The following is a 53,891-nucleotide window of genomic DNA, read 5'->3' as shown; positions in this document are numbered from 1 at the left end:
CACCAGCAGCGGCCAGAAGGTGGCGAAGGCAACGATGGCCAGCTCCATGCGCACGCCGAAGCCGAAGGTCAGCATCGCAAGCGGAATCAACGCCACCGAGGGCACGGGCCGCAGCACTTCGATGGAGAGCGAGCCGAGCTGCGCCGCGCGGCGCGAGAGCCCGAGCACCAGGCCCAGCGCAATGCCAAACACCGCGCCCAGCAGCAGGCCGAGGGCGGCAGTGCCCAGCGTGAAGCCGGTGGCCTGCCAGAGCGAACCGTCCATGGCGGCTCTGACGAAGGCCTTGGCGGCTGCGCTCGGCGGTGCGAGCGCATCGCTGCCCAGTGCCGCCGCACGCCGCGCGTACCACTCGAAGGCACCGATCAGCACCGCGGGCAGCACCCAGGGACGCAGCCGATGGAAGAGGCGGCTTTCAGTCATGGCCTTGCTCGATGAAGGCAAAGAGCTCGCGCCGCAACTGCAGGTATTCCGGATGCTCCTTGGTCGTGAGCTGGTCGCGCGGTCGCGGAATCTTCACGTCGATCATCCGTGCGAGGCTGGGCCGGCCCGGGCCGGGATTGGCCTGCAATGCGATCACGCGGTCGCCGAGGTAGATGGCCTCTTCGAGATCGTGCGTGACGAACAGCACCGTGAGCCCGTCGTCGCGCACCAGCCGCGCCAGCTCGTCCTGCAGGCTCTGGCGCGTGAGCGCATCGAGCGCGCCGAAGGGCTCGTCCATCATCATCAGTTCGGGCTTCTGCGCGAGGCAGCGTGCGATCTGCGCGCGCTGCTGCATGCCGCCCGAGAGCTGTACCGGGAACTTCTGCGCATGCTTCGCCAGGCCGACCTTGCCGAGCACATCGGCGATGCGTGGTGCGCGCTCGGCCGCGGGCACGCCGGCCGCTTCGAGCGCGAGGCTCACATTGCCCTCCACCGTGCGCCACGGCAGCAGTGCGCGGCCGTAGTCCTGGAACACGAAAGCCACTTCGCGCGAAGGCTCGGTCATCTTCACGCCGTTGCGCCGCACCTCGCCGGCACTGGCCGTGACCAGCCCGCTGGCCGCGCGCAGCAGCGTGGTCTTGCCGCAGCCGCTCGGGCCCACGATGCAGACGAACTCGCCGCGCGCCACGTCGAAGGACGTGGGCGAAAGAATCTCGCGGCCGCCGAGCCGGATGGCGACGCCGTCGAAGCGCAGGAAGGGTGTGGCTTGCATCGTGGAGCTCGCAGGCGTTCGCGCAACGCTCGCGGAAAGCGCGGCGCGCGCGGTGATCGGGGCGGGGGCGGCAATCACTTGGCGATCAGCTTCGCAACGTCGACATTGGTCTTCAGCATGTCCTGCTCCTTCATCAGCCCGGTCCAGTAGCCAAGCTGCTTCTCGCTCACCGTGGGGCCGGGCGGCGAGATCTGCACCTTGGCCAGCACCTCGGGCGGCAGCTTGATGTACTTGCCGATGGCCGTGCGCACCTTCGCGTCGTTCTTCGGCTGCTGCATGAAGCCGCCGGATTCGACCAGCGCCTCGCGGAAGGCGCGTGCCGTTGCCGGGTTCTTCGCCACCCACTCGCGCTTGGCCGCATGCACGATGGTCTGGTTGTTCTCGGGCAGGAAGGTCGAGTAGTAGGAGGCCACATAGCCCGCGCCGCTCTCGGTGATGCGGCTCATGAACGGATCGGCCGACACCACCGCATCCACCGAGCCGCCGCGCAGCAGGTCGGCATGCTGCGGGAACGAAGCCTCGACGAAGTTGACCTTGCGGTAGTCCACGCCGCTGTCCTTGAGCCAGGCGCGGAAGGTCACGTGCAGGAAGGCCCCGAGCCCCGGCACGCCGATCTTCTTGCCCACGCAGTCCTGCGGGCTCTTGATGCCCGAGCCCGCGCGCGCCACCAGGCCGAAGCCGGTGATCGTCTTCGAGGTGAGGCCGCCGCCGGCCACCAGCACGAGGTCGAGCCCGCCGTCCACCGCCTGCAGGAACACCGAGGGCGTGGGCCCGCCGATCTGCAGCGAATCGGACTGCAGCGCCGCCGGAATGGTGGAGTTGAGCGGAATGAACTTGAGCTCGACGTCGAGGCTGCGCTTCTTGAAGTAGCCCTCTTCGGCCGCCACGAAGACCGAGGCGAAGTCGGTCACGGCCGTGTAGCCGAACACGATCTTCGGATGGGACTGCTGCGCGCGCGAAGGCAGCGCGGCGGCGGCCGCTGCGGCCGCGAGCGCCGACAGCAGGGTGCGTCTTTTCATCATGGCTTGTGTCTCCTGGGGGTGGTTTTGGGTGTGCGCGGGGTCCTGGGTCGCGGCAGCGCGGCGCGCAGGCCGCCGGCGATGAAGTTCACCAGCATCGGCGCCACCGCGGGGTCGGCGCGCGTGTTCTCGCCGCGCGAGAGCCGCTCGATGCGGCTGTCGTTCAGGTGATGCAGCAGCGAACCCAGGGCGAACTGGTAGCCCCACGCGACCTGTCCGCGCGTGGCGTGCGGCAGCGCGACGTGCAGCGCGTCGATGTAGGCCGTGGCCAGCGGATCGAAGTAGCCGCGCAGCACGCGGTCGGCTTCCTCGGTGGCGTGGTAGAGCTCGCGTGCCACCAGCAGCGCGTAGTACTCGCCCTCGGCGCTTGCGCGCAGGGCCAGCACCGGGCCCGTGAAGGCTTCGATGATGCGCGGCAGCGTCTGCGGGTCTTCGGGGTCGTTCTCCACCGCCGCCAGGCGTGCAAGCCGCTCTTCGATGGTGTGGCTCCAGTGCTCGAAGATGGCGTGGAAGAGCTCCTGCTTGGGGCCGAAGTAGTAGCCCACCAGCGCCAGCGGCACGCCGGCTTCCTCGGCGATCTGCCGGATCGTCACCGCGTGGTAGCCGTGCTGCGCGAAGAGCTTTTCCGCCGCCAGCAGGATGGCCTGCCGGCGGTCGGGCCGGCCGGCCTCGGCGTTGATGGCGGCAGCCCGGTGGCTGCTGCGCTTGACGGGCGGGGTGCGGGCGTTCATGGGGCGTATTGAACGTCTGTACAAATATGTTGTACACACGTACAAACCCTGAGGTCAACCCCGATTGAGCACGGTCGTTCGCAGCGCTACGCTCGGTTCATGCCTGTTCCCAATATTCCCAACATTCCCCAGATCCGCCTGTATCAGAACTGGCTGCGCGAGACGCGCGGCCTGTCTTTCGACACCTACGACGCGCTGTGGCGCTGGTCCGTCACCGACCTCGACGCCTTCTGGCAGAGCATCTGGGACTACGCCGGCCTGCGGTCGCCCACGCCGCACACCGCGGTGCTGGCGGAAGGGCGCATGCCCGGTGCCCGCTGGTTCCCCGGCGCCCAGGTCAACTACACGCGCGAGGTGCTGCGCCACGCCGATGCGGCCCACGCCGCCGGCATGCCCGCCATCGTGAGCGACAACGAACTCGGCGAGGTGCGCGAGATGTCGTGGCCCGAGCTGCGCCGGCAGGTCGCTTCAGCGGCCTTCGCGCTGAAGTCGCTCGGCGTGCAGCGCGGCGACCGCGTGGCCGCCTACATGCCCAACGTGCCGGAAACCATGGTCGCGTTTCTCGCGTGCTCGAGCATCGGCGCGATCTGGAGCGTCTGCGCACCCGACATGGGCACGGCCGCCGTGGCCGACCGCTTCCGCCAGATCGAACCCAAGGTGCTGATCGCGGTCGACGGCGTGCACTACGGCGGCAAGCCGCTCGACCGCAGCGCGGTGCTGCAGGAACTGCGCGGCCAGCTGCCGAGCGTGCAGAAGCTGCTGTTGGTGAAGACGCCCTTCGCCGCGAGCCCCGTCGAACACGACGCCGACTGGACGCAGGCCACCGCCCGCAACGACGCCGAGGTCGCGGCCTTCGAGCCCGAGTGGCTGCCCTTCGACCATCCGATCTGGATCGTCTACTCGAGCGGCACCACCGGCCTGCCCAAGCCCATCGTGCACGGGCAGGGCGGCATCCTGCTCACCATGCACGCCTGCGGCCTGCACAACGACGTGGGCGCGAGCTACGGCGCCAACAACTTCGGCGAGCGCTACCACTGGTACAGCTCCACCGGCTGGGTGATGTGGAATTCGCAGCTCTCGGGCCTGGCCTTCGGCGCCACCATCTGCATCTACGACGGCAACCCGGCGGGCGGCAAGGAGAAGCCCGACTGGGGCGTGCTGTGGCGCTTCGTGGCGCGGCACAAGGTCAGCTTCTTCGGTGCGGGCGCGGCCTACTTCACCAACTGCATGAAGGCCGGCATCGTCGCGAAGGAGTGCGGCGACCTCTCGCGCGTGAGGGCGCTGGGCAGCACCGGCTCGCCGCTGCCCGACGAGGTGCAGCGCTGGGGCTCGCGGCAGATCCTCGATGCGGGCTCGAAGGCGGTGTGGTGGTGCAACATCTCCGGCGGCACCGACTTCTGCGGCGCCTTCGTCGGCGGCAACCGCGAGCTGCCCGAGGTGCCGGGCCAGATGCAGTGCCGCGAGCTCGGCCATGCGGTCGAGGCCTGGAACGAGCAGGGCCAGCCGGTCATCGGCGAAGTGGGCGAGCTGGTCTGCACGAAGGCCATCCCGTCGATGCCGCTCTACTTCTGGAGCGACGAAGGCAATGCGCGCTACCTGTCGAGCTACTTCGACACCTACCCCGGCGTCTGGCGCCACGGCGACTGGATAAAAATCGGCGAAGACGGCGGCTGCATCATCTACGGCCGCAGCGACGCCACCATCAACCGCCAGGGCCTGCGCATGGGCACCAGCGAGATCTACAGCGCGGTCGAAGGCCTGCCCGAAGTGCTCGACTCGATGGTGGTCGATCTGGAGTACCTGGGGCGCGACAGCTACATGCCGCTCTTCGTGGTGCTGCGTCCGGGCATCGCGCTCGACGATGCGATGCGCACCCGGATCAACAACGCGATCAAGACCTCGCTTTCGCCGCGCTTCGTGCCCAACGACATCTTCCAGGTGGCCGAGATTCCACGCACCCTTTCGGGCAAGAAGCAGGAGCTGCCGATCAAGAAGCTGCTGCTGGGCCAGCCGATCGAAAAGGTGGTCAACCGTGAAGCCATGGCAAACCCCGGCAGCCTCGACTGGTACGTGGCTTTTGCCGCGCAGCGTGCCGCTGCATGAGGGGCCGGATGAACTCGGTGACCCTCGCCGGGCAGCTGCTGTTCATCAGCGACATGCAGTACCTGGTGCTGGCGCGCGTCACCCCGCCGCCGCGCTGAAGTCCAGGGCCTGTCAACGCGATGCAAGGCGCCCCTAGCGTGCGTCGTGAAAGATGATGCCCACCGTGTGCCGCCGTCCCGAGCGCAGGCGGCTCACGCCGTGGCGCATCGTCACGCGGTAGGTGCCGCGCGTGCCCGCCACCGGCCGCTGATTGACCGCGAAGATCACCGCCTCGCCCTGCGCGAGCGGCACCACCTCGGCGCGCGACTGCATGCGCGGCCGCTGCTCGGTCAGCACGAACTCGCCGCCGGTGAAGTCCTCGCCCGGCCGGCTCAGCAGCACCGTGAGCTGCAGCGGGAATTGCAGGTCGCCGTACAGGTCCTGGTGCAGGCAGTTGTAGTCGCCTTCGTCGTAGCGCAGCAGCAGCGGGGTGGGGCGCAACTGGCCCGCGGCGTGGCAGCGTGCGAGATACGCGGCGTGCCCGGGCGGATAGTCGGCCGGCTGGCCCATGGCGCTGGCCCAGGCGTTGGCCAGCGGTGCGAGGCGTTCGTACAGCGCGCTGCGCCACGAGGCGATCAGCGGCGGCAGCGGGTTCGCGAAGTACTGGTACTCGCCCTGGCCGAAGCCGTGGCGCTGCATCACCACGCGGCTGCGGAAATGGCCGGCCTCGTCGTACATCGTCGCGAGCTGGGTGCATTCTTTCGGGGTGAACAAGGGGCCGGTGGCGGCGCAGCCGCGGGTGGCGAGTTCGGTCTCGATGCGGGGCCAGTCGAGGGCATCGATGCGGGGAGCGTGGGTTGTCATGCCTGCAGTGTCTCGCTGCCACGCCGACGAGGCTCGCCGTTTTCGGACACCGGTATGCCGTCGCGGCCTTTGGCGCCGGGATTGGCCGCCATCGACTGTTTGAGCGATCATCCGGCCATGGCAAGAGAAAAAACCATTGCGCGCGAAAGCGCCACCGGGCTGCTGGTCCAGGGCCGGCCGGTGGCGACCCTGGGGCGTGGCATGACCTTGATCAAGACAGGCAGGACGCCCCGTCCCGCTGTCCGCCCCGAGGACAACACGACCGTGCTGCTGAAAAAAGCGGCACGTGCGCTCAACAAGCCCGGGATCGACAGGTCGGTCGTCTTTCGCGGGCCCAACGCGGCCAGGATATTCGCCTACTACGCCGACCCACAGGACCCGACCAGGGTCGTTCGCGAAGCGGTCGACGGCACCAAGGTCGTCGGCAGCCTGGTCGACGGAAGGTTTCGCGCGAGCAAGGCGTGAGCCGCCGCCCTCCGACGCTGGAAAAGCTCCTCGATCAGACGCGGGGCCCGCGTCCGGTGGCGTTCGTTCTGGCCGGCCACAACGGCGCCGGCAAATCCACCCTCTGGTATTCGCGCCTGGCGGGGTCGCTGCGCATGCCGCTGATCAATGCCGACCGGATGATGATGTCCATCCTGCCGGACGCGGACCCCCGGACCGGCCACATCCCCGCCTGGGCCCAGCAGCTGCGCGATGACGACGAGAAATGGCAGGTCCTGTCCCAGGAGGGCGTGCGCGCCTTCAAGAGCCTGGTGATGGACCAGCGCATGCCGTTCGCCTTCGAGACGGTCTTCTCCCACTGGAAGCCCTTGCCCGGCGGCGGCCACGCGTCCAAGGCCGACGACATCCGCGCGATGCAGGACGCGGGGTACTTCGTCGTGCTGGTTTTCGTCGGGCTGGTCTCGGTGGACATGTCCGTCTTTCGCGTGAGCACCCGCAAGCAGCAGGGCGGTCACGACGTGGATCGCAAGAAGCTGATCGAGCGGTTCCCCCGCACGCAGGCCGCGGTCGGGCACGCGACGCAGATCGCGAACATGACCCTCATGTTCGACAACAGCCGTTCCGAGAAAAACGCATTCGCGCTGGTACGGGCACAGGCCAGGAAAAGGATTCTGTTCGACGCGCGGGATCCCCAGTTCAGTGTCGACCCGGAACTCCGGGCCGTCTGCGATCCGTGGCTCGGAAAAGTCACCGGGCCTTTCAAGGCGCGCCGAATTCCACCGGCGAAGAAGGCGGCACCGCCGGCCCAGCCAAGCACCAGGAAGTAATCCCATGAGCACTCCCACACCCCCCGCCGATCAAGCCGCCAGCGACTGGCAACTCCCCTGGGAAGGCGGCTGCCGCTGCGGCCAGGTCCGCCTGCGCATCACGGCGCCGCCGCTGCTGTCGATGGCCTGCCATTGCACCGGCTGCCAGCGCATGAGCGCGAGCGCCTTCTCGCTCTCGCTCGCGATTCCGACACCGGGCTTCGAGGTGGTGTCGGGCGAGCCGGTCATCGGCGGGCTGCATGGCAGCGCCCACCACTTCTGCTGCCCGAATTGCAAGAGCTGGATGTTCACGCGCACCGAAGGCATGGACGAGTTCGTCAACCTGCGGCCCACGATGCTCGACAAGCACGAATGGTTCGTGCCCTTCGTCGAGACCTGGACCGACGAGAAGCTGCCGTGGGCGACGACGCCCGCGGTGCACAGCTTCGGCACGCTGCCCGCGTTCGACGCCTTCCCTGCGCTGATCCAGGCTTTCGCGCAGCAGGGCGCTCGGCCTGGACGCCCTGCCTGATTCACCCCCGACGGGCCTGTTCCAGCAGCCAGTCGCTGAAGAACTTCAGCAGCGGTCGCTGGTCGGCCCGCTCCGGCGTCACGAGGTAGTAATTGCGCTCGCCCGACAGCGGCCGGTCGCACGCCACCACCAGCTCGCCGCGCGCCAGTTCGTCGGCCACCAGCATCGTCGGCATCAGCGCCACGCCCAGGCCATGCGACGCGGCCGCGGCCAGGATCGAGAACAGTTCGTAGCGCGGGCCGCCGCGCGCGTTGGGTGCGTCGATCTGTTGCGCGTCGAACCACTGGCGCCAGCCGTCGGGCCGCGTGCTTTGCTGCAGCAGCGGCATCTGCGCGATGACCGCCGGCGTCACGGCCTTGCCCTTGCGCCCGGGTGACTGCAGCAGCGACGGGCTGCACACCGGCACCACGTCTTCGTGCATCAGCATGAGCGCACGCGTGCCAGCCCAGTTCTCGACCTGTGCGGGCGTTCCGGCATAGAGCGCGGCGTCGAACTCCGCATCGGCAAAGAGAAAAGGGCGGGTGCGCGTCTCGATGTGCACCACCACGTCGGGCTGCAGCGCCGCGAAGCCTTTCAGGCGCGGCATCAGCCAGCGCGTCGCGAAGGTGGGCACGGCCGCCAGCGACAGCGAGCCGCCTTCGCCCTGGTGGGCCATGGCGTCGAGCGTGTCGCGCTCCATCGCCTCGAGCCGCTTGGTGATCTGGCGCGCATAGGCCGCGCCGCTCGCGGTGAGTGCCACGCCGTGGCGCGTGCGGCGGAACAGCGCGACGCCCAGGAAAGCCTCGAGCGTGCCGATCTGGCGCGACACCGCACTCTGGGTGAGCGCGAGTTCCTGCGCGGCGCGGGTGTAGCTCTCGTGGCGCGCGGCGGCGTCGAAGCACACGAGGGTCTGCAGGGGCGGGATCTTGCGGCGCATGTATGCCGGTAGTGTATGACTGGGAACCCTCCGTCACCAATGGAAACGTCTGGCGGTGCATGCGCAAGATATGCGTGCATGACATATCTGGGTGAGGATTCATCGTTTGCACCCGACCCCGCGCATGGCTAGGATCGACCCCATTCCCCCTCTTTTCCCTTTTCCCCTATTCCGGAGACAACCACATGGCCGCCAAAGCGCAATTCCACTGGGACGACCCCCTCCTGCTCGACCAGCAACTGACCGACGAAGAGCGGATGATTCGCGACGCGGCCAATGCCTACTGCCAGGAGCGCCTCGCGCCCCGCGTCATCGAAGGTTTCCGCAGCGGTGAAACCGACCCCGCCATCTTTCGCGAAATGGGCGCGCTCGGCCTGCTCGGCCCGACGATCCCGGAGCAATACGGCGGTCCCGGCCTCAACTACGTGGCCTACGGCCTGATCGCCCGCGAAGTCGAGCGCGTCGATTCGGGCTACCGCTCGATGGCCAGCGTGCAGAGCTCGCTGGTGATGGTCCCGATCTTCGAATTCGGCACCGAAGCGCAAAAGCAGAAGTTCCTCCCCAAGCTCGCCACCGGCGAATGGATCGGCTGCTTCGGCCTGACCGAACCCGACCACGGCTCCGACCCCGGCAGCATGGTCACGCGCGCCAAGAAGGTGCCGGGCGGCTACTCGCTCAGCGGCGCCAAGATGTGGATCAGCAACTCACCCATCGCCGACGTGTTCGTCGTGTGGGCCAAGGAAGTCAGCGAAAGCGGCACGGTCGGCCCGATCCGCGGCTTCGTGCTCGAGAAGGGCATGAAGGGCCTGTCGGCTCCCGCGATCCACGGCAAGGTCGGCCTGCGCGCCAGCATCACCGGCGAAATCGTGATGGACGGCGTGTTCTGCCCCGAAGAAAACGCTTTCCCCGAAGTGCAAGGCCTGAAGGGCCCCTTCACCTGCCTCAACAGCGCCCGCTACGGCATCTCGTGGGGCGCAATGGGCGCCGCCGAAGACTGCTGGCACCGCGCCCGCCAGTACACGCTGGACCGCAAGCAGTTCGGCCGCCCGCTCGCCGCCAACCAGCTCATCCAGAAGAAGCTGGCCGACATGCAGACCGAGATCACGCTGGGCCTGCAAGGCAGCCTGCGCCTGGGCCGCATGAAGGACGAAGGCACGGCCTCGGTCGAGATCACCTCGATCATGAAGCGCAACAACTGCGGCAAGGCCCTCGACATCGCCCGCCTGGCGCGCGACATGATGGGCGGCAACGGCATCAGCGACGAGTTCGGCGTGGCCCGCCACCTGGTGAACCTCGAGGTGGTCAACACCTACGAAGGCACGCACGACATCCACGCCCTCATCCTGGGCCGCGCCATCACCGGCATCGCCGCCTTCGCCAACTGAAACGCATGACCAAGCCCGCAGCACTCGACGGCATCAAGGTCCTCGATCTGTCCCGCGTGCTCGCGGGCCCCTGGTGCACGCAGATCCTCGCGGACCTGGGCGCCGACGTCATCAAGATCGAGCGCCCCGGTGTCGGCGACGACACGCGCACCTGGGGCCCGCCCTTCATCAAGGACGCGAACGGCAACGACACCGACCAGGCCAGCTATTTCACCGCCTGCAACCGCAACAAGCGCTCGGTCACGGTCGACATGGCCACGGCCGAAGGGCAGGCGCTGCTCAAGCAGATGGCGGCGCAGGCCGACATCGTGGTGGAGAACTTCAAGACCGGCGGCCTGAAGCAGTACGGCCTCGACCACGAGAGCCTGCGCGCGGCCAATCCGCGCCTCATCTACTGCAGCGTGACCGGCTTCGGCCACGACGGCCCGTACGCCGAGCGCGCGGGCTACGACCTGATGATCCAGGCCATGACCGGCATGATGAGCATCACCGGCCGTCCCGACGACGTGCCCGGCGGCGGCCCGCTGCGCGTGGGCGTGGCGCTCACCGACCTGTTCACCGGCGTCTATGCGAGCACCGCGATTCTTGCGGCGCTGCAGGTGCGCGACCGCACGGGCGAGGGCCAGCACATCGACATGGCGCTGCTCGACGTGGGCATGGCCATCCTCGCCAACCAGGCGAGCGCCTTCCTCAACACCGGCAAGGCGCCCGGGCGCCAGGGCAACACGCACCCGAGCCTCGCGCCGTACCAGGACTTTCCGACGCAGGATGGTTCGATGCTGCTGGCCATCGGCAACAACGGCCAGTTCGCGCGTTTTTGCGAAGCGGCCGGCCATCCCGAGTGGGCGACCGACGCGCGCTTCGCCACCAACACGCTGCGCGTGAAGCACCGCGGCGTGCTGATCCCGATGATGGAAGAACTCACGCGCACCCGCGCCACAGCCGACTGGGTCACGCTGCTCGAAGACAAGGCCGTGCCCTGCGGCCCGATCAACGACATCGCGCAGGCCTTCGACGATGCGCAGGTCAAGTCGCGCGGCCTCGCGGTGACGCTGCCGCGCGATGCGGGCGACGGCATCGCCAGCATCACCGGCGTGGCAAGCCCGCTGCGCCTGACGGCCACGCCGCCCGTGCTGCGCCACGCGCCGCCGGCGCTCGGGCAGCACACGCGCGAAGTGCTGGCCGAGTTCGGCATCGACGGCGCGCGCTTCGAAGCCTTGCGCTCGGCCGGCGTGGTCTGAGGCCGACATGACAAGCCCGATGCGCCCACCCTTCTCGGTGCTGCGCATCGACCATGTCGTGCTGCGCGTGAAGGACATCGAGCGATCGATCGCCTTCTATCGCGACGTGCTGGGCTGCGGGATCGAAAAGCGTCGCGATGATTTGGGACTGGTGCACCTGCGTGTCGGGTCGAGCATGATCGACCTCGTCACGCCCGACGGTCCGCTCGGCCGGCAGGGCGGTGCATTGGCCGGGAAGGAAGGTCGCAACGTCGATCACCTGTGCCTGCGCATCGAGCCCTTCGATGAAGCGGCGATTCGCGCGCTGATGGCGCAGCACGGCGTCACGGTGCATGGCGAGGTGCAGAACAACTTCGGCGCCGAGGGCAACGGCCCGTCGATCTACATCACCGATCCCGACGGCAACAGCGTCGAGCTCAAGGGGGCGGCGCCGCACGGCTGATCGTGCAGAATCGGCGCGCGCCACCACGAGCGCGTACAGATTCATCCAGGGAGATTCTCATGACCGAACACCCGTTCGCTGCGCGCAGAGCCGCGCGGCTTTCCCTTGCCGTGGCCGCTGCGGCGCTGCTCGCCGCTTGCGGCACGCGCCAGCCGGCCGCACCCGAACCCCCGCCGCCGGAAGCCACGGCACGCAACAGCGTGGTCATGCCGACCGTCGCCTACGGCACCACCGCCAAGGGCATCAAGTTGTTGAAGGCAGACGATTCCTGCGATGTGCCGGCCTCGCTGAAGCAGGCCGTGCAGGACCAGCTGCTTGCACCCTACGAATACCTGCTCTCGCCGCCGGCGCCCAACGCCGAGGGCGCACCTGTGCTGCAGATCGAGATCACCGACCTGCTGGCGAACGCGGGCGGCCTCTATGGCGGCCCGAAGATCGTGCAACTGAAAGGCACGCTGGAGCGCAAGGGCGAAGCGCCCGCCCGCTTCACCGCGCAGCGCCAGATGTTCATCTACTTCGGCATGCCGCGCAGCACCTGCAGCATGGTGGGCGTGGTGACCTATGCGCTGGGTGAAGACATCGCCAAGTGGTTGCAGAAGCCGACCGACGGTGCCGTGCTCGGCGAGCGCTGAAGGGCCGCAGCCCCTAGACTGAGCCTCCTCGAAACTCCGGGCCGGCCCCGCGCCGGAACCAGACATGAGCAGCAGCAAAGTCTTCTTCGACGTGGGCCTCTCGCTGGACGGCTACATGGCCGGGCCGAACGCCAAACCGGGCAATCCACTCGGCGATGGCGGGCCCGCCATGCACGGCTGGGTGTTCGAGACCGCGAGCTTTCGCGAACTCTTCGGCATACCGGGCGGCGACAGCAGCTCGGCCGACGACGCGCTGATCAAGCGTTTGTTCTCACGCACGGGTGCCTATGTGATGGGCCGCCGCATGTTCGACGAAGGCGAAGTGGGCTGGCCCGAGAACCCGCCGTTTCGCGCGCCCGTGTACGTGCTGACGCACTCGCCGCGCGAGCCGTGGGTGCGGCAGGGCGGCACCACCTTCCACTTCGTGACCGATGGCATTGAGAGTGCGCTCGCGCAAGCGAAGGCGGCTGCGGGCGGCAAGGACGTGCGCATCTCGGGCGGCGCCGACGCGATCCGCCAATACATCCAGGCGGGGCTGGTCGATGAATGCACGTTGCACGTGGCCCCCTCATTGCTGGGCGCGGGCCTGCGGCTGTTCGACCGGCTCGCACCGGGCGAACTGAAGCTCGAAACAGTGAACGCCGCCAGCTCGAAGCTGGTCACGCACCTGGACTACAGGTTCGCCGCCTAGAGGCTGTCTACGATCTGTCTGGGGTCGCGTTGAGGCTTGTTGTTCAGGGCGCGCTCACGCCGACGGTGTACTCTGCTCCGCGAATGTCCCCCGGCGCGGCCTATGGCCGCATGCCTCCTCCTTTATTTCGCTGCGCAGAGCACACCATCGGCGTGATCGCTCAGCGCAGCGGTTGATCGGCCGGCACAACGACCGCGCTCATCGTGCACAGGGCACCGGGTGCTCCCCGCAACGAAACAAAGGAGGAGGGGCGAAAGCCGAAGCGGGGGACATTCGCGGAGGGGAGTACCCGGTGGCCTGTGCACGCACCCCGAACAGACCGCAATGGTCCTGGATAGATCGTGAACAGGCTCTTAGCCGGCGCGTCCGACGATCGCAACGCCGAACACCACCACGCCGAGCGCGAGGTTCAGGCTCACCAGCTTGCGAACCGTGTCGAGCCGCGCCGCCGCCACCGGCCACGCGCTCTCTTCCACCGCACGCCGCAGCGCCTTGAACACCGAAGCGCGGATGTACACATAGATGCCCGCCATCACGATGGCGATGCCCATCATCGCCTCGACGTGCCAGTGCACCGTGCGAAAGCCACCCGCCAGCAGGATCATCGCCACGCCGCTCACGAACAGCAGCGTGATGGCCGCATCCACGCCGACGAAGAAGCGCCGCAGCGCCGCAGCCATCGTGCGCAGGCGCAGCGGGGGCTCCAGCGTGGCGACGGCGGCGGGGCGCACCGCGAAATGCATGGTCGCCATGCCACCGATCCAGAAGGCGGCGCAGAGCAGATGAACGAAAAGCAGGATGACGTAGGGCATGGGGCCGATCAGAACACCGAAGGGCCGGGTTGCGCAACGTGACCGCCAACGTGGACGCCTCGTGCGTCCTCTCAAGCAGTCACGCTGCACCGCGCCATCGCGCCCTTGCTGCTGCTCAGGGAACGAACATGTCCCACGGGCCCTTGCCAGCCGGCAGGCCCGGCCGGGCGGTGAGCGAAGCCAGCGGCTCGCCGGCCTCGAAGCGCGCGGCCAGCGCCTCGGGCTCGAACACCACGCCCATGAAGTTCTCCGCATAGGCGCCGCCAGCGAAGAAGGCATCGACCTGCGCGGCCGTCTCGAACACGTCGTGCTGCAGCTCGAGCCGGTGGCCGTCGGGGTCGCGGTAATACATCGAGACGGTCGGCCCGTGGTTGATGCACCAGTAGGGCCGGATGCCGTGCGCGGCCAGGCGGCGGTAGTTGGCCAGCAAATCGCCGAGCGAGCCGTAGGTGAACGCGATGTGCTCCAGGCCCGTGCTCGCATCGGCCTCGTGCTTCAGCCCCGGCGGCGCGATCAGCCCGATGCGGTGGTGCTCGTCGTCGTAGGTCAGGAAGCACAGCATCTCGTTCTCGAACGCGGCGTGGGCCTGCAGCACGTCGAGGTACCACGCGCGCGAACGCGCCAGGTCGCTCACGCGCAGCACCACGTGCGCCAGCTTGACGGGCCGAAGCGCGGTGCGCGTGAAGTCGGGCAGGGCGCGCACCGGGGCAGCGATGTCGGTCATGGGAATCTCCTTCTCGGTCGGGAATGTCTGGTACCGCGCTCAGGCGGCGGGCTCGGCCACGACGCGGTTCTCGATGCAGCCGATGCCTTCGATTTCCACGCGCACCACGTCGCCCGGCACCAGGTAGCGCGGCGGGTCCATCAGTCCGCCGACGCCCGCGGGGCTGCCTGTGCTCAGCACGTCGCCGGGCTCCAGCGTGAAGGCGGTGCTCAGCTCTACCAGCATGGCCTCGATGCGGTGGATCATCTGCGCGGTATTGCCGTCCTGCCGCAGCTCGCCGTTGACCCAGGTGCGCAGGCGCAGCGCATGCGGGTCGGCAATTTCGTCGCGCGTCACCAGCCAGGGGCCGAAGGGACCGTGCGTGTCGAAGGACTTGCCCAGCGTGTGCGTGGGTGCGCGCATCTGCCAGTCGCGCACGCTCATGTCGTTCACAACCACATAGCCCGCGACCATGGCCATCGCGTCCTCCGCGCGCACGTGGCGGCAGCGCCGGCCGATGACCACGCCGAGCTCGCCCTCGTAGTCGAACTGGTCGGACACGCGGGGTTTGTGCACGGCATCGAAGGGGCCGGCCACGCACGACACCTGCTTGTTGAACCACACCTGGCCCGGCGGCCGCACCAGACCCAGCTTCGCGGCCTCCTCGAGGTGCGAGGCGTAGTTACCACCCAGCCCCAGAAACTTCTGCGGCGCGGGAATTGGCGCTGCCAGCCGGACACCGGCCAGTGGCACGCAGGATGTATTCGCCAGTACCGCGTGCAGCCACGCCATGCCTTCGTCGCCGCGCGCGAGCAGTTCGCGCAGCCCGGGCGGCGCGCCGGGCTTGTCCGTCAGGTCGGCGATCTCTTCATTTCGGACCACGCCGAAGCGAAGGGTGTCCCGGTGATGGAAGCTGGCGAGTTTCATGGCGTGTGGAGGGCGAGGTGGTTGACCGAAAGCGAGTGATCGATGATGCTGGTGGAACGAGCGCGGAACAATTCGTCAAAAAGGAACGGATCGTTCCATTGGTAGAACAAAAGCAGCGCGAAAGGCAGAACCAGAGACATGGAAGACTTCAACGACCTTGCGCTCTTCGCCCATGTGGTGACACAGCAGGGCTTCAGCGCCGCGAGCCGCCACCTGGGCATTCCCAAGTCACGCCTGAGTCGCCGTGTCTCGCAGCTCGAGGAGCGCCTGGGCGTGCGCCTGCTGCAGCGCAGTTCGCGCCGCCTGCTGCTGACCAGCGTGGGGCGGCAGTTCTACGAGCGTTGCCAGGCGACGGTGGCCGCGGGCGAGGAGGCCTTCGACGTGGTGCGCCAGGCCACGGCGCAACCGCAGGGCCTGCTGCGCGTGAGCTGCCCGTTCACGCTCGCGCAGTTCTGGCTCACGCCGCTGATACCGGCCTTCATGCGCGCCTGCCCCGGCGTGCGGCTGCAGCTGGAGGTGAGCAACCGGCGCGTCGATCCGCTGCAGGAGAACATCGACGTGGTGCTGCGCGTGCGGCGGCCGCCCATCGAGGATTCGAACCTCATCGCGCGCCCGCTGGGCGTCACCGTCGACGTGCTGCTGGCAAGCCCTGCGCTGCTGCTTCGACTCGGCACGCCGCAGGGGCTCGCCGACCTGGCCGCGTGGCCCGTGTTGTCGCTGCCCGCCGAGAACGACCGCTACCACTGGACACTGGAGCGCGGTGCGCAGGTGCAGGCGTTCGGCTTCACGCCGTACTTCGTCACCGACGACATGTTCGCGCTCAGGCACCTTGCCGAGCAGGGCATGGGCCTCGCGCTGTTGCCCGAGATCATGTGCCGCGACGCGCTCGCCGACGGCCGCCTGGTGCGCCTGTGCGGCGAGTGGGCCTGCGCGGCCAGCGAGATCCAGGCCGCGTTCGCTTCCCGGCGCGGCATGTTGCCGGCGGTGCGCGCCTTCATCGACCACCTGCTGCAAAACCCGCCGGGCGTGGCCGTCGCGCGCACGGGCTTATCCTGACCGACCCCCATCGTGGTTCCCACGTTCCCACTTCCGCAAAGAAAGCCGAGGCCCTGCCATGACCCGCACCATCACCGAGAAACGCGCCGCCTTCCGCAGCCTGCACGAACAGGGCTGCTTCGTCATCCCCAACCCCTGGGACACGGGCAGCGCACGCTACCTCGAAGGCCTGGGCTTCAAGGCATTGGCCACCACGAGTTCGGGCTTCGCATGGTCGCGCGGCCACGCCGATGGCGCGCTCTCGCGTGCGCAGATCCTCGACCATCTGCGTGAGCTGGTGGCGGCCACGGACCTGCCGGTGAACGCAGACTTCGAGAACGGCTTCGCGGCCGACGCACAAGGCGTCGCGGAAAGCGTGCGGCTCGCGGTCGAGACCGGTGTGGCGGGCCTGTCCATCGAGGATTCGACGGGCAATGCGGCCGATCCGCTCTTTCCCATCGCGGTCGCGGTCGAGCGGCTGCGTGCCGCGCGCAAGGCCATCGACGCGACGGGCGGCGACACCTACCTCGTGGGCCGTGCCGAAAACTTCTTCGCCGGCCGGCCGGACCTCGACGACACCATCGCACGGCTCAAGGCTTATGCCGAAGCCGGTGCCGATTGCCTCTATGCGCCCGGCATCAAGACGCGCGAACAGATCGCGGCGGTGGTCGCCGCCGTGGCGCCGAAGCCGGTCAACCTGCTCGTCGGAGGGGCGAGCGAACTCACCATGAAGGACATCGCCGCGCTCGGTGTGCGGCGCGTCAGCGTGGGCGGTGGGCTCGCGCGCGCGGCCTGGGGCGGGTTCATCCGCGCCGCGCGCACGCTCGCGGAGCAGGGCCGCTTCGACGACTTCGCGGATGCGGCGCCGGGCAACGAACTCAATGCGTTCTTCCGCCCGTTTGCCGGCTAGCACCTTCGGATCCGGCCGCTGATCCATGGACGGGCTTCTCGCGGAAATCCGCAGCTGCCGCGCCTGCGCCGCGCACCTGCCGCTGGGTCCGCGGCCTGTCGTGCAGGCCAGCGCCGGTGCCCGGCTGCTGATCGTCGGCCAGGCGCCGAGCCTGACCGTGCATGCCACGGGCGTGCCATGGGACGACAAGAGCGGCGAGCAGTTGCGCCGCTGGCTCAGCATCGACCGCGAGGTGTTCTACGACGCCACGCAGGTCGCGATCATGCCGATGGGCTACTGCTACCCGGGCCGCGGCACCAGCGGCGACCTGCCGCCGCGCAGGGAGTGCGCCGAACTCTGGCACGCGCGCCTGCTCGCGCAGATGAAGCGCGTCGAGCTGACGCTGCTGATCGGCCAGTACGCGCAGCGCCACTTCCTGGGGGCGGCGCGCAAGGCCGGCGTGACCGAAACCGTCGAGGCCTTTGCGGCGTACGCGCCGCGCTACATTCCGCTGCCGCATCCGTCGCCGCGCAACACGGGCTGGTTCCAGCACCACCCGTGGTTCGAGCGCGATGTGCTGCCGGTGCTGCGCCAACGGGTGCGGCAGGCGCTCGCGCTGCCCTACGGCGCCACGGCCACCGAGGTAGCCGCTGCATCGAAAGGCCGGGCGGCGTAGACGACACGCCCGCCCACCACCGTCATCAGCGACACCGTCTTGCCGATGCGCTCCACTGGCACAGAGAAGAAGTCCTGGTCGAGGATCGCGAAGTCCGCGAGCTTGCCGACCTCCAGCGTGCCGCGCTTCGTCTCGTCGAAGCTGAACCACGCGCTGCCCGCCGTGTAGAGCCGCAATGCCTGTTCGCGCGTGGGCGTTTCCTCGGGGCCGCGCATGGCCTTGCCGCTGACGGTCTTGCCGTCGAGCATCCATTGCAATGCGACGAAGGGGTTGTACGACGCCACGCGGTGCGCATCGGTGCCGGCGCCCATGTTCACGCCGGCGCGCAATGCGGTGCCGATGGGCGGCATGCGGCGCGCTGCGTCGCCGCGCACCGTGAGCGCGCGGTCGCCCTGGAAGTACATCGCGTCCTGCATCGTCCAGCCGATGCCCAGTGCCTTCATGCGCGCCAACGTTTCGGGCGAGGCGTCGTCGAGGTGTGCGATCGACCAGCGCAGGTCGCGGATCGGCACCTCGGCATTCAGTCGCTCGTAGAGTCCGAGCAGGTGATCGACCGAGCCGTTCTCCTGCCAGTGGATGGTGACCGCGAGCTTGCGCATCGCCGCCCACTTGATGAGCTCGTAGAACTTCTCCTTCGCGGCCGCGTCGGGAAAATTGTTGTTGTACATCGCGAGCGTCACGCGTTCGCCGAGGCCGTTGAACTTCAGCATGTCGTCGCCGAAGCCCATCGGCAGCATCTGCGTCAGGTCGCGAAACTCCTGCAGCTCGGCGCCGGGCTTCTGCGCAAAGACGCTGTAGGCCACGCGCAGTGTCAGCGCCTTTTCGCGCCACAGCTCGAAGAGGGCCGCGTACTGCGAGGGCGCGATGCTGAAGCCGCCCGGATCCACCAGGCCGGTGATGCCGAGGCGGTTGAGCTCCGTGAAGAAGGCGCGCGTGCCGGCCAGGTTGTCGTCGTAGGTCGGCTTGGGCAGCTTGTCGAACAGGGCCGAGATGCCGACGATGTCGCCGGTCATCCAGCCCGGTGCGCCGTCCGGCGCGGGTTTCATGCCGGCCGGTAGCGAGCCCGCCGGAACGGCCAGCGCCTCGAGCGCCTTCGGCGTCATCACGACCGCTTCGTAGAAGAGCTGCACGTACACCGGGTTGTCCGGCGCGGCCTCCTGCAGCTCGGCGACGGTGGGTCGGCGGCGTTCGGCGAACTGCTGCTCGGTCCAGCCGCCGGCCACGATCAGCCAGCCGCCGGGCCGCGCGCGGGCGGCTGCGGCGCGGATGCGGGCCATGGCCTCCGCGACGGTGCCGGCGCCGATCCAGTTGACCTCGGTCGAATAGCTCAGCGCCGCGCGCACCGCATGCATGTGCGAGTCGATGAGGCCGGGGATCACGGTGCGGCCGCCGGCATTCACCGCGCGTGTGATGGGGCCCGAGAGCGCGCGCATCTGCGCGGCGTTGCCGACGGCCACGATGCGGCCATCCCGCACGGCCAGCGCCTGCGCGGTGGCGGAAGCGGCGTCGAGCGTGGCGATCTTCGCATTGGTGACGATCAGGTCGGCCGGTTGCGCCTGTGCGGCGAGCGACAGCAGCAGTGCGGCCGCCGCCGCGAGGAGTGTGCGCAACATGTTCAGTCGACCTTGATGCTCGCGGCCTTGACGACTTGCTGCGCCTTGGTCGTTTCATCGACGATGAACTTGTTGAACTGCGCCGACGGCATCGTGAAGGGCTCGGCGCCGAGCTTGTCGAGACGTTCCTTGAGTTCGGGCGAGGCCATGATCTTCGCGACCTCGGTTTGCAACCGATCCACCACCGGCTGCGGCGTCTTCGCGGGTGCGAAGAGCCCGACCCAGAACAGGTACTCGGAACCCGGCACGCCGGCTTCCACCGTGGTGGGCGCTTCGGGCAGGGCCGGCGAGCGCCTGGCCGTGCCCACGGCCAGCGCCTGCAGCTTGCCGCTCTTGATGAGCGGCAGCGCCGATACCATCGGCGCAAAGAACCAGTCCACGCGGCCGGCCATCACCTCGGTCATCGCTTCGGGCGTGCCGCGAAACGGCACGTGCTGCGCATCGAGTCCGGCCGCGAGGCGGAACACTTCTGCGTTCATGTGCGTGGCCGAACCGTTGCCGGCGGAGCCGTAGTTGAAGCTGCCCGGCTTGGCCTTGACCTTCGCCACCAGGTCCTGCACGTTCGCGAAGTGCGAAGGCGCGGTGACCAGCACGTTGGGCAGGCTCGCCATCGGCGTGATGCCGGTGAAGTCCTTGATCGTGTCGTACGACAGGCCCTTGTAGATCCACGGGTTCACGAGGTGTCCTGCCGAATGCACCAGCAGCGTGTAGCCGTCGGCCGGCGCCTTGGCCGTGATGGCCGCGCCGAGCGTGCCGCCCGCGCCGGGCTTGTTGTCGACGATCACGCTCGTGCCCAGCGCAGGCCCGAGCTTCTCGGCCACCAGCCGCGCGACGATGTCGGTGCCGCTGCCCGCCGTGAAGGGCACCACCAGCTTGATGGGCTGCGTGCCCGGCCATGCGCCCTGCGCCTGCGCGCCGCCGAGCGTGCAGGCTGCGAGTGCCGCGGCCATCGTGAGCGCCTGCCGGCGGCTCCAGGGGAATGTCTTCTTCATGCGTCTTGTCTCCGTTGATTTGTTTGTGCGAGCGATGAATGACTGAGAAAGGAGGGCGCTAGCCGGGTGGCGCGTTCGGCATCACCAGCGCCACCAGCACCGGGCGGTTGCTGCGGTTCTCCAGCTGGCGTTTTTCGCCGGGCGCGAAGCGGCAGCTGTCGTACTGCTCGAGCACGTCTTCCTGGTGCGCGCCGTCGAGTTCGCCGACCACATGGAGCCGGCCTTCGAGCACGAGGTACAGCTTCTCCATCGGCGAGCCGTCGAGCCCGGTGTGGCCGCCCGGCAGGATCTGGCTCATGCCCATCCACATCTGCGTCGAGGGCCCGGCTTCCTTGCCCTGCAGGCGCAGGCAGCGCATGTCGAAATGGTTGGGCGCCTCGTAGCGCGGCGCTTCGTTGAAACGGGTCACATGCATGGCAATGTTCCTTCTCGGGTTCAGGGCCGCAGCACGACGCGGTCGGTGCTGCCCGAGAGCACCAGCCGGTAGGCGTCCATGGCCTCGTCGAGCGTGAAGTGGCGCGCGACGGGAAAGGGCTTCAGCGTGCCGCGTTCGAAGCCTTCGCGCATCGCGTCGAGCTGGGCGGTCGAGGCCACGCAATCCATCGCGAGCGAATCGATGCCCACGAAGGTGTGCATGCCGCGGTAGAACGCGAAGATGTCGAAGGGCACCGCGCGTTCGTGCGTGGCGATGAAGATCTGCGTCGCTCCCTTGGCCATCGCCTTGTTGGCGGCCTCGAAGTAGGCGCTGCCCACGGTGTTGTAGACGATGTGCGCACCGCGGCCACCGGTCAGTTCGCGCACCTGTGCGCCCACATCGGCGTGGTGGCGCGCGTCGATCACGTCGACCGGGCCGCTCGCAAAACCCTCGAAGGGTCCGGCGCGGCGCTGCACCGCGATCACGCGCGCACCGGCCTGCGAAGCAAGCTGCACCGCCGCCTGGCCGACCTTGCCGTTGGCGCCGAGCACCAGCACCGTCTGCCCCGCCTGCGGCATGCCGCTGCGCCGAAAGCCTTCGTACGCGGTGACGAAGGGCACGCCCACCGCGCCCGCTTCGTCCATCGAGATGCCCTGCGGCTTGGCACGCAACGCGCCTTCGGGCAGCACCAGATAGCGCGCATGCGAGCCGTCGCGCGTGATGCCGATGTCGCCGCCCGAGCCGTAGACCTCGCGGCCGATCCATTCGCTGGGCCCGCTCACCACGGTGCCCGCAAAGTCGCGGCCGGGGGTGCGCGGCCACACGGCCTGCGGCATGATGCCCAGCGTCGCCTTCACGTCGCTCGGGTTCACCGCGGCGGCGGCGATGCGCACCACGGCATGGCCGGGCGGTGCTGTGGGTTCGGGCTGGGGGGCGGCTTCAAGTTGCAGCGCGTCGAGGTTGGCGGCCTTCTCGTTCACACGCAGTGCGCGAGAGGTGTGGGTTGTGTGCATGGCTGCGACGCTCATCTCAGTTTTCCACGGGGTGTTGTGTTGCGGGTTGCTTGTGTTCTGGTTGCTTTTGTTCGGGGTGCGTGCACAGGCCACCGGGTGCACGATGGACGCAGCGCTTGTGCGAGCCGATCAACGACTGCTCTGAGCGATCACGCCGATGGTGTGCTCTGCGCAGCGAAATAAAGGAGGAGGCCTGCGGCCCTAGGCCGCGCCGGGGGACATTCGCTTCGCTGCGCACACCGTCGGCGTGAGCGCGCCCTGAACAACGCACTCCACGAATAGAAGAGCAAGGTTTCATCCCCTAGCTCCTCGCGCCTGGCAGGCCCAGCATGGCGCGCGCCTCACGGGGGTTGGCGATCTCGCCGCCCAGGCTCTGCAGGATGTCGCGCGCCTTCGCCACGAGCTGCGCATTGCTCTCGGCCAGCACGCCCTTCTCGAGGTAGATGTTGTCTTCCATGCCCACGCGCACATGGCCGCCGAGCAGCCAGGCTTGCGCGACGATCGGGAACTCCATGCGGCCGATGCCGAAGGCGCTCCAGAAGGCGCCGCGCGGCAGCATGTTGCGGGCATAGAGCAGCGTCTCGGGCGTGGGCGCGAAGCCGTACTTCACGCCGAGCACGAAGGTCCACATCGCGGGGCCGTCGAGCGTGCCGTCGGCGATCAGGTCGAGCGCGAGGTTGATGTCGCCCGAGTCGAAGATCTCCAGCTCGGGTTTGACGCCCGCCTCGCGGATCACCTTGGCCATGCGGCGCACGTTCTTCGGCGTGTTCATCACCACGTCGGGGCCGGAGTTCATGGTGTTGAGGTCGAGCGAGCACACGTCGGGCCTGATGAGCGCGATGTGCTCCACGCGCTTCTCGGGCGGCAGCAGCGTGGTGCCGGGTGCGGCGATTTTCGGATCGTCCTCGCTTGGAATGAAGCGTCCGCCGGGGCCGGTCGTGAGGTTGACGATCAGCTCGCGGTTCCCGCGGCGGATGCGGTCGACCACCTCGCGGTAGAGCTCGACCTCCATCGATGGCTTGCCGGTTTCTGGGTGGCGCACATGGATGTGCACCTGGCCCGCGCCGGCTTCCGCGGCGGCCAGGCATTCGTCGGCGATCTGCGCCGGGGTGATCGGCAGGTGCGGCGTCTGCTCGGGCTTCACGAGGTTGCCCGTGACGGCGCAGGTGATGAGCGTTTTGGTGTTCACAAATGACGCCCTCCATCCACCACGATGCGCGTGCCGGTGACGAAGCGCATCGTGGTCGCGAGCGCTTCGACGGTGGCGGCCACGTCGTCGGGTTTGCCGATGCGCCCGAGCGGCGTGGTGCTCGCCATCTTGTTCGCGAACTCCGCGCCGCGGCCCGGCACGAAGCCCGACTCGACCGCGCCCGGCGACACCGACACCACGCGCACCGCCGGCGCCAGCGCCTTGGCCAGCGCGTCGCCCACGACGTCGAGGCCGGCCTTGGCCGCGACGTAGGCGAGGTTGCTGCCCACGCCGGTGAAGCCCGCGATGGACGAGATGTTCGCAACGAGGCCGTCGCCGCTTTCCTTCAGCATCGGCGCGAAGGCGCGGATGGTCGCGAACACGCCGCGGAAGTTGGCGCGCAGCAGGTCGTCGATCAGCTCGTCGGTCAGTGCGTCGAGGTCTGCGGCTGGAATGGGCTGCGTGTGCCCCGCGCTGTTGACCAGGATGTCGCAGCGCCCGTGCGTGGCTTTCACCTCGGCGGCGGCGGCGTTCAGGCTCGGCGTGTCGACGATGTCGGCGCGGATCGCCGCGTGGCGCTGGCCGTTGGCGGAGGGCAGGGCGGCCGCGCGTGCGGCGGCATCGTCGCCCTTGCGGTGCAGCAGCACGCAGGTGGCGCCGAGCGCGGCGAGGCGCGTGGCCGTGGCGTAGCCGATGGCGCCGAGGCCGCCGGTGATGACGGCGACCTTGCCGTCGAGTCGGGAAACAGGATCGAAGCTCATGAGGTTGAAGAGTTGATTCAGGGGATAGGGGGACGGGGGAACTTCATCTCGCCCGGCTCGAGCTGGAAGTCGTACTGCAGCGTGGCGGTCTTGCCATCGGGTGCCAGCGCGAAGCGGCCGATCAGCCGCCGCGTCACGCCGAAGGTCGGGTCACTCTCCAGGTTCTCGTCGTCATCGGCGAACACCTGCGTGATCAGCACCTTGTGCCCCGGCTTGCTCACCATGAAGTGCAGGTGCGCGGGCCGGTTCGGGTGGCGCCGCTGGGCGCGCAGCAGCACGCCGCCGGGTCCGTCGGTCGGCACCGGGTAGCCGGCCGGCCGCACGCTGCGGAAATGAAAGCGCCCTTCGGCATCGGTCGTGAAGCGGCCGCGCAGGTTCATGTCTTCCTGCGCCGGGTCCTGGTTTTCATAGAGGCCGACGGGCGAGGCCTGCCACACGTCGACCGTGACATCGGCCATGGGCTGCCCCTTGGCATCGCGCACCGTGCCTGTCACCGCGAGCGGAATGCCCGGCGTGCCCGAGCGCGCGATGTTGTCGCCCGGCTTGCAGGCCGGCGAGTTCGCGCGCCAGAAGGGGCCGAGCAGCGCGGCCGGCGATTCGCCGTGCGGGTCCTGGTTGTTCTGCAGCGCCACCACGGAGGACACGCCGAGGATGTCGGCCATCAACACCACCTCGTTCTTGGTTTCGCCGGTGGCCTGGCCGATGGCGACGATGAATTCGAGCGCGGTCTCGAACTCCTCCTCGGTCAGCTTCACCTCCTGGACGAAGGCATGCAGGTGGCGCGTGAGCGCATCCATCACGGTGCGCAGCCGCGGGTCGGGCGTGCGCTTCATGGCGTCGAGCGCGAAGCCCAGCACCGAATCGGGGGAGGTGGCGATGTTCATGGGGCGTTTGTGCAATCGTTTGCACGATCTTAGTCCAAATCTTCGAAAAGTAAAATGACCCCATCCGGCATGTCAGGAATGGCTGAAAGCTGCTTTCAGCGCCCGACCCGCACGACAATCGTTTGCACCAATCCATGAGCACCAGCCCGACTTCTTCCCCCGTGACCATCCGCGATGTCGCCCGCGCCGCCGGCGTGCATGTGTCGACCGTGTCGCGCGCGCTCAGCCCCGAGAAGCGCTCATTGATCAGCGACGAGGTGCTGCGCGTGGTCGAGGAGGCCGCCCAGCGCCTGGGCTACCGGCCCAACCGCGCGGCCTCCGCGCTGCGCACCGGGCGCACCCACACCATCGGCGTGCTGGTGCCCGACATCACGAACGCGGTGTTCCCGCCGATCCTGCAGGGCATCGAGGCCAGCGCGGCGGCGCGCGGCTACTTCGTCTTCGTCACCAACGTGGTCGACCCGGCGCTGGCGCGCCCGGTGCTCGAGCGCATGCTGGCCCAGCGCGTGGACGGCGTGATCCTCGCCACCGCCACGCGCGACGACCCGCTGGTCGATTTCGTCACCAGGGCCGGCATGACCGCGGTGCTAGTCAACCGCGCCGACGAAACCGGCCGCCTGCCCGCCGTAGTGAGCGACGATCGGCTCGCGATGAAGCTCGCGGTCGATCACCTCGTGGGGCTGGGCCACAAGCGCATCGCGCACCTCGCGGGGCCGCAGCACATCCCGACCGGCGTGGGTCGCCGGCTGGGCGTGGAGCAGGCGCTGCGCGACCACCGCATGAAGCCTTTTCGCGTAGTCGAATGCGCGAGCTACAGCCGCGAGGCCGGCGCGATCGCGATGCAGCAGATGCTCGAAGCCGGTCCTGCGCCGCAGGCGGTGGTGTGCTGCAACGACCTCGTGGCGCTGGGCGCCTACGACGCGTTGAAGAAAGCCGGACTGCGTGTGCCGAAGGACATCTCGGTCACGGGCCACAACGACATGCCGCTGGTCGACATGGTCGATCCGCCGCTCACCACCATTCGCCTGCCGCACCGCGAACTCGGCTGGCGCGCGGCCGAGATGCTGTTCGAGGAAATCGACGGCCGTGCGATGTCGGCCTCGACCGTGGTGCTGCGGCCGGAACTGGTGGTGCGCAAGTCGACCGGCGCGCCGGCCGCCGCGCGCTGACCGGCGGCAAGCCCTACCACCAGGCGGCGATGTCGTCGCTCAGGCCCGCAAGAAGAAGCGCCAGGGCGACGATCATCTTCGTGCGCAGCGAGACCCCTTCCCTGGGCGCGAAGGTTTCGGCGCGTCCGCTGAAATGCACGCCGCAGTGGGGGCAGCGCAGCGCGTAGCCGAAGACGGGCTCCTTGCAACGCACGCAGGGCACCTCGCCCAGGCCGGGCTGCGCCGAGGCCTCATCGTCATCGGCACGCGATGCCTGTGCCGAGGCGCGTTGCTGCTGCAGCTTCTTCAGTCTGGCACGGCGTTCGCGGTGAGCGGCCAGGTCGATGGGCGCGTTGGATTCGTTGGGTTTGTTCGCGTTGTCGGGCATGAAGATGAATCCGTTCTAGCTCGCCCGCGGCGTGGACTTCTTGCGTGCCGCCGGCCGGCGCGGCGGCTTTGCTTCGAGCACCAGCTCGGCCGGCAGCGTGTCGTTCCACGACTCGGTGAAGTAGGCGCGGTCGCTCGGCACCAATTGAGGCAATGCCTCGCGCAACAAGCCCAGCGATTGCTCGGCCCCCTTCAGGTCGCCCGCATGCGCCGCATACCAGGCGTGCTCGAACAGCAGGCTGCAATGCTGCAGGCCGGGGTAGCGTCGGCGGCCGACCTGATGGTCGGCCAGCCGTGCCTGCGCGACTTCGACCCAGCGTGCGGGCCAGTGCGCGGCATCGAAGGCATCGGCGAGCGGGCCGGCGAGCTTCGAGATCGCGGCTGGGTCCAATGGTTTCTGCGCACGGAACTGCGCGAGCGTGGGTTGCCGCTCGGGCCGGCAGTGGCCACGCGCGATGCGCATCAGGTAGATCGCATTCCAGGCCGAGCGGCCCTGGCCGTCGGTGTGGCCGCAGAGCCATTCGCTGAAGGCGATCCACTGCACCGCGCGGCGCGTGGTGTCGGCGTGGCCGTCGTGCGCGAGGGCCGGCAGGTCGGACAAGCCCACGCGGTCGAACAGCCACGCGGCCATGCCCATGTTGGCGGCCACATGCTGTGCGGCATCGAAGGAGTGCGATTCGAAGGCCGCGGCCAGGGCTTCGCCGAAGCGTTGCAGCGACTCTTCGGCGAGCGTGGCGGCGGTGGGCTTGTCTTCGGCCGAGAGCCCGAGTGCGCGCGAGCGGCACACCAGCGCCCAGAGGTTGCACCACTCGAAGCGCACATCGGGGTGATGCCGCAGCACCAGTCCGCGCGCCGCATCCTCGGCCATGCCGCTCAGGAGCGACTGCGCCAGCGGCAGGTCGCGTGCGGTGTAGGCGCACCAGGCCGAGACGATGCATTCCATCGCGCCCAGGTAGTCGTTGCCGGCCACATGGTGGGCGAGGCGCTGCTTCTTGAGCGCCTGCAGACGCCGGCGCGCCTGCTCGTTGTCGCCGAGCCGGCGCCACAGCATCGCCTCGTTGAGCGTGACCAGCGCACGCTGGAAATCGGTGGCAGCCAGCGTGCCCGCAAGGCGGATGGACTCGAGTGCGCTGGCCGGCAGCCCGGTGGCGCTGCCGCCCGCCACCGGCGCCATGAGCCGGCCCTGCCGCGCCGCCTGCTGCGAGGCGACCAGCTGCTTCCAGAACGCGGCGTCCTGCAGGTGTACCGCGTCGGGCGGCGGGGAGCCGGGCTCAGCCGTGCGGCCCTTGCGGGCGCGCAGTCCGAGAAAGGACGCCACCTCGGCCGCGGTGGCCGCGCGGCCGCCCACCAGCATGCGCACGCGCTTCGCCTCGGCGGCTGGCAGCCAGAACGGTCCCTGGCTGCGCCGCTCGGCATTCAGGAAGCGCGGCTCGCGCTGCCTGTCCTCGCCCCAGCCGACGTCGATGTTCCAGGCCTTGAAATCGCGGAACGCGCGGCTCACGACCATGCGCAGCGTGCTCGCATCGGAGACTTCGCCGCGCAGGTCGGCCAGCCGCACGAGGCCGCCTTCGGCATCGTGGGCATGCTGCATGCGCACCAGCAGCCAGAGCGACTGGAAGGCCGCGCGCCGGCCGTTGACCGATTGCGGCGAGGTGAGTTCGATGGAGAGCGGGGCGGGTGTTGCGGGTTTGGGCACGCCCCGGATTGAACCTCAATTTCCGGGGCGGTGGCTGGCGGGCCGGGCTGTTTCTTCAGAACCTGTCACGGTCCAGAAATGCGCGCACCTCGCTGCGGCCGATGCCCAGGTCGCTCAGCTCGTGATCGTTCATGCCCGCCAGATGCCGCGCGTCCACGTGAGCACGGCGACGCTCCGCGGCGCGGCGGCGCCAGCTGCGCAGGGCATGCATCAGGCGTTGATGAAAGGGCGAGTGTGTCGGCGCTGTCACGATGGGCTCCTTGTGGGGGAGCGCTCATCTTGCGGCGATGCGTGCTATTGTGGAAGTTGAGATTTCTGACACCTTCAATCAGCATTCCTGATGCGACAGCTCAACCTCGACCAACTCCGCACGCTCATCGCCATCGCCGATCTCGGCACCTTCTCGGCGGCGGCCAAGGCGCTGCATCTTGCGCAACCCACGGTGAGCCTGCACATCAGCGAGCTCGAATCGCGGCTCGGCGCGCCGCTGGTGCTGCGCGGCGCGCGGCGGGTCACGCCGACCGCGGCAGGGGCCGTGCTGGTGGAGCGCGGCAGGCGCCTGCTGCGCGATGCCGACGACGCCATCGATGCGGTGCGGCGCCAGCACAAGGGACTGGCCGGCCAGGTGCGCATCGGCTGCAGCACCACCAGCGTGGTGGTCGACTTGCTGCCGCCGGTGTTCCATGCCCTGCTGGAGCGCTATCCCGACATCGTGCTGACGCCCAGCTTCATGGGCTCGGAGTATTCGGTCGCCGGCGTGCTGGCCGGCACCCTGGACCTGGCCATCATCGCGCTGCCCCAACCCGCGGTGCCGGGCCTCGCGCTGACATCTTGGCGCCAGCATTCGATGATGGCCTTCATCCCCGCACGCTGGCAGGCGCCGCGCCGCATCACGCCGGCCTGGCTGGCGCAGCAGCCGCTGATCATGAACGAGCCGGGTTCGCGCATGTTCGCGCTGACCATGGAGTGGTTCGCGCACGCCGGCTTCGCCCCTCGCGCGCGCATCGAGCACGACTACGACGTTGCGATGCGTGGCCTGGTGGCCGCCGGCTACGGCGTGGCACTGCTGCCCGCACCCGACGGGGGGAGGGTCACCGACGCCGGCGAGCACGTGCAGACACGGCCGCTCAGCCCGAAACTCACGCGCCACCTGGCCATTGCGTACCGCGCGCAGGGCACGCTGGACGGTGCCACGCAGCGCGTGATCGAGACGCTGCTGGAGTTCGCCAAGGGCTGAGCGGCCGCTCTGACTTCAGCGCTGGGCAGCTTCGTTCGGAAGGCCCTCGATGGGGCACTCCGCCGTGCCGATGGTGCTGCGCGTGAACGACTCCACCTGCTCGCGCGCGCCCTCGGGGTCGTTGACCCACTGCTTGTAGAAGTCGAACGGGCAGGCCGCCACGCCCTTGTCGCCGTCGCCCGAATGAATGATGCCGGTGTAGCCGCGGTGCATCAGCTTGAACAGGTGGTTCTGCGACTGGCCGTTCTTGCGCGCATCGCGGATCAGGCCCATGGAGAGTTCGGCGTAGTTGATGCCCATCTCTTCCTCGCCGCATTCGCCGAGCGTGCGGCCGTCGAAGCCGATCAGCGCCGAGTGGCCGAAGTACGAGTACACGCCGTCGAAGCCCGCCGCATTGGCCACCGCCACGTAGGTGTTGTTCATGAAGGCCATGGCCTTGGACACCAGGATCTGCTGCTCCTTCGCGGGGTACATGTAGCCCTGGCAGCGGATGATGAGCTCGGCGCCGCGCATCGCGCAGTCGCGCCAGATCTCGGGGTAGTTGCCGTCGTCGCAGATGATCAGGCTCATCTTCATGCCCTTGGGGCCATCGCTCACGTAGGTGCAGTCGCCCGGGTACCAGCCCTCGATGGGCGTCCACGGCATGATCTTCCTGTACTTCTGGACGATCTCGCCCAGGTTGTTCATGAGGATCAGCGTGTTGTAGGGCACCTTGTTCGGGTGCTCCTCGTGGCGCTCGCCGGTCAGCGAGAACACGCCCCACACGTTGGCGCGGCGGCAGGCGTCCGCGAAGATCGCGGTCTCCTCGCCGGGCACGGTGGCCGCGGTGTCGTACATCTCCTTCGCGTCGTACATGATCCCGTGCGTGGAGTACTCCGGGAAGATCACCAGGTCCATGCCCGGCAGGCCTTTCTTCATGCCGACCAGCATTTCGCCGATCTTTCGCGCGTTGTCCAGGACCTCGGCCCTGGTGTGAAGGCGGGGCATCTTGTAGTTGACGACCGCGACGCCCACGCAATCGCTGCTGCTCGAAATATCACCATGTCGCATGACGCTGCTCCTGAAGTCCTGAAGGATGGTTGAGAAAAACAAAAAAGGCCCGAGCCGGTGCTGAACCGATTTGGGCCTGTCTGTCTTGCAACGGGTTCGTGTCGTCGAAGCCGATTGTTCTCAGCTCACCGCGGGCTGCACATACGTCATTTCGCTGATTGCGGGCTCGATGGGCGGGTGTGCGCTCAGCGCGGGCGTGCGTAGTCCGACTCGATCCACGCGGTGGCGCTCGACGCAGTGAGCCTGAACGCGGGCGAGACGTTCACGCTCGCGAGCTCCGAGTCGTCGGCGTCGTCGAAGGCGGTGAGCGTGGCCGAGGGGCTGTCCTCGTCGGGCACGATGGCCAGCGTCACGCGGATGCGCTGGTCGTTGCGCGCGGTCACGGTCACGCTCTTGTTGAGCGTGGCGTGCAACTGCTGCTCGTGGCGGCGGATCACTTCGGCCGCAGTCTTCACCAGCGTGGAGAAGGCGGGGCCGTCGAGCGGCTTCGGGTTCTTCTTGTCGCGGCCCATGGTCCAGGGGCCGACCAGGGCGGGTTCGGGGTCGCCGTGGCGGGTCATCTCGACGGCCCAGCCGTCGTCTTCCTCGTTCTTGATCACGCGGGCGGTCCAGAGGTCGTCGCGCCAGAGGCGGGGTTCCTGGAGGGGGAGGGTGTCGGAGTCTGTGGCTTCGGTCATTCGGATGCTGATGTTCGTGTGCGGCCCATTTTCCCCTGCGCCGGCGGGCCGATGTATTCCTGCAGTCCATCGACCAGGGCATCGAAGGCGGCGCGGCAGCGCGGGCTGTTGCGCAGGTCCTCGTGCATCGTGATCCAGGTCTCGAGCTTCATCGAGAAGGTGCGCGGCATCACGCGCACCAGCGCCTCGTTGCGCCGCGCAAGCCCGACCTGGCAGATGCCGATGCCGGCGCCTGCGCGGATCAGCGCGAGCTGCGCAAGGTCGCTGTCGGTGCGCAGCGAGAAGGCCTCGCGGCCGTAGCCCTGGAAGGCCTTGCCCGCATTGCGCACGAAGGCCGAGGGCTGGTCGTAGCCGATCACCGCATGGGCTGCCAGCTCTTCCATCCGGCGCGGCGTGCCGTGGCGCGCGAGGTAGTCCCGGCGTGCATGGAAGCCCAGCTCGATCTGCCCGATGCGGCGCGCGACCAGCTGCTCCTGCTTCGGCCGCACCATGCGCACGGCGATGTCGGCCTCGCGCCGCAGCAGGTCCTGCACGCGGTTCGTCAGCACCAGCTCGACCTTCAGGGCCGGGTGCGCTTCGCGCAGCTGCGCCACGATGGGCGGCAGCACTTCGACGCCGATCACCTCGCTGGCGGAGATGCGCACCACGCCGCGCACGCCCGCACCCTGGCTGGTGGCGGCACGCTCGAGCGACGCCGCGGTGCTTTCCATGGCTTCCGCATGGGTCTTCAGCGCCAGCGCCACCTCGGTGGGCATCAGGCCCACCTGGGAGCGCGTGAAGAGCACCACGCCCAGCGCCTCCTCGAGCGCGGCGACATGGCGCCCGGCCGTGGGCTGGGTGATGCCGAGCGCGCGCGCCGCGCCGGAGAGCGAGCCCTCGCGCAGCACGCCCAGGAATGAGCGGTAGAGCTCCCAGCCGATGTTCGAAGTCATACATAAATGTATAGCTGCTTGATCAGCTTCGGCAATTTCAATTGAGCGCCATCAAACCCAGAATTCACCCATCAATCACTGTTCTGGAGCATTTCATGGCACGCAACGACACGGTTCTGGTTCTGGGTGCGACGGGCGGCATCGGCGGTGAAGTGGCCCGCCAACTGGTCGATGCAGGGTGGCAGGTGCGGGCGCTCAAGCGGGGCGCGACGGAGGGCCGCAAGGACGGCATCACCTGGTTCGCTGGCGACGCGATGGACCGGCAGGCCGTCATGAAGGCCGCGAAGGGCTGCTCGGTCATCGTCCATGCGGTCAACCCGCCCGGCTACCGCGGATGGGCGCAGCTGGTGCTGCCGATGCTCGACAACACCATCGCCGCCGCCAAGGCCGAGAGCGCCACCCTCGTGCTGCCCGGCACGGTCTACAACTTCGGCCCCGACGCTTTTGCGCAGCTGCTCGCCGAAGACGCGCCGCAGCACCCGGTCACCCGCAAGGGTGCCATCCGGGTCGAGATGGAGCAGCACCTCGAAGAGGCGAGCCGCAGCGGCGCCCGCGTGCTGATCGTGCGGGCCGGAGACTTCTTCGGCCCGCGGGCCGGCAACAACTGGTTCTCGCAGGGGCTGGTGAAGGCGGGTCGGCCCGTCAAGGCCGTCAGCGATCCTGGCCGCCCGGGCATCGGCCACCAATGGTCGTACCTGCCGGACGTGGCCCGCACCATGGTCGCGCTGCTGGCGCGCCGCGACAGGCTCGAACCCTTTGCGCGCTTCCACATGGCCGGCCACCGGGACGCCGACGGCACGCAGATGAGCGGCGCGATCCGCCAGGTGGTGGCACGGCGCAGCGGCTTCGCGCCACGCGTGACGGCCTTCCCGTGGTGGCTGCTGACGCTGGCTTCGCCCTTCGTCACCACCTTCCGCGAAATGCGCGAGATGCGCTACCTGTGGCAGACACCGGTGCTGATGGACAACGCGAAGCTGGTGGCTTTCCTCGGGCGCGAGCCGCACACGCCGCTCGAAGAGGCGGTCGAGGCGTCGCTGGAGGGCATGGGATGCCTGGGCTCGGCGCCGGCGGCCATGGCCGCCTGATCAGAAAACCGACAGCCCCGTGCGGTTCACGAACAGCTCCAGGGCCTTCATGCCGAGCAGCGAGTTGCCGGTGGCGTCCAGCGCAGGCGACCAGACGCAGAGGGTGAGCTTGTCGGGCACGACCGCCACGATGCCGCCGCCCACGCCGCTCTTGCAGGGCAGGCCGATGGAAAACGCGACGTCGCCTGCGGCGTCGTAGGTGCCGCAGGTCAGCATCAGCGAATTGATGCGGCGCGTCTGCCGCTCGCCGGTGATCTCGGGCTCGCCATCCATCGGATGCGCCCCGTCGCGGCACAGGAAAGCCGCGGCGCGCGCGAGCTGGCGGCAACTCATGCGCAAGGCGCATTGGTGAAAGTAGGTGTCGAGCACCACGCCGACGTCGTTGTCGAGCTTGCCGAAGCTCTTCATGAAATTCGCCAGCGCGATGTTCCGGAATCCGGTGTCGGCTTCAGACTGCGCCACCTCGGCATCGAAGCCGATGGGCTCGCCGCACAGGTTGGCCATCAGCGCCAGGATGTCCGCTTTCGCGCTGCCGCCGTTGGCGGCGGCCTGGCTCACGAGCCGGTCGGCCACGGCAATCGCGCCCGCATTGATGAACGGATTGCGCGGCTTGCCCTGTTCGTTCTCCAGTTGCACCAGCGAGTTGAACGGGTTGCCCGAGGGCTCGCGCCCGATGCGTTCCCACAGCGTGTCACCCATGCGCTGCATCGCGAGCGTCAGCGTGAAGAGCTTCGAAACGCTCTGGATCGAGAACGGCACATCGCCATCGCCTGCGGAGGCCTCCACGCCATCGCAGGTGCGCAGCGCAATGCCGAACTGGCGCGCATCGACGCGCGCCAACGCGGGGATGTAGCTGGCCACGGTGCCGCCCTGCCCGAGCTGCGGGCGCAGTGTGGCGACGATCTCGTCGAGAACAGGCTGGAAATTCATTGTCATGCCATGCGTCGTACCGCGGCGCGCCGGTTCACCAGCACGATGCCCAGGCCGACGCCCGCGAGCGCCACCACCAGCTGCAGCGTCAGCGGCTCGCTCAGCAGCACCACGCCGAACACCAGTGCGAAGAGCGGCGTGAGAAAGGTGAAGGAGGACATCTGCGTCGCCGGGTAGTGCCGCAGCAGCCACATCCAGGTGAGGTAGCTCGCGAACGCGCCGATCACGGTCTGCAGGCCGATGGAGGTCCAGGCCCAGGCCGAGTACGAGAAGCCCCAGGTCTCGCCGAGCGCCAGCGACAGCACCGGGCACACGGCCGCCGTCACCGCCACTTGGTAGAACAGCGTCTTCTCGGCGCTCGCGGTGGCGAGCCGCGTGGTGCGCAGCGTCAGCGTGGTCAGGCCCCACAGCATGCCGGCCGCGAGGGCCATGGCATCGCCGATCAGTTGCGACGAACTCATGTGGCTGAAGCCCTCGCTGAATGCCAGCACCACGCCCGAGAAGGCGATGAACAGGCCCAGCCACTGGAATCCGCGCAGGCGCTCCGCCGGCACCCAGCGCGGCAGCAGCAGCGAGACCCAGAACGGCGCGGTGTAGAGGAACACGGTGAGCCGCGAGGCGCTGGTGTGCTGCAGCCCGAGGTAGATGCCGGCGAATTCGCCCGCGAACAGCAGGCCCGCGAGCAAGCCGGGCCACAGCGTGCCGTCGCGCTCGAACAGCGGCACGCCGCGCGACACGCACCACAGCCACAGCAGCACGGTCGCGCCGATCATGCGGATCGAAGCCTGCCACATCGGCGGCACTTCGGTCACGGTGGTCTTGATCAGGATCTGCTGGAGCCCCCAGAACGCGCAGCACGCGATGAGTAGGCCGATGGCGAGGGTGTCGAGGTGGGTCTTGCGCTGGATCATTCGTCTCGTTCGTGTTGCTTGTTCATCGGCCGGCCACCGGATAAGTCGGCTTGCCTCGGGTGCCGATCATCAGGTCGGGCACCACGGTTTCGACATCGGGCACCGCACGTGCGGCGCGCTCGAGTTTCCTGGCCACTGCGGCCGAGGGCACGCAGCCCTGCAGGTAGACCCAGCGGCGCTGGATCATCACCCACACGCTGCCGCCGCGCACCCCCGGCACGGCCAGCAGCGCGGCGCGCACCTTGGGCGCGAGCGGCTTGTCGTAGCGGTAGGCGTTGCTGTCGGTGCATTTGCCCGCGAGCCAGCAGCTGGTGCCGCGCTCCAGCCGGGAGTGGGTCTGCAGGCGCCGCTCCTCGGCGGTGTAGAAGGGCCCCTCGGGCATGGAACAGGCCGGCAGGCCCGCGGACACCTGGAAGAAGGGATCGTCGAACCAGTTCTGCTTGAGCGGTCCCGCCGCCTCTTGCGCCATGACGGTCTGCGCAGCGAGCAGCAGGACGGGCATGAGCGCAGGAATTTTCACAAGGGATGTTCCGTGTAGAAACGCCCGCCGTGGAACAGCAGCGGCGAGGCGCCCGCGTTGTGGGTGCAGCGCTCGACTTCGCCGACGAAGATCACATGGTCGCCTTCGTCGTAGCGGCTGCGGTTGAAGCACTCGAAGCTCGCCGCGGCGCCTACCAGCACCGGCGCGCCGCCGAGGCCTTCGGTGAATTCCACCTCGGCCCAGCGATCGATGTCCTTGGTGGCGAAGCGCTCGGCCAGCTTCTTCTGGTTCGCGGCCAGGATGTTCACGGTGTAGTGCGAGCCGGTGCTGAGTGCGGGCATGGAGCCTGCCGCGCGCGCCAGGCTCCACAGCACCAGCGGCGGTGCGAGCGACACCGAATTGAAGGAATTGGCGGTCAGGCCGACCAGTGTGCCGTCGGCCGCGCGCGTGGTGACGATGGTCACGCCGGTGGCGAACATGCCGAGCGCTTCCCGGAACTCGTCGGGCGAAAAAGTGGGCGGCTTGGCCCGTCGGGGAGTGGTCACGGAAGAGGCTGGGCGGTGGTCGGCAGGAGGACTATTCTGGCTCAGCGCCCGGCGGGCTGCTTGGCCGGGCTCATCAACTCCGTCACGAGGCGGGTATAGACGGTGGCGGCGGCCGAGGGCGTGCGGCCCGCGAGCGTCACCAGGCTGTAGTGCGTCTGCATGCGCGCGAGGCCGGCGATCGGCAGGGGCACGAGCGCGTCCGTGTCGGTGTTCAGGGCCGGCGCATGGGGTGCGAGGATCACTGCGTTGGCGCTCAGGGCGAGGTGGCGCAGGGTGCCTGCGTCGTCGCAGGTCACGTTGAACACGCCGCGGTCGCCGCGCCCGATCTGGCGGTCGAAATGCGCGGCCACCTCGGCGGGAAGGTTCGGACCGGCCACGGGATAGTCCATGGCCTGTTCCAGCGTCACCTGCTTCAGCCGGCGCAGCGGGTGCTTCGGCTGCACGAAGAACGAGACCGGCAGGTCGGGCAGGCGCACCAGCTTCAGACCGGGCTGCTTCTTCATCAGGTCGCGCGTGTCGGCAATGAACAGGTCCAGCTGCCGCCGGTGCAGGCGCTCGCTGAGCGTGGCGGTGTCCGCCACTTCCATGCGCATGAGCAATTGCGGATGGCGCTGGGTCATCAAGGACAGCGCGATGCGCCCGAGCGTGCTGGCGGCGAAGGGGCCGAGCCCCACGGCCAGGCTGCCGATGGCGAGGCCTTCGAGCTGCAGCACGTCGCGCTGGATCTGCTGCGCATCCGCGATGAGTTCGCGGGCGCGCGCGAGCACCAGTTCGCCCGCCTGCGTGAAGCGCACGGTGCCGTAGGCCCGGTCGACCAGGCGGGCCTGCAGGTTGTCTTCGAGGGTGTCGATGCTGCGCGAGAGCGCGGGCTGCGACAGGTGCACGGCCTGCGCGGCACGGCCGAAGCTGCCTTGCTCGGCGAGGGCGACGAGGTGCTGGAGCTGGCGCAACTGCATTTTGCGTTTCAGTTAAAAAGAAAGCTCATATTTTGCATTTGCCAGTGGTTCCTGTGCTTCGGAGAATCGGCGGTTGTTCCTGCTCCACCGAAGACAAAGAGACACCGATGAACCCTTCTTCCTTCTCCGTCGCCCTCGTCGCCCTGGCCTGCGCGCTCGGCGGCGCACCGGCCATGGCGCAGATTGCACCCAAGGCGCCCGAGCCCGCCACGCTGAAAGCCAACGCCGACATGGCGAAGACGCTGCCTTTTGCCGATCGGCAGGATTTCGAGGATGCGATGCGCGGCTTCATCGGCACGGTGCCCGATGCGCTGGTGCCCGGCGCCGGCCCGCGCCCGGCCTGGAGCATGAAGCCCTATGACTTCCTGAAGGCGAACGACGCCGCGGACACGGTCAACCCGAGCCTGTGGCGCCAGGCGCAGCTCAATGCCATTCATGGTCTCTTCAAGGTGACCGACCGCGTCTACCAGGTGCGCGGCTTCGACATCGCGAACATGACCCTCGTCGAGGGCGACAGCTCGCTGATCGTCATCGACCCGCTGCTCACCGCCGAGACGGCGCGCGCCGCGCTCGAGCTGTACTACCAGCATCGCCCGAAGAAGCCGGTCGGCACCGTGATCTACACGCACGGCCATGCCGACCATTTCGGCGGGGTGAAGGGCGTGGTCAGCGAGGCCGACGTCGTCGCGGGCAAGGTGCAGGTGATTGCGCCCTCGGGCTTCATGGAAACCGCGGTGGCCGAGAACATCCTCGCGGGCAATGCGATGAGCCGGCGCTCGCAGTACCAGTTCGGCTCGCTGCTGCCGCCGGGCGCGCGCGGCCAGGTCGACACCGGCCTGGGCAAGGCGCTGGCGCGCGGCACCATCACGCTGATCGCGCCCACCGCGACCATCGACAAGACCACCGAGGAGCGCACCATCGACGGCGTGCAGGTCGTGTTCCAACTGGTGCCGGGCTCCGAGGCGCCCTCGGAAATGCTCATGTACCTGCCGCAGTTCCGCGTGCTCAACATGGCCGAGGACGTGACGCACACCATGCACAACCTCTACACGATCCGCGGCGCCGAGGTGCGCGACGGCAACCTGTGGGCCAAGTACATCGACCAGGCGCGCGTGGCCTTCGGCGACAAGACGGACGTGCTGATCGCTCAGCACCACTGGCCGACCACCGGGCGCGAGCGCATCGCCGACCTGCTGAAGAAGCAGCGCGACATGTACAAGTTCATCAACGACCAGTCGCTGCGCCTGCTCAACCAGGGCTACACCGCGGCCGATATCGCCGAGACGCTGCGCATGCCCGCGAGCCTGGAGCAGGCGTGGTCGGCGCGCGGCTACTACGGCACGCTGCGGCACAACGCCCGTGCGGTCTACCAGAAGTACCTGGGCTGGTACGACGCCAACCCCGCCAACCTGAATCCGCTGCCGCCGGTGGACTCCGCGAAGAAGACGGTGCAGTACATGGGCGGGGCCGACGCGGTGCTCGCGCGTGCCCGGGAGGATTTCAGGAAGGGCGAATACCGCTGGGTGGCGAGCGCGATGAGCCAGGTCGTCTACGCCGACCCCACGAACCGCGCGGCACGCGAACTCGGCGCCGATGCGCTCGAACAGCTGGGCTACCAGTCGGAGGCCGGCACCTGGCGCAGCGCCTACCTGGTCGGCGCGATGGAGCTGCGCAACGGCGTGCCGAAGATTCCGGGCGGCAGCAGTTCGAACGCCGACACGCTGAAAGCGGTGAGCAACGACCTGTTCTTCGATTTCCTCGGCGTGCGGCTCGATGCGGCCAAGGCCGAGGGCAAGACGATGGTCATCAACTGGAACTTCACCGATTCGAACCAGAAGTTCGTGCTGACGCTGGAGAACTCGGCGCTCACGCATGTGAAGGACTTGCAGGCGACCGGTGCGGATGCCACCGTGACGCTGAGCCGTGCGACGCTCGATGCGATCACGCTCAAGCAGACGACCTTTCCCGAGGCGGTCCAGTCGGGGCAGGTGAAGATCGACGGCGACCGCGCGAAGCTCGGGGAGCTGCTGTCGATGCTCGATACCTTCGAGCCTATGTTTCCTGTTGTCGAGCCGCGGAAGTGAGTGTTCGGGGGGCATTTGTTCGGGGCGCGTGCACAGGCCACCGGGTGCTCCCCTCCGCGAATGTCCCCCGCTTCGCTCCTCCTTTATTTCGCTGCGGGGAGCACCCGGTGCCCTGTGCACGAGGGCACGCTGCTGGTTTGCGGCCGATCAACCAGTGCTCTGAGCGATCACACCGTCGGCGTGAGCGCGCCCTGAACGACCCGAAGCCTGGGAACAAGTCCGGTCCTAGCCAAAGAACCAGTAGCAGACGGCAATCGCTGCGACAACACCAGCCAGCTCGGCCAGCAGCGCGCACGACACCGTGTGCCGCGTGCGCTGGATGCCGACCGCACCGAAATACACGGCAAGCACGTAAAAGGTGGTCTCGGTGCTCCCCTGGATGGTGGCGGCCACCAGCGCGGGGAAGCTGTCAACGCCCTGGGTCTTCATGGTCTCGATCAGCATCGCGCGTGCCGCGCTGCCCGAGAAGGGCTTGACCAGCGCGGTGGGCATGGCGTCGACGAAGCGCGCATCCCAGCCGCCCGTGTTCACCAGCCAGCGCAGGCCGCCGAGCACGAAGTCGAGCGCGCCCGACGCCCGCAGCACGCCGATCGCGCAGAGCATGGCGACGAGGTACGGCAGCAGGTTCTTCGCGATGTCGAAGCCTTCCTTCGCACCCTCGATGAAGCATTCGTACACCTTGACGCGCCGGATCGCGCCGGCCAGCAGGAACACGATGATCACGCCGAACAGCGCGAGGTTGCCCATCAGCGACGAGAGCGAGGCGATGGCCGCCGCCGACAGCGTGCCCAACAGCGCCATGAAGCCGCCGAGCAGCAGCGCGCCGGGGATCAGATAGGCCAGCACCACCGGGTCCCACAGCCGCAGGCGCTGCGCCACGGCCACCGACAGCAGCCCGACCAGCGTCGACGCGCTGGTCGCCAGCAGGATCGGCAGGAACACCATCGTCGGGTCGTGCGCGCCCTGCTGCGCGCGGTACATGAAGATGGTGACGGGCAGCAGCGTCAGCGACGAGGCATTGAGCACCAGGAAAAGAATCTGCGCGTTGGTGGCGGTCAGCGGGTCGGGGTTCAGCCGCTGCAGCTCGCGCATGGCCTTGAGGCCGATGGGCGTGGCGGCGTTGTCGAGCCCGAGTGCGTTGGCGGCGAAATTCATCGTGATCAGGCCGAGCGCCGGATGGCCCGCGGGCACGCCGGGCATGAGCCGCCGGAACAGCGGACCGAGCAGCCGCGCGAGCCAGCCGACCAGCCCCGCCGCCTCGGCGATGCGCAGGAAGCCCAGCCACAGCGTGAGCGTGCCGAACAGCAGCACCATCACCTCGACGGCGAGCCGCGCCATCGCGAACAGGCTTTCGACCAGCGCCGCGAACACGGTCGGGTCGCCGCCGATGAGCCACCGTCCCAGCGCCGCGAGCGCCGCCATCCCGAAGAAACCGAGCCACAAGCCGTTGAGCACGCTTTTTTTCCTTTTGTGGGCGCGATCATAGGGCTCCGCTCGGGCCTGCCGCAGGCTACAGTTCGGGCCATGGGAGCCTCCCTCTTCGTCCGCAGATTCGCCGCTCTGGCGTGGAGCGTCGTGGCCGCCGCCTGGCTGGCCGGTTGCGTGAGCCTGCCGCCGCCACAGCCGCGACCGGTCGTGACGGCCATCACCGACGTGGCGGGCACCGAACTGGGCCAGCTCGCGGTCGCGGGCACGCCGGGCGGGTCCACCGCGCTGTCGGGTTTCCGGCTGCTGCCCGAGGCTGCCTTCGCCTTCGATGCCCGCATTTCGCTCGCGCGGCACGCCGAGAAGTCGCTCGACGTCCAGTACTACCTGATCCACAAGGACGACGTCGGCCTGCTGTTCCTGAAGGAGCTGCGCGAGGCCGCGGCACGCGGCGTGCGGGTTCGCCTGCTGGTGGACGACCTCTACACGGCCGGCGAGGACGAGGTGTTCAGCACGCTCTCCGCCTTTCCGAACATCGAGGTGCGGCTGTTCAATCCGCTGCCCTCGCGCGCCAACTCGCTGACCGCGCGGCTGTTGTTCTCGCTCACCGATTTCGGCCGCATCAACCACCGCATGCACAACAAGCTGCTGGTGGCCGACAACAGCTTTGCCGTGTCGGGCGGCCGCAACATCGCCAACGAATACTTCATGCGCAGCACGGCGGCGAACTTCATCGACATGGATGTGCTGTCGAGCGGGCCGGTCGTGCGCCAGATGTCCGAGGGCTTCGACCGCTACTGGAACAGCGAGCACGTGCGGCCCATCGAAAGCATCGCGCCGCTGCGCATGCCGGTGGAGGAAGCGCAGAAGCGCTTCGACGCGATGGCGCGCACGGCGGTGCCCGACGTGCAGATCCGCCAGCGCGACGTCCTGAACAAATCGCCGGTCGGCGAGCAGCTCACCACCGGCAAGATCGACCGCTACTGGGCGCCGTTCACGCTGTTCGTCGACGACCCCGAGAAGATCACGCGCAAGGCCGACGCGGCCTACGCGGGCAGCGTCACGGAGGGCGCGCTCAGCGTCATCAACTCGGCGAAGCGCGACGTCAAGATCGGATCGCCGTACTTCATTCCCGGCGCGCACGGCATGGCGATGATGAAGAAGGCCATCGAGCAGGGCGGGCGCATCACCGTGGTCACCAATTCGCTGGGCGCCACCGACGAGCCGCTGGCCTATGCGGGCTACGAGCGCTACCGCGCCGACATGCTGAAGATCGGCGTCACCATCTACGAGATCGCACCCACCCTGAGCGGACGCTCGGGCCGCTTCGGCGACTTCGGCAAGTCGATCAGCCGGCTGCACGCCAAGCTCGCGGTGATCGACGACGAGCGCTTCTTCGTCGGCTCGATGAACCTCGACCACCGCTCGGCCGCCGTGAACACGGAAATGGGCCTGGTCATCGACAGCCCCGAGCTCGTGGGCGACTACAACAAGCTCATGACGGGCGACCGCGTCAACCTCGGCTACCGGCTGCGGCTCGGACCCAACGGCCGGCGCGTGCAGTGGCTGGAATACGACGACGCCGGCGGCGACATCGTCCACGAGGACGAGCCGGGCGAATTCCTCTGGCTGCGCTTCAAGAACTGGCTGCTGCTGCCCATCGTGGGCGAAGAACTGTTGTAGCCCGCCGACCGGCGGCCGCCGGTTGTCATCTCCGAAAAGGCGACGTGCATTACATTTCTCGTTGAAATGTGAATTTTTGTCACCGACTTCTGGAGACTTTGACCATGACCGTTCCCGAGCCGCGCGTGTCGATTGCGCCGCCCACCACCAGCCGTCGCCGTGTGCTGACCGGCCTGGCCGCAACCGCTGCCGCAGGCCTGGGCATGCCGGCCATTGCGCAGGGCCGGTCGATCCGCATCGGGACCACCTTCGACAACAGCAGCGTCGAGAAGGCCAACGGCCAGGGGCTCCTCCAGGGGTCGAGCGCCTTCTTCAATGCGCTCAACAAGGCGGGCGGCATCAACGGCTCCAAGGTCGAACTCGTCATGGCCGACGACACCTTCAAGCCCGAGGTGGCCAAGGCCAATGCGCTGGCCTTCGAAAAGGACAGCTCGGTGCTCGCGCTGGTGCATCCGCTCGGCACCCGCCAGACGTCGGAAGTGATGGACGCCGTGCCCGGCATGGCCGTGGTCGGCCCGATCACCGGCACCATCTCGCTGCGCAAGAAGACCTCGCCCAACACCTTCTGGGTGCGCGTCAACTACGACCAGGAAGTCGACAAGCTCGTCAGCACGGCGGCCGTGTTGGGCCAGAGCCGCATCGGCCTCGTGCATTCGAACGATCCGCTGGGCCAGTCGGTGCTGGCGGCCTTCAAGGCCGCGCTGGCCAAGGCCAAGCTGGAGCCGGCTGTCATCGCGACCACGCCCAACACCACCAGCATGGAAGTAGGCCCCGCGGCCGAAGCCATCGCCAAGGCCAAGCCGCAGGTCGTGATCATCGGCCTGGCCGGCACGGCGCCGGTCTTCATGAAGGCGCTGCGCGATGCCGGGGGCAACAGCTCCGCCTACGGCCTTTCGATCACGGCCAGCGCGCTCTCTGCCATGGGCGACCTCGCGCGCGGCCTGGGCTTCGTGATCGTGGTGCCTTCGCCGTACTCGACCAAGTTCGAGATCGTGCGTCGCTACCAGGCCGACATGGTGGCCAATGGCACCAAGGATTTCTCGCTCACGAGCCTGGAGGGCTACATGAACGCCGCCGTGCTCGCCGAAGGCCTGCGCCGCGCCGGCGGTGCGCCCACGCGCGCCTCGGTGCTGGCGGGGATGGCCAGCATCGAGAACTTCGATCTGGGCGGGGTGAAGATCAACTACGGCCGCACGAACCGCGAAGGCGGGCAGTTCGTGGACGTGGCGGTGATCGGCAGCCGTGGGCAGATGCTGAGCTGATCCGGGTTCGTACCGCGAGCCGTGGCTCGCGGTAGCGTGCATGGGTACTTCGGTGGACGCCGGGTCGTTTTCAGGAGGTGCGCCCTTACAGTGCAGGCATGGTCCTCGACTTCTGCATCTCCTTCGGCCTGGCCGCCCCTGTGGTGCTGAGCGTCGTCCTCTTTCAGGTCGGCTACCGGGCCGTCGCGCAACGGCGCGTGGGGCCGCTGGCTGCAAGCCTTGTCTACGGGCTGTGCGTGGCGGCGCTGCCGCTGGCTGTGTGGTGGGGTGTCCACGCCCTCGCGGAGTTCTACATCGTCGGCGAGGGCACCTCGTTCTGGAAGTCCGTATTGCAGATCGGGCTGGCCTTCATCATGTACGCGTACCTGTGCATTTCGTGGGCCCTGAGCTTCGTGGCCGCCTGCCTGGCCGCATGGCGGTTCACGGTCTGCGCGAAGCGCTTGAAGCAGGAGGCCGCGGCCTGACACCGGGCCCGTCGTTCAGCTCGCCAGATCCTCGGCGATCCCCACGCCCAGCAGCCCTTCGAGCAGCCCCTTGTCGGCCGCGAGCCCCGCGCTCGGGCCGGCGTGCACCACGGTGCCACGCTCCAGCACGATCGCGCGATGCGTCATCTCCAGCGCCAGCACCGGGTGCTGCTCGACCACGATCGACGCCAGGCCTTCCGATTCGCACAGCCGGCGGATCGCGGCGGCCAGCTCTTCCACGATGATCGGCGCGAGGCCTTCCATCGGCTCGTCGAGCAGCAAGAGCTTGGGGTTGGTCATCAACGCACGGCCGATGGCCAGCATCTGCTGCTCGCCGCCCGAGAGCTGGTTGCCGTAGTTGCTGCGTCGCTCGCGCAGGCGCGGGAAGAAGTCGTAGACGCGCTTCAGGTTCCAGCCACCCAGCCGCGCGATCACCGTGAGGTTTTCTTCCACGGTGAGCGAGGGGAACACCTCGCGCTCCTGCGGCACCCAGCCCAGGCCCGCGCGCACACGCTGGTGCGAGGGCCAGCGCGTGATGTCGGCGCCCTGCCAGCGGATCGCGCCCTGCATCACGCGGGTGTTGCCCATCAGCGTTTCGAGCAGCGTGGTCTTGCCCACGCCGTTGCGCCCGAGGATGGCGAGGCTTTCGCCCTGCTGCAGGGAAAAGTCGAGTCGGTCGAGCACGACGGCGTTGCCGTAGCCGGCGGTGACGTGGTCGAAGGCGAGCACTTCAGGCATGGTGGTGCGAACTCCCCAAATACACTTCGCGCACGCGCGGGTCGACGCCGATTTGGGCGGGCGTGCCTTCGGTGAGGATGCGGCCGCCCACCAGCACCGAGATGCGGCGCGAGAAGCGGAAGACGAGCTTCATGTCATGCTCGATGAAGAGCACGCTGATGTCGTCCGGCAGCGCGGCGATGGCTTCGAAGAGCTCGCCGCTCTCGTCTTCGGGCACACCGGCAGCGGGCTCGTCGAGCAAGAGGATGCGGGGCTTGGCTGCGAGCGCCAGTGCGATCTCCAGCAGCCGCTGCTTGCCGTAGGCCAGCTCGGCCACCGGCACGTCGGCGAGGCTGTCGAGCTTCAGCGTGGCGAGCAGCGCATGCGCCTCGTCGAACACTGTCGTGCAGCCCTTGAGCGGCCGCCACCAGGTGGCGCCCAGCCCTTCGCGCTCGCTGATCGCGAGCACCACCGACAGCAGCGGCGTGAGGCTCGGGAACAGCGTGTTGATCTGGAAGGTGCGCGCGAGACCCATGCGGGCGCGCTTGTCGCCCGAAAGGCGCGTGATGTCGCGGTCGCCCATGTGGATCGATCCGCTCGTGGGTTTGAAGACGCCGGTCAGCAGGTTGATCAGCGTGGTCTTGCCGGCCCCGTTGGGGCCGATCAGCGCTTGTCGCGCGCCGGGTTCGAGCGAGAGGTTCACTTCGCTCACCGCCTGGAAGGCGCCGAAGCGGATGCCGAGGCCCTGCGTGCGCAGCGTGTGGGTGGTGGCCGTGCTCATCGCACCTTCCCCATCCGCACGAAGCGCGACAACGCACCCATGATGCCGCCGCGCCCCAGCATGACCGCCGCGATCAGGAAGATGCCGAGCCAGAACATCCAGTACTGCGGATTCATGTCCGCAAACCCGTCGTGCACCAGCATGTAGACGATGGCACCGATCATGCCGCCGTACAGCCGCCCCGTGCCGCCGAGCACCAGGATGATCAGCACTTCGGCCGAGCGGTTGAAGCCGATCGACTCGATGCCGACGAACTGCGTGGTCTGCGCGAGCAGCGCGCCTGCCACGCCGGCCACCGCAGCCGAGAAGGCATAGGCCATGCGCAGCCGCGCATCGACCGGCGAGCCGATGGCGAGCATGCGTTTGCGGCTGTCGTGAATGCCGCGCAGCGCCAGGCCGAAGGGCGAGCGAAGCACCAGCCGCACCAGCAGGAACATCGCGAGCACCACGCCGAAGGCGTAGCCGAACGCGGTCTTGCCGTAGAGATCGAACTCGAAGAAGCCGAGCACCGGCGCGATGACCACGCCCTGCAGGCCATCGGTGCCGCCGGTGATGCCCGAGAGCCGGTTGGCCACCTCGAACAGCAGCACGCACACGCCGATGGTGATCATCAGCCGTGTGAGGTCGGCGCCGCGCACCACCAGGTAGCTCAGCGCGTAGCCCAGCAGGCCGCTGACGACGAGCGCGAATGCGAGGCCGGTGAAGGGCTCGCTCCAGCCGTACCTGGCGAGCAGGCCGGCCGCATAGGCGCCCGCGCCGAAGAAGGCCGCATGGCCGACGGTGAGGATGCCCGCGTAGCCGAGCGCCATGTCGAGCGACACCGCGAACAGCCCGAAGATCATGACCTGGCTCATCAGCGTGAGCTTGTCGGGCAGCAGGAAGAAGCTCGACGCGAGTGCCAGCCAGAAAGCGATTTCGGCGATGCGCAACTGCACGGGCGAGACAGTGAGGGCCTTCATGCGAGCCCCTTCTTCGCGACGATGCCGTTCGGCCGCACCAGCAGCATGACGATCATGAAAACGTAGATGAGAAAAGCGCCCGCCTCGGGCCAGTAGTACTTGCCCGCCACGTCGACGATGCCGACCAGCAGCGCCGCGACGAACGGCCCGGTGACCGTGCCCGCGCCGCCCACGCACACCACCATCAGGAAGTAGACGAGGTACTTGAGCGGAAACGACGGCTCCAGCCCCAGCATGCCCAGGCTCAGCGCGCCGCCCAGGCCCGCGAGGCCGCAGCCCAGCGAGAAGGTCAGGAAGAACAGGCGCTGCACGTGGATGCCGGTGCCGCCCGCCACGCGCTGGTTGTCGACCGCTGCGCGCACCATCGCGCCGTAGCGCGTCTTGCCCAGGCCGAGCAGCAGCGCGGTCAGTACGGCCACGCCGCAGACGATCAGGAAGAGGCGATAGCGGCCCACTTCGAGGCCGCCCAGCGAGACCTGCCCGTCGAGCGCCGGCGGCAGCGTGAAGGGCTGCATCGTCGGACCGAAGACATACGTGAAGGCCGCGATCGACACGAACACCACACCGATCGACAGCAGCACCTGGTCGAGCGGATGCGCACGGTACAGGCGCCGGTAGAACACGAACTCCAGCGCCGCGCCCACCAGCGCCGCCGCCACGAAGGCCGCGGCGAGCGACAGACCGAAGCCGATGCCCCACTGGTTCATCAGCACGCTCGCCGCGTAGCCGCCCACCATCGCGAAACTGCCGTGCGCGAGGTTGACGAAATTCATGAGCCCCATCGTGATGGACAGGCCCACGCCGATGAGGAACAGGAGCATGCCGTAGGCCACCCCGTCGAAGATCACGATGCCCATGGGCCTCCTGTTGCTGCTGCGTGCCGAAGCGCCGGCCCGGTCAGTTCGAGCTTTCCTTGGCAGGGTCCTTCACGCGGTCGAACTTGTCGAACTCCACGTTCACCAGCTGGCCGTTCACGCGCTCGGTCTTGCGGATGTAGACGGTCTGCACGATGTCGCGCGTGAGCGGGTCGATCTCGATCGGGCCGCGCGGGCTCTCGAAGCGCAGGCCCCGCAGCGCGTCCATGAACTTGTCGCCGCCGGCGTCGCCCTTGGTCTTGGCGAGCGTCAGGTCGATCGCGGCCATGGCGTCGTAGGCGGTCACGGCGAAGTAGCTCGGGCGCAGCTTGGCGCCGTTGTCGGCGGCAAAGTCCTTCACGAACTTCTGGTTCTTCGGCGAAGGGTGCGCGAAGGAATAGTGGTGGCTGGTGACCAGGCCCAGCGCCACGTCGCCGGTGGCGTCGAGGTAGCTGTCGTCGGTGGCTTCGCCGGTGGCGTAGAGCTTGATGCCGGCCTGCTCCATGCCGCGTTCCTTCCACACCTTGAGGAAGGCCGGCGGCATCACGCCCGAGGGGAAGAAGAAGAACACGGCCTGGGGCTTGGCGTCCTTGATGCGCTGTACGTAGGCCGAGAAGTCGGGATTGTTCATCGGCGTGCGCACTTCGCCCGAGACCTTGCCGCCGCCGGCGGTGAAGGTCTTCTTGAAGGCGGTTTCGGCATCGACGCCCGAGGCGTAGTCGGCGACCACGGTGTAGGCGTCCTTGATGCCTTCCTTCAGCATGAAGCGCGCCATCGGGTCGGTGACCTGCTGCACGGTGAACGACAGCCGTGCGATGTAGGGCGAGCTGTTGGTGATGGCCGATGATGCCGCGTTCATCACGATGGTCGGGATCTTGGCCTGCGTGGCGATGGCGCCCACGGCGTACGCGTTGGGGCTGAAGTCCAGGCCGGTGAGGATGCTCACCTTGTCGCGCACGATCAGTTCCTGCGCGATGCGCTTGGCGGCGTCGGGCGCGGGGCCGGCGGTGTCCTTCTTGATGACCTCGACGGTGCGCCCGCCCACCTTGCCGCCGTGCTCCTTCAGGTACAGCGCAATGCCGGCGTCGAACTGGCGGCCGTAGTCGGCGTACGGGCCGGAGTAGGTGGCAATGAGGCCGATGCGCAGCGGCTCGTCGGCCGCCTGCGCGGCCACGGTGCCCAGCATGCCGAAGCCGGCGAGCAAGAGGGTCGAGAGAACGGTTCTCTTCGTCGTCATGGAAAAACGCCTTTCAGGTGGAGTGGATGCGCCCGGTCGCGGGCACTGCTGTCATGTAACCGAATGTTCTAAGGTGACCGATGGTGCCAGAGACCCGGTCAGACCTGGGTGTCGGGCACACGCACCGTGAGGCCATCGAAGGCAGCCGTCACGCTGAGCTGGCAACTGAGCCGCGAGTTGGGCAGACGCTCGGACGCGACGGCGTCGAGCAATGCACTCTCCATGTCGTCGGGCGGCGGCAGCAGGCCGGCGAAGGCGTCGTCCACGTAGACGTGGCAGGTGGCGCAGGAGCAGCAGCCGCCGCATTCGGCGTCGATGCCGCGGACGTTGCCGCGGATGGCGGTCTCCATCACGCTGGCGCCGATCTTGGCGTCGACCTCGCGCGTGGTGCCGTCCTTGAGGATGTAGTGGATCGTGGGCATGGGGTTCAAAACATGTCGAAGTACTCGCGGTGTTCCCACTCGCTGACTTCGAGGTTGAAGCGGGCGATTTCCGCTTCCTTGATGTGGCAGAGGTAGTCGACGAAGACCTTGCTCATCTGCGTGTTGAGCATCTCGTCCTTGCGCAGGCAGGCGAGGGCGTCGCTCAACGAACGCGGCAACTGCTCGGCCGGCGTTTCGTACGGCGCGTCGGCCGACGCGCCCGGGTCGATCCTGTTGCGGATGCCGTCGAGCCCCGAGAACAGCTGCGATGCGAGGTAGAGGTACGGATTGGCCGTCGGCTCGCCCACGCGGTTCTCGATGCGCGAGGCGCTCTGGCCCACGCCGCCGAGCACGCGCAGCATCGCGCCGCGGTTGTCCCTGGCCCAGATCGCGCGGTCGGGCGCGAGCGAGAAGGGGCGGTAGCGCCGGTAGCCGTTGATCGTGGGGCTCGCCAATGCAGCCGCGCCGCAGGCGTGCGCCTTCAGGCCGCCGAGGTAGTGCATGCCGATCTCGCTGAGCGCCCGGCCGCCGGCCTCGGGCATGAAGGCGTTGACGCCGTCGCTCTTGCGCCGCAGCGACTGGTGCAGATGCCAGCCGCTCGACATCACGTTCGGAATCTTCGGCCGGCACATGAAGGTGGCGTGCAGCCCGTTGCGCTGGCAGATCTGCTTGATGGCGCTGCGCAGCAGCACCATGGTGTCGGCCGGCACGACGCCCGCGGTGGGGCCGAAGGTCAGCTCGAACTGGCTCGGGCCGAACTCGATCTCGAGCGAGCGCAGCGGCAGGCCGAGCGCGACGAGGTTCGAGCGCAGCAGCTCCATCAGTTCGTCGACGCGGTCGTAGCGCAGCTCGGTCAGGTACTGGTGGCCGTGCGAGAGCAGCGACACGCGCGGCGGTTCGCCGGGCTGACCCGAATCCGCCAGGCCCATGCGCGCATCCTCGAGCTTGAAGACGTGGAATTCCACTTCGAGGCCGGCGATGAAGTCGAGCCCCAGTTCGTCGAGCTGCCGTACCGCGCGCTGCAGGATCTGCCGCGTCGCGAAAGGGCAGGGCTTGCCGTCCGCCATATAGGCATCGCACAAGATCCACCCGGTGCGCGGCGCCCAGGGCAGCACCTTGAAGGTGGCGGGGTCGGCCACGATGGTGAAGTCCGCGCCGCCCTGCAGGCCTTCGATGGCGAAGCCGCCGTTCGTGGTGAACACCGGGAACACGGTCTTGTGCGAGGTGTCCTTGGCCAGCAGCGTGGAGGTGAGGTTCACGCCTTCCCACAGGGCCGAACGCGCCTCGCCGGCGACCAACGTCTTGCCGCGCAGCAGGCCGTGCTGGTCGGGCCAGGCGAAGCGGACGAGATCCACCTCGCCGCTGTCGATGCGGCGCACCAGCTCGCGGGCCTGCGCATGCTGGTCGTCGGACCAGAGACCGAAGCGGTCGACGAATGTGTTGGTGTTGTTGCTGCTCATGGCGCGTGCTCAGGCAGCGAGCCGTGCGGAGGCCCAGTCGGACTTCAGGCGGCGCGCGCGGTCGGCTTCCTGCCAGTAGGTCTCGGTGGCCGCTTCGTCGGTGACGTTGCCGATGCCGTCGATGGACGGTGGCCCGGTCATTGCGCTCGCCTGCGCGGCGTCGATCAGCATCGGCGCGCTCTCGCCGGCCAGCGTGGCCTCGATGGCTTTCACCAGCACGCGGCGGTAGGCAATGATGCCCTTGTCGGTGCTGCCCAGATGCTCACGCGTGCGGTCCTGGATGGCGCCCTGCGATTCCACCGCCCACTGGTCGTGCACGTTGATGTCGTCGCCCATGCCGGTGTAGGTTCCGGTCAACTGCTCGTCGACGCTGTAGCCGTAGTTGTTGCGCTTGTTCTTGCGCGAGGTGTAGTCGGGCAGTTCGTAGAGCTTCAGGCGCTGGTCGCGCATCTGCGCTTTGTCGACCGGGCCGGTGAAGCTCGTGAAGATCGCGTACCAGTAGCAGTGCGTGTCGTCGACCGGCACATGCCATTGCGAGATGGTCATCTCGGCGCTCATCGGGATCACGAAGGCCTGCGGGAACACCACGTTGGTCACGCGCACGTGGGTGGTTTCTTCGGAGAGCCTGCGCAGCGCCTTCAGGCGGAAGCCGTAGTCGGTGGGCTCGACGCTGATGTCGGGCCGGTCGTACTCGCGCAGCACCTTGGTGATCGGCATGTCGGAGTCGGCCGAGGCGCCGCGGAACTGCTTGCCGTAGCTCTCGGAGGTGTCGGCATCCTCGAAGAAGCGGTGCAGGTACGAGGCGTGCGCCGGGTCGATGCCCACTTCGAGCGCCTGCAGCCAGTTGCATTCAAAGAGGCCCTTGAACGCGAAGGTGTGGCTGTCGGGCGCGACGAAGCAGTCGAACTCGGGGAAGGCCGGGGGCTCGCCCTCGCCGATGTATGCGAACACCACGCCGCTCTTCTCGACCACCGGGTAGGCCGACTGCTTGATGCGGCTGCACAGCTTGCTGGTGGCGGGTTCGGCGGGGGTTTCGAGGCAGTTGCCCTTGGCGTCGAACAGCCAGCCGTGGAAGGCGCAGCGCAGGCCGCCGTTCTCCAGCCGGCCGAAGGCGAGGTCGGCGCCGCGGTGTGGGCAGTCGCGGTCGAGCATGCCGAGCTGGCCGTTCTCGTCGCGGAACAGGACGAAGTCCTGGCCCATGAGCTTGACGGGCTTGACCGGGCGCGGGCCCGCCAGTTCGTCGGCCAGGGCCACCGGCTGCCAGTAGCGTCGCAGCAGCTTGCCGGCGGGAGCGCCGGGTCCGACGCGGGTGATGAAATCATTCTGTTCGGCGCTGATCATCGTGCGGGCTCCATCGTGGGTGCTTGAGGAAGAGGTCTGCGGACATTGCATGCAGTTGTATGCATTGTCTTGGCGATCCTCGGTCCCGGTCAAACTTTCATCTGTAATTTCGCCCCGATTCGGGGCTCCTTGGCCTTGAGATTCGGGTAAATACGGAGTGTGACGTGTGTTTTTGACACTTGTTATGGAGGAATGCATGCAACAACTGAGCCAGGATAAATATGCTGCGTGCAGTGGTGGCCCCGTCTCCTAGAATCCGCTCATTCCTCCTCCTGGCGCCTCCTCTCTGATGGACTCCCAACAATCCCGCGTGCTCGTGCAGTTGCGCGACATGATCCTCAAGGGCGAATTCGTGCCCGGAGAGCGGCTGGCCGAGATTCCGATCGCCGAGAAGCTCGAAGCCTCGCGCACCCCCGTGCGCCTGGCGCTGGCCAGCCTCGAGCACGAAGGCCTGATCGAGCAGTCGCCCAGTGGCGGCTACCAGATGCGCCGCTTCACCTCGCAGGAAGTGGCCGACGCCATCCGCGTCCGCGGGGTGATCGAAGGCTTTGCGGCGCGCCTGCTGGCCGAAGACGGTGCGCCGCGCCAGCTGCTGCGCGACCTGAAAGAGTGCCTGGACGCCGGCGACAAGGCGGTGAACAAGCCCAGCATGGAGCTCGACGACTACGCGGCCTACGTCGAGATGAACGACCGCTTCCACAAGCTGATCGTCGAAGGCTGCGGCAACCTCGCGCTCAAGCGGGTGATGGACATGCTCGGCGGACAGCCCTTCGCCGCGCCCAGCGCGATGCTGCCGATGCAGTCGTCGATGGAAGAAGGCCAGCAGTGGATGCGGCAGGCGCACCGCACGCACCATGCGATCGTGCAGGCCATCGAGCGCGGGCAGGGTTCGCGCGCGCAGGCGCTGGGCGAAGAGCACGTCGAGATCGCGCGCATGAACCTCGACTACGCGCTGGAACGCCCGGAACTCGCGGCCGAGCTGATGCCGGGCATTCGCCTGGTTTCCAAAGGGCGCAACAGCTGAGCGTGCGTCAGCTGTTGATGCCGCGCCGCGGCGTCACCACGGCCTCCACCGCCGCGCCCACTGCCAGCAGCCGGTGATCGGTGTTGCCGATGCCGGCCACCATCAGGCCGACCGGCGCGGCGCCCGTCTCGTGGCAGGGCACCGAGAGCGCGCAGCCATCGAACAGGTTCACGACAGACGGGTTGCGCAGCATGCGGCCGTTGATGCGATAGTAGGTGTCGTCGTCCTTCAGCACCTCGGCGATCGGCGGCGCGATGTCGGGCGTGGTGGGCATCAGCATCGCGTCGTAGCCGGCGGCCGCGGTGTTGATCGCGCGGATGAATTGGCGGCGCAGCGCCTGCAGTTGCACGTAGTCGGGCGCCAGGATGGTCTCGCCGGTCTTGATCCGTGCCAGAACGCGCGGGTCGTATTTGGCTGCGCCCGTCTTGATGAAGTCGCGGTGCCACGCGTAGGCCTCGGCGGCGGTGATCATGCCGCGTGGGTTGATGGCCTGCGCCTTGGCAAACTCGACCATCGGCAACTCGGTCAGCGTGGCGCCGGCGGCCGAGAGCTTCGACAACGCCGACGCAAAGGCCGCGGCGACGGGCGGCGACAGGTCGTCCTGGAAAAAAGTCTTCGGCACCGCGAAGCGCAGGCCCTGCAGCGGCGGCGTCCTGAGGGGTCGCGACAACTCGCCGGCCAGCACGGCGCCGAGCAATGCGCAGTCTTCCACCGTCCATGCCATCGGCCCCGCCGAATCGAAGGAGGTCGACAGCGGCATCACGCCGTCGAGCGGAATGCGCCGCTGCGTGGGCTTGAAGCCCACCAGCCCGTTGAGCGCGGCGGGAATGCGCAGCGACCCGCCGGTGTCGGTGCCGATGGCGCCGGCCGCCATGCCGTCGGTCACCGAGATGGCCCCGCCCGAGGTCGAGCCGCCCGGGATGCGGCCGGTCGCGCGGTCGTAGACGTTCTTCGGCGTGCCGTAGTGCGGGTTGATGCCGAGTCCGGTGTAGGCGAACTCGACCGTGTTGGTGCGCCCGATGATGATCGCGCCGGCGCGCCGCAGCCGCTCGACCACCACCGCGTCGCGCTGCGCCGGCGGCTGGCCGACCAGCACCGTGGAGCCGCCGAGCGTGGTGATGCCGGCTTCGTCGAACAGGTCCTTGAGCGAGATCGGGATGCCGGCAATGGGCGAGAGCGCCGCGCGGCCGCTCTTGCGTTCGGCATCGAGTTGTGCGGCCGCGGCGCGGGCCGATGCGGCGTGCACCTGGATGAAGG

At 68.3% G+C, this 53,891-nt stretch carries 58 protein-coding genes (1 of these 58 running past the window's edge); 20 read left to right on the top strand and 38 right to left on the bottom strand.

Annotated elements, in window-relative coordinates:
• The 4 genes in view from AC1DXX_RS18670 to AC1DXX_RS18655 are tightly spaced (each overlapping or abutting the next) and all read right to left on the bottom strand, a layout consistent with a single transcriptional unit that may run on beyond the window.
• On the bottom strand, positions 1-420 hold the 5' portion of the coding sequence (locus AC1DXX_RS18670; RefSeq protein WP_478135697.1) for an ABC transporter permease. 351 nt of this gene lie to the left of the window's left edge; 420 of the gene's 771 nt are visible here — the first part of the coding sequence; the start codon lies at positions 418-420; its stop codon lies beyond the left edge, outside the window.
• Positions 413-1,270 (bottom strand): ABC transporter ATP-binding protein, encoded by an 858-nt coding sequence (locus AC1DXX_RS18665; protein WP_478135696.1) that lies wholly within the window; start codon positions 1,268-1,270, stop codon positions 413-415. The genes AC1DXX_RS18670 and AC1DXX_RS18665 overlap by 8 nt, the downstream gene beginning before the upstream one ends.
• A complete protein-coding gene (locus AC1DXX_RS18660) occupies positions 1,267-2,214 on the bottom strand; it encodes an ABC transporter substrate-binding protein (RefSeq protein ID WP_478135695.1) in 948 nt (315 codons plus the stop codon). The genes AC1DXX_RS18665 and AC1DXX_RS18660 overlap by 4 nt, the downstream gene beginning before the upstream one ends.
• The gene (locus tag AC1DXX_RS18655; RefSeq protein WP_478135694.1) at positions 2,211-2,942 is read right to left on the bottom strand and encodes a TetR/AcrR family transcriptional regulator; all 732 of its coding nucleotides are present in this window, start codon (positions 2,940-2,942) and stop codon (positions 2,211-2,213) included. The genes AC1DXX_RS18660 and AC1DXX_RS18655 overlap by 4 nt, the downstream gene beginning before the upstream one ends.
• Positions 2,943-3,041: 99 nt before the next feature.
• On the opposite strand from AC1DXX_RS18655, the gene AC1DXX_RS18650 reads away from it, so the two are divergent.
• Entirely contained in the window at positions 3,042-5,045 is a 2,004-nt protein-coding gene (locus AC1DXX_RS18650; RefSeq protein ID WP_478135693.1) for an acetoacetate--CoA ligase, read from the top strand.
• 132 nt (positions 5,046-5,177) lie between these two features.
• On the opposite strand, the gene AC1DXX_RS18645 is transcribed toward AC1DXX_RS18650, so the two are convergent.
• Positions 5,178-5,888, bottom strand: a complete 711-nt coding sequence (locus tag AC1DXX_RS18645) for a 2OG-Fe(II) oxygenase (RefSeq protein WP_478135692.1) — start codon at positions 5,886-5,888, stop codon at positions 5,178-5,180.
• Positions 5,889-5,969: 81 nt separating this feature from the next.
• On the opposite strand from AC1DXX_RS18645, the gene AC1DXX_RS18640 reads away from it, so the two are divergent.
• The 3 genes from AC1DXX_RS18640 to AC1DXX_RS18630 are packed head-to-tail and all read left to right on the top strand — an operon-like array spanning position 5,970 to position 7,670.
• On the top strand, positions 5,970-6,353 hold the full coding sequence (locus AC1DXX_RS18640) for a hypothetical protein (RefSeq protein ID WP_478135691.1): 384 nt from the start codon (positions 5,970-5,972) through the stop codon (positions 6,351-6,353).
• Positions 6,350-7,159, top strand: coding sequence for a zeta toxin family protein (locus AC1DXX_RS18635; RefSeq protein ID WP_478135690.1), 810 nt, complete (start codon positions 6,350-6,352; stop codon positions 7,157-7,159). Before AC1DXX_RS18640 ends, AC1DXX_RS18635 begins: the two co-directional genes overlap by 4 nt.
• A gap of 4 nt (positions 7,160-7,163) precedes the next feature.
• A complete protein-coding gene (locus AC1DXX_RS18630; RefSeq protein WP_478135689.1) occupies positions 7,164-7,670 on the top strand; it encodes a GFA family protein in 507 nt (168 codons plus the stop codon).
• 1 nt (position 7,671) lies between these two features.
• Here AC1DXX_RS18630 and AC1DXX_RS18625 read toward each other — a convergent pair whose 3' ends face one another.
• Positions 7,672-8,586 (bottom strand): LysR substrate-binding domain-containing protein, encoded by a 915-nt coding sequence (locus AC1DXX_RS18625; RefSeq protein ID WP_478135688.1) that lies wholly within the window; start codon positions 8,584-8,586, stop codon positions 7,672-7,674.
• 185 nt (positions 8,587-8,771) lie between these two features.
• On the opposite strand from AC1DXX_RS18625, the gene AC1DXX_RS18620 reads away from it, so the two are divergent.
• From AC1DXX_RS18620 to AC1DXX_RS18600, 5 genes are all read left to right on the top strand, one after another.
• Positions 8,772-9,971, top strand: a complete 1,200-nt coding sequence (locus tag AC1DXX_RS18620) for an acyl-CoA dehydrogenase (protein ID WP_478135687.1) — start codon at positions 8,772-8,774, stop codon at positions 9,969-9,971.
• Between the two features lie 5 nt (positions 9,972-9,976).
• Entirely contained in the window at positions 9,977-11,212 is a 1,236-nt protein-coding gene (locus tag AC1DXX_RS18615) for a CaiB/BaiF CoA transferase family protein (protein WP_478135686.1), read from the top strand.
• A 7-nt stretch (positions 11,213-11,219) separates the two neighbouring features.
• A complete protein-coding gene (locus AC1DXX_RS18610; RefSeq protein ID WP_478135685.1) occupies positions 11,220-11,654 on the top strand; it encodes a VOC family protein in 435 nt (144 codons plus the stop codon).
• Between the two features lie 59 nt (positions 11,655-11,713).
• Complete coding sequence (locus AC1DXX_RS18605) at positions 11,714-12,286, top strand: hypothetical protein (RefSeq protein ID WP_478135684.1); 573 nt, start codon at positions 11,714-11,716, stop codon at positions 12,284-12,286.
• Positions 12,287-12,350: 64 nt separating this feature from the next.
• Entirely contained in the window at positions 12,351-12,977 is a 627-nt protein-coding gene (locus AC1DXX_RS18600) for a dihydrofolate reductase family protein (RefSeq protein WP_478135683.1), read from the top strand.
• Positions 12,978-13,330: 353 nt separating this feature from the next.
• On the opposite strand, the gene AC1DXX_RS18595 is transcribed toward AC1DXX_RS18600, so the two are convergent.
• The 4 genes from AC1DXX_RS18595 to AC1DXX_RS18580 form a co-directional block, all read right to left on the bottom strand.
• On the bottom strand, positions 13,331-13,789 hold the full coding sequence (locus AC1DXX_RS18595; protein WP_478135682.1) for a CopD family protein: 459 nt from the start codon (positions 13,787-13,789) through the stop codon (positions 13,331-13,333).
• Between the two features lie 115 nt (positions 13,790-13,904).
• Positions 13,905-14,513, bottom strand: a complete 609-nt coding sequence (locus tag AC1DXX_RS18590; RefSeq protein WP_478135681.1) for a VOC family protein — start codon at positions 14,511-14,513, stop codon at positions 13,905-13,907.
• A 39-nt stretch (positions 14,514-14,552) separates the two neighbouring features.
• On the bottom strand, positions 14,553-15,419 hold the full coding sequence (locus AC1DXX_RS18585) for a fumarylacetoacetate hydrolase family protein (protein WP_478135680.1): 867 nt from the start codon (positions 15,417-15,419) through the stop codon (positions 14,553-14,555).
• Positions 15,416-15,559 carry a hypothetical protein gene (locus AC1DXX_RS18580; RefSeq protein WP_478135679.1) on the bottom strand — a complete coding sequence of 48 codons (144 nt, stop codon included), beginning with the start codon at positions 15,557-15,559 and terminating at the stop codon, positions 15,416-15,418. Before AC1DXX_RS18580 ends, AC1DXX_RS18585 begins: the two co-directional genes overlap by 4 nt.
• Between AC1DXX_RS18580 and AC1DXX_RS18575 the strand changes: the two genes are divergently transcribed.
• The 3 genes from AC1DXX_RS18575 to AC1DXX_RS18565 are packed head-to-tail and all read left to right on the top strand — an operon-like array spanning position 15,558 to position 18,019.
• Positions 15,558-16,475: a LysR substrate-binding domain-containing protein gene (locus AC1DXX_RS18575; protein WP_478135678.1), complete on the top strand. Its 918-nt coding sequence runs from the start codon at positions 15,558-15,560 to the stop codon at positions 16,473-16,475. The genes AC1DXX_RS18580 and AC1DXX_RS18575 overlap by 2 nt on opposite strands.
• A 58-nt stretch (positions 16,476-16,533) precedes the next feature.
• Positions 16,534-17,364 (top strand): isocitrate lyase/PEP mutase family protein, encoded by an 831-nt coding sequence (locus AC1DXX_RS18570; protein WP_478135677.1) that lies wholly within the window; start codon positions 16,534-16,536, stop codon positions 17,362-17,364.
• 25 nt (positions 17,365-17,389) lie between these two features.
• On the top strand, positions 17,390-18,019 hold the full coding sequence (locus AC1DXX_RS18565; protein WP_478135676.1) for a uracil-DNA glycosylase family protein: 630 nt from the start codon (positions 17,390-17,392) through the stop codon (positions 18,017-18,019).
• On the opposite strand, the gene AC1DXX_RS18560 is transcribed toward AC1DXX_RS18565, so the two are convergent.
• The 7 genes from AC1DXX_RS18560 to AC1DXX_RS18530 form a co-directional block, all read right to left on the bottom strand.
• Entirely contained in the window at positions 17,965-19,632 is a 1,668-nt protein-coding gene (locus AC1DXX_RS18560; protein ID WP_478135675.1) for an amidohydrolase, read from the bottom strand. The two genes, AC1DXX_RS18565 and AC1DXX_RS18560, sit on opposite strands and share 55 nt — an antisense overlap.
• 2 nt (positions 19,633-19,634) lie before the next feature.
• Positions 19,635-20,624, bottom strand: a complete 990-nt coding sequence (locus AC1DXX_RS18555; RefSeq protein WP_478135674.1) for a Bug family tripartite tricarboxylate transporter substrate binding protein — start codon at positions 20,622-20,624, stop codon at positions 19,635-19,637.
• Positions 20,625-20,682: 58 nt separating this feature from the next.
• Positions 20,683-21,039, bottom strand: coding sequence for a cupin domain-containing protein (locus AC1DXX_RS18550; protein ID WP_478135673.1), 357 nt, complete (start codon positions 21,037-21,039; stop codon positions 20,683-20,685).
• Between the two features lie 20 nt (positions 21,040-21,059).
• Positions 21,060-22,067: a quinone oxidoreductase family protein gene (locus AC1DXX_RS18545; protein ID WP_478135672.1), complete on the bottom strand. Its 1,008-nt coding sequence runs from the start codon at positions 22,065-22,067 to the stop codon at positions 21,060-21,062.
• 286 nt (positions 22,068-22,353) lie between these two features.
• Complete coding sequence (locus AC1DXX_RS18540; RefSeq protein WP_478135671.1) at positions 22,354-23,241, bottom strand: beta-keto acid cleavage family enzyme; 888 nt, start codon at positions 23,239-23,241, stop codon at positions 22,354-22,356.
• Complete coding sequence (locus AC1DXX_RS18535; protein ID WP_478135670.1) at positions 23,238-24,002, bottom strand: SDR family NAD(P)-dependent oxidoreductase; 765 nt, start codon at positions 24,000-24,002, stop codon at positions 23,238-23,240. The genes AC1DXX_RS18540 and AC1DXX_RS18535 overlap by 4 nt, the downstream gene beginning before the upstream one ends.
• 17 nt (positions 24,003-24,019) lie before the next feature.
• Positions 24,020-24,886, bottom strand: coding sequence for a dioxygenase family protein (locus AC1DXX_RS18530; protein WP_478135669.1), 867 nt, complete (start codon positions 24,884-24,886; stop codon positions 24,020-24,022).
• A gap of 134 nt (positions 24,887-25,020) precedes the next feature.
• Here AC1DXX_RS18530 and AC1DXX_RS18525 point away from each other — a divergent pair, with 134 nt between their 5' ends.
• Positions 25,021-26,055, top strand: a complete 1,035-nt coding sequence (locus AC1DXX_RS18525; RefSeq protein WP_478135668.1) for a LacI family DNA-binding transcriptional regulator — start codon at positions 25,021-25,023, stop codon at positions 26,053-26,055.
• Positions 26,056-26,068: 13 nt separating this feature from the next.
• Here the strand turns inward: AC1DXX_RS18525 and AC1DXX_RS18520 are convergent, their stop codons facing one another.
• The 3 genes from AC1DXX_RS18520 to AC1DXX_RS18510 are packed head-to-tail and all read right to left on the bottom strand — an operon-like array spanning position 26,069 to position 28,367.
• On the bottom strand, positions 26,069-26,422 hold the full coding sequence (locus AC1DXX_RS18520; protein WP_478135667.1) for a hypothetical protein: 354 nt from the start codon (positions 26,420-26,422) through the stop codon (positions 26,069-26,071).
• Positions 26,423-26,437: 15 nt separating this feature from the next.
• Positions 26,438-28,117, bottom strand: a complete 1,680-nt coding sequence (locus tag AC1DXX_RS18515; RefSeq protein ID WP_478135666.1) for a hypothetical protein — start codon at positions 28,115-28,117, stop codon at positions 26,438-26,440.
• A 55-nt stretch (positions 28,118-28,172) separates the two neighbouring features.
• Complete coding sequence (locus AC1DXX_RS18510; protein WP_478135665.1) at positions 28,173-28,367, bottom strand: YjiS-like domain-containing protein; 195 nt, start codon at positions 28,365-28,367, stop codon at positions 28,173-28,175.
• A gap of 90 nt (positions 28,368-28,457) precedes the next feature.
• Between AC1DXX_RS18510 and AC1DXX_RS18505 the strand changes: the two genes are divergently transcribed.
• Positions 28,458-29,354, top strand: coding sequence for a LysR family transcriptional regulator (locus AC1DXX_RS18505; protein WP_478135664.1), 897 nt, complete (start codon positions 28,458-28,460; stop codon positions 29,352-29,354).
• A 15-nt stretch (positions 29,355-29,369) separates the two neighbouring features.
• Here the strand turns inward: AC1DXX_RS18505 and AC1DXX_RS18500 are convergent, their stop codons facing one another.
• The 3 genes from AC1DXX_RS18500 to AC1DXX_RS18490 all read right to left on the bottom strand — a co-directional run bounded on the left by AC1DXX_RS18500 (position 29,370) and on the right by AC1DXX_RS18490 (position 32,013).
• Entirely contained in the window at positions 29,370-30,404 is a 1,035-nt protein-coding gene (locus tag AC1DXX_RS18500; protein WP_478135663.1) for an aliphatic amidase, read from the bottom strand.
• A 185-nt stretch (positions 30,405-30,589) separates the two neighbouring features.
• Positions 30,590-31,081: a hypothetical protein gene (locus AC1DXX_RS18495; RefSeq protein WP_478135662.1), complete on the bottom strand. Its 492-nt coding sequence runs from the start codon at positions 31,079-31,081 to the stop codon at positions 30,590-30,592.
• A complete protein-coding gene (locus AC1DXX_RS18490; protein WP_478135661.1) occupies positions 31,078-32,013 on the bottom strand; it encodes a LysR family transcriptional regulator in 936 nt (311 codons plus the stop codon). The genes AC1DXX_RS18495 and AC1DXX_RS18490 overlap by 4 nt, the downstream gene beginning before the upstream one ends.
• Positions 32,014-32,108: 95 nt before the next feature.
• Here AC1DXX_RS18490 and AC1DXX_RS18485 point away from each other — a divergent pair, with 95 nt between their 5' ends.
• Complete coding sequence (locus AC1DXX_RS18485; protein WP_478135660.1) at positions 32,109-33,098, top strand: NAD-dependent epimerase/dehydratase family protein; 990 nt, start codon at positions 32,109-32,111, stop codon at positions 33,096-33,098.
• On the opposite strand, the gene AC1DXX_RS18480 is transcribed toward AC1DXX_RS18485, so the two are convergent.
• The 5 genes from AC1DXX_RS18480 to AC1DXX_RS18460 are packed head-to-tail and all read right to left on the bottom strand — an operon-like array spanning position 33,099 to position 36,921.
• A complete protein-coding gene (locus AC1DXX_RS18480; RefSeq protein WP_478135706.1) occupies positions 33,099-34,028 on the bottom strand; it encodes a glutaminase in 930 nt (309 codons plus the stop codon).
• A 2-nt stretch (positions 34,029-34,030) separates the two neighbouring features.
• Entirely contained in the window at positions 34,031-34,939 is a 909-nt protein-coding gene (locus AC1DXX_RS18475) for a DMT family transporter (protein WP_478135659.1), read from the bottom strand.
• A 22-nt stretch (positions 34,940-34,961) separates the two neighbouring features.
• Positions 34,962-35,459 (bottom strand): BON domain-containing protein, encoded by a 498-nt coding sequence (locus tag AC1DXX_RS18470; protein ID WP_478135658.1) that lies wholly within the window; start codon positions 35,457-35,459, stop codon positions 34,962-34,964.
• Complete coding sequence (locus tag AC1DXX_RS18465) at positions 35,456-35,965, bottom strand: flavin reductase family protein (protein ID WP_478135657.1); 510 nt, start codon at positions 35,963-35,965, stop codon at positions 35,456-35,458. Before AC1DXX_RS18465 ends, AC1DXX_RS18470 begins: the two co-directional genes overlap by 4 nt.
• A 41-nt stretch (positions 35,966-36,006) precedes the next feature.
• Positions 36,007-36,921 carry a LysR family transcriptional regulator gene (locus AC1DXX_RS18460; protein ID WP_478135656.1) on the bottom strand — a complete coding sequence of 305 codons (915 nt, stop codon included), beginning with the start codon at positions 36,919-36,921 and terminating at the stop codon, positions 36,007-36,009.
• Between the two features lie 107 nt (positions 36,922-37,028).
• On the opposite strand from AC1DXX_RS18460, the gene AC1DXX_RS18455 reads away from it, so the two are divergent.
• Positions 37,029-39,005, top strand: coding sequence for an alkyl/aryl-sulfatase (locus AC1DXX_RS18455; RefSeq protein WP_478135655.1), 1,977 nt, complete (start codon positions 37,029-37,031; stop codon positions 39,003-39,005).
• A gap of 225 nt (positions 39,006-39,230) precedes the next feature.
• Here AC1DXX_RS18455 and AC1DXX_RS18450 read toward each other — a convergent pair whose 3' ends face one another.
• Positions 39,231-40,460, bottom strand: coding sequence for a nucleoside recognition domain-containing protein (locus tag AC1DXX_RS18450; protein WP_478135654.1), 1,230 nt, complete (start codon positions 40,458-40,460; stop codon positions 39,231-39,233).
• A gap of 69 nt (positions 40,461-40,529) precedes the next feature.
• On the opposite strand from AC1DXX_RS18450, the gene AC1DXX_RS18445 reads away from it, so the two are divergent.
• The 3 genes from AC1DXX_RS18445 (at position 40,530) to AC1DXX_RS18435 (ending at position 43,839) form a co-directional block, all read left to right on the top strand.
• Positions 40,530-42,113, top strand: a complete 1,584-nt coding sequence (locus AC1DXX_RS18445; RefSeq protein ID WP_478135653.1) for a phospholipase D family protein — start codon at positions 40,530-40,532, stop codon at positions 42,111-42,113.
• Between the two features lie 104 nt (positions 42,114-42,217).
• The gene (locus AC1DXX_RS18440) at positions 42,218-43,375 is read left to right on the top strand and encodes an ABC transporter substrate-binding protein (protein WP_478135652.1); all 1,158 of its coding nucleotides are present in this window, start codon (positions 42,218-42,220) and stop codon (positions 43,373-43,375) included.
• 98 nt (positions 43,376-43,473) lie between these two features.
• Entirely contained in the window at positions 43,474-43,839 is a 366-nt protein-coding gene (locus AC1DXX_RS18435; RefSeq protein WP_478135651.1) for a hypothetical protein, read from the top strand.
• Between the two features lie 15 nt (positions 43,840-43,854).
• Here the strand turns inward: AC1DXX_RS18435 and AC1DXX_RS18430 are convergent, their stop codons facing one another.
• The 8 genes from AC1DXX_RS18430 to AC1DXX_RS18395 form a co-directional block, all read right to left on the bottom strand.
• Complete coding sequence (locus tag AC1DXX_RS18430) at positions 43,855-44,577, bottom strand: ABC transporter ATP-binding protein (protein ID WP_478135650.1); 723 nt, start codon at positions 44,575-44,577, stop codon at positions 43,855-43,857.
• Positions 44,570-45,337 (bottom strand): ABC transporter ATP-binding protein, encoded by a 768-nt coding sequence (locus tag AC1DXX_RS18425; protein ID WP_478135649.1) that lies wholly within the window; start codon positions 45,335-45,337, stop codon positions 44,570-44,572. The genes AC1DXX_RS18430 and AC1DXX_RS18425 overlap by 8 nt, the downstream gene beginning before the upstream one ends.
• Positions 45,334-46,296, bottom strand: a complete 963-nt coding sequence (locus AC1DXX_RS18420) for a branched-chain amino acid ABC transporter permease (RefSeq protein ID WP_478135648.1) — start codon at positions 46,294-46,296, stop codon at positions 45,334-45,336. Before AC1DXX_RS18420 ends, AC1DXX_RS18425 begins: the two co-directional genes overlap by 4 nt.
• Positions 46,293-47,153, bottom strand: coding sequence for a branched-chain amino acid ABC transporter permease (locus AC1DXX_RS18415; protein ID WP_478135647.1), 861 nt, complete (start codon positions 47,151-47,153; stop codon positions 46,293-46,295). Before AC1DXX_RS18415 ends, AC1DXX_RS18420 begins: the two co-directional genes overlap by 4 nt.
• 40 nt (positions 47,154-47,193) lie before the next feature.
• Positions 47,194-48,387, bottom strand: a complete 1,194-nt coding sequence (locus tag AC1DXX_RS18410) for an ABC transporter substrate-binding protein (RefSeq protein ID WP_478135646.1) — start codon at positions 48,385-48,387, stop codon at positions 47,194-47,196.
• A gap of 98 nt (positions 48,388-48,485) precedes the next feature.
• Complete coding sequence (locus tag AC1DXX_RS18405; RefSeq protein WP_478135645.1) at positions 48,486-48,809, bottom strand: 2Fe-2S iron-sulfur cluster-binding protein; 324 nt, start codon at positions 48,807-48,809, stop codon at positions 48,486-48,488.
• 5 nt (positions 48,810-48,814) lie between these two features.
• Positions 48,815-50,269, bottom strand: a complete 1,455-nt coding sequence (locus AC1DXX_RS18400; protein WP_478135644.1) for a glutamine synthetase family protein — start codon at positions 50,267-50,269, stop codon at positions 48,815-48,817.
• 9 nt (positions 50,270-50,278) lie between these two features.
• Entirely contained in the window at positions 50,279-51,610 is a 1,332-nt protein-coding gene (locus AC1DXX_RS18395; RefSeq protein WP_478135643.1) for an aromatic ring-hydroxylating dioxygenase subunit alpha, read from the bottom strand.
• Positions 51,611-51,899: 289 nt separating this feature from the next.
• Between AC1DXX_RS18395 and AC1DXX_RS18390 the strand changes: the two genes are divergently transcribed.
• Positions 51,900-52,634, top strand: a complete 735-nt coding sequence (locus AC1DXX_RS18390; protein WP_478135642.1) for a GntR family transcriptional regulator — start codon at positions 51,900-51,902, stop codon at positions 52,632-52,634.
• A gap of 7 nt (positions 52,635-52,641) precedes the next feature.
• Here the strand turns inward: AC1DXX_RS18390 and AC1DXX_RS18385 are convergent.
• The coding region (locus tag AC1DXX_RS18385; protein ID WP_478135641.1) for an amidase at positions 52,642-53,891 on the bottom strand (1,250 nt) is incomplete at its 5' end.

It is taken from the genome of Variovorax sp. P4_B10 (assembly GCF_056402375.1).
The sequence above is the reverse complement of the archived record's forward strand: the minus strand, read 5'-3'. Positions and strand labels throughout refer to the sequence as shown.

Coding starts and splice junctions, on each gene's coding strand:
- AC1DXX_RS18660 (WP_478135695.1), bottom strand. CDS start 2,214: ATGATGAAAAGACGCACCCTGCTGTCGGCGCTCGCGGCCGCAGCGGCC.
- AC1DXX_RS18655 (WP_478135694.1), bottom strand. CDS start 2,942: ATGAACGCCCGCACCCCGCCCGTCAAGCGCAGCAGCCACCGGGCTGCC.
- AC1DXX_RS18650 (WP_478135693.1), top strand. CDS start 3,042: ATGCCTGTTCCCAATATTCCCAACATTCCCCAGATCCGCCTGTATCAG.
- AC1DXX_RS18645 (WP_478135692.1), bottom strand. CDS start 5,888: ATGACAACCCACGCTCCCCGCATCGATGCCCTCGACTGGCCCCGCATC.
- AC1DXX_RS18630 (WP_478135689.1), top strand. CDS start 7,164: ATGAGCACTCCCACACCCCCCGCCGATCAAGCCGCCAGCGACTGGCAA.
- AC1DXX_RS18625 (WP_478135688.1), bottom strand. CDS start 8,586: ATGCGCCGCAAGATCCCGCCCCTGCAGACCCTCGTGTGCTTCGACGCC.
- AC1DXX_RS18620 (WP_478135687.1), top strand. CDS start 8,772: ATGGCCGCCAAAGCGCAATTCCACTGGGACGACCCCCTCCTGCTCGAC.
- AC1DXX_RS18615 (WP_478135686.1), top strand. CDS start 9,977: ATGACCAAGCCCGCAGCACTCGACGGCATCAAGGTCCTCGATCTGTCC.
- AC1DXX_RS18610 (WP_478135685.1), top strand. CDS start 11,220: ATGACAAGCCCGATGCGCCCACCCTTCTCGGTGCTGCGCATCGACCAT.
- AC1DXX_RS18605 (WP_478135684.1), top strand. CDS start 11,714: ATGACCGAACACCCGTTCGCTGCGCGCAGAGCCGCGCGGCTTTCCCTT.
- AC1DXX_RS18600 (WP_478135683.1), top strand. CDS start 12,351: ATGAGCAGCAGCAAAGTCTTCTTCGACGTGGGCCTCTCGCTGGACGGC.
- AC1DXX_RS18595 (WP_478135682.1), bottom strand. CDS start 13,789: ATGCCCTACGTCATCCTGCTTTTCGTTCATCTGCTCTGCGCCGCCTTC.
- AC1DXX_RS18590 (WP_478135681.1), bottom strand. CDS start 14,513: ATGACCGACATCGCTGCCCCGGTGCGCGCCCTGCCCGACTTCACGCGC.
- AC1DXX_RS18585 (WP_478135680.1), bottom strand. CDS start 15,419: ATGAAACTCGCCAGCTTCCATCACCGGGACACCCTTCGCTTCGGCGTG.
- AC1DXX_RS18575 (WP_478135678.1), top strand. CDS start 15,558: ATGGAAGACTTCAACGACCTTGCGCTCTTCGCCCATGTGGTGACACAG.
- AC1DXX_RS18580 (WP_478135679.1), bottom strand. CDS start 15,559: ATGTCTCTGGTTCTGCCTTTCGCGCTGCTTTTGTTCTACCAATGGAAC.
- AC1DXX_RS18570 (WP_478135677.1), top strand. CDS start 16,534: ATGACCCGCACCATCACCGAGAAACGCGCCGCCTTCCGCAGCCTGCAC.
- AC1DXX_RS18565 (WP_478135676.1), top strand. CDS start 17,390: ATGGACGGGCTTCTCGCGGAAATCCGCAGCTGCCGCGCCTGCGCCGCG.
- AC1DXX_RS18560 (WP_478135675.1), bottom strand. CDS start 19,632: ATGTTGCGCACACTCCTCGCGGCGGCGGCCGCACTGCTGCTGTCGCTC.
- AC1DXX_RS18555 (WP_478135674.1), bottom strand. CDS start 20,624: ATGAAGAAGACATTCCCCTGGAGCCGCCGGCAGGCGCTCACGATGGCC.
- AC1DXX_RS18550 (WP_478135673.1), bottom strand. CDS start 21,039: ATGCATGTGACCCGTTTCAACGAAGCGCCGCGCTACGAGGCGCCCAAC.
- AC1DXX_RS18545 (WP_478135672.1), bottom strand. CDS start 22,067: ATGAGCGTCGCAGCCATGCACACAACCCACACCTCTCGCGCACTGCGT.
- AC1DXX_RS18535 (WP_478135670.1), bottom strand. CDS start 24,002: ATGAGCTTCGATCCTGTTTCCCGACTCGACGGCAAGGTCGCCGTCATC.
- AC1DXX_RS18530 (WP_478135669.1), bottom strand. CDS start 24,886: ATGAACATCGCCACCTCCCCCGATTCGGTGCTGGGCTTCGCGCTCGAC.
- AC1DXX_RS18525 (WP_478135668.1), top strand. CDS start 25,021: ATGAGCACCAGCCCGACTTCTTCCCCCGTGACCATCCGCGATGTCGCC.
- AC1DXX_RS18520 (WP_478135667.1), bottom strand. CDS start 26,422: ATGCCCGACAACGCGAACAAACCCAACGAATCCAACGCGCCCATCGAC.
- AC1DXX_RS18505 (WP_478135664.1), top strand. CDS start 28,458: ATGCGACAGCTCAACCTCGACCAACTCCGCACGCTCATCGCCATCGCC.
- AC1DXX_RS18500 (WP_478135663.1), bottom strand. CDS start 30,404: ATGCGACATGGTGATATTTCGAGCAGCAGCGATTGCGTGGGCGTCGCG.
- AC1DXX_RS18495 (WP_478135662.1), bottom strand. CDS start 31,081: ATGACCGAAGCCACAGACTCCGACACCCTCCCCCTCCAGGAACCCCGC.
- AC1DXX_RS18490 (WP_478135661.1), bottom strand. CDS start 32,013: ATGACTTCGAACATCGGCTGGGAGCTCTACCGCTCATTCCTGGGCGTG.
- AC1DXX_RS18485 (WP_478135660.1), top strand. CDS start 32,109: ATGGCACGCAACGACACGGTTCTGGTTCTGGGTGCGACGGGCGGCATC.
- AC1DXX_RS18480 (WP_478135706.1), bottom strand. CDS start 34,028: ATGAATTTCCAGCCTGTTCTCGACGAGATCGTCGCCACACTGCGCCCG.
- AC1DXX_RS18475 (WP_478135659.1), bottom strand. CDS start 34,939: ATGATCCAGCGCAAGACCCACCTCGACACCCTCGCCATCGGCCTACTC.
- AC1DXX_RS18460 (WP_478135656.1), bottom strand. CDS start 36,921: ATGCAGTTGCGCCAGCTCCAGCACCTCGTCGCCCTCGCCGAGCAAGGC.
- AC1DXX_RS18455 (WP_478135655.1), top strand. CDS start 37,029: ATGAACCCTTCTTCCTTCTCCGTCGCCCTCGTCGCCCTGGCCTGCGCG.
- AC1DXX_RS18445 (WP_478135653.1), top strand. CDS start 40,530: ATGGGAGCCTCCCTCTTCGTCCGCAGATTCGCCGCTCTGGCGTGGAGC.
- AC1DXX_RS18440 (WP_478135652.1), top strand. CDS start 42,218: ATGACCGTTCCCGAGCCGCGCGTGTCGATTGCGCCGCCCACCACCAGC.
- AC1DXX_RS18435 (WP_478135651.1), top strand. CDS start 43,474: ATGGTCCTCGACTTCTGCATCTCCTTCGGCCTGGCCGCCCCTGTGGTG.
- AC1DXX_RS18430 (WP_478135650.1), bottom strand. CDS start 44,577: ATGCCTGAAGTGCTCGCCTTCGACCACGTCACCGCCGGCTACGGCAAC.
- AC1DXX_RS18425 (WP_478135649.1), bottom strand. CDS start 45,337: ATGAGCACGGCCACCACCCACACGCTGCGCACGCAGGGCCTCGGCATC.
- AC1DXX_RS18420 (WP_478135648.1), bottom strand. CDS start 46,296: ATGAAGGCCCTCACTGTCTCGCCCGTGCAGTTGCGCATCGCCGAAATC.
- AC1DXX_RS18415 (WP_478135647.1), bottom strand. CDS start 47,153: ATGGGCATCGTGATCTTCGACGGGGTGGCCTACGGCATGCTCCTGTTC.
- AC1DXX_RS18410 (WP_478135646.1), bottom strand. CDS start 48,387: ATGACGACGAAGAGAACCGTTCTCTCGACCCTCTTGCTCGCCGGCTTC.
- AC1DXX_RS18405 (WP_478135645.1), bottom strand. CDS start 48,809: ATGCCCACGATCCACTACATCCTCAAGGACGGCACCACGCGCGAGGTC.
- AC1DXX_RS18400 (WP_478135644.1), bottom strand. CDS start 50,269: ATGAGCAGCAACAACACCAACACATTCGTCGACCGCTTCGGTCTCTGG.
- AC1DXX_RS18395 (WP_478135643.1), bottom strand. CDS start 51,610: ATGATCAGCGCCGAACAGAATGATTTCATCACCCGCGTCGGACCCGGC.
- AC1DXX_RS18390 (WP_478135642.1), top strand. CDS start 51,900: ATGGACTCCCAACAATCCCGCGTGCTCGTGCAGTTGCGCGACATGATC.